Consider the following 57356-nt stretch of genomic DNA (forward strand, 5'->3'; position numbering starts at 1 on the left):
ATCACCGTGGTTGCCGTCTACGGGATGGGATGCGCCGCGGTCGAGCGGTCGGGGACGGGCAGTCGCCACAATGGCGCCGGGTGGTCCGTGATTGGGTTCGGGTTTGGCAACGCACAAAGGCGCGGGTTTCCCCGCGCCTGTCTTGTCCCGTGTTGTTTTGGCGTATGTGGCGCCCCGTGGCGCTTGGTTCCGGTCTTGATCAGGCGCGCCCGTGCGCAGCCGGCGTTTTGGTCTGCGGTGTCATCTGGGAGGTCGGACGGTCTGCGGTTGCACGCCGCTGAAATGGCAGCGGTGTCTGCAGGGGGATTGCGGCGGTTGCAATGGCGGTGCGCAGAAAACGGGGTGTGCGGGTCATGGTTTTTCCTGTCCTTGGGCGGGCAAGCCGCGTGGTTCGGCGCGCGGCATTCCGGCGCGCGGCGCGTCCTTGACGGTCAGGATCGACAGGAAATGGGGCGGGCGCAGGGCGCAGATACGGAGAAGTCTGGATTTGAAATACATTGACTCGAACTTGCCCCGCCTCTCGCGGACGCGGGGCTGCGCGGCGACAAGGATCAGAGCCGGATTGCAGAGATCAACCGCCCGTAATCCGCTTCCATGGCATGAGTGGCCCGCCGGTAGGAATAGAAGCGGTCCGGGTCCGAATAGGTGCAATGCCGGGTCCATTCCGCCGTCACGCCGGCCTCGCGCAACCGGTGCAACCCGTATCCGGGCAGATCGAACATCATCCTGTCGTCCACGCCACCGGCAAAAAATCGTGCGTTGCGGGAATCGTCTGCCATGAAGTCTTCGAAGAATTCTGGGCCGACCTCGTAGGCGCGCTGACTGATCGAAGGCCCGATGATGGCGACGATATCCTCCCGTTTCGCTCCGAGCCGAATCATCGCGTCCACCGTCGCCTCAAGCACTCCGTCCCGCGCTCCGCGCCACCCGGCATGGGCAGCGCCAACCACCCCCGCGGCTTCATCGGCAAAAAGCACGGGCTGACAATCGGCGGTCAGCACGCCGAGCACCATGCCGGGCGTTTGGGTCACCATCGCGTCGGCGCGGGGGCGCTGATCGGGAACGGTCTCCGTGATCTCGACGACATCTGCCGAGTGCACCTGATGCACGCCAACGAGCGCATCGGGAGGCGCTTCCATCGCTTCGGCGACGCGGGCGCGGTTGATGGCCACGATTTCCGATTGATCGGACGAGCCTACACCGCAGTTCAAACCGGCGAAAACTCCGGATGATGCGCCGCCCCGGCGGGTGAAGAACCCGTGGCGCACGGGAGCGAGGCTGTCGGCGGTGATGATCTCAAGTGTCATGGTGGTCTTCCTGCGCCAAGATGCGGCCAGCGGAAACGATACCGGGTCCCTTGTGGGGGGCATTTTGGCGTGGTGCAACGAGCGAAGGCATCATGCGGAGAGTCCCGGCGGTGGCGATTGGTTCGGGCCATACAGCCCCAGTACCTTGAACAGCGAACCCATTTCATCGGGATGCGTCAACCGGCGATGTGCCGAAATATGGGTCTCAAGCGCATCGCCGCGCAACGCCTTGGCCAGCGCGCGCGCGCGATCCGTGATGCCGAGCCTTTCAAGAAAGACCCCCTGCGACGTCAGCCGGGTATGCTGTGCGGGCGATGCGGCACGCGCAAGGGCTTCGAAATCGACATGGGCTGTGAGGTCCGCCGTGCCGGGGGCTGCAAACGGATCCGTGGGCGCGTGATCTGCCATCGCCTGAAAGGTATCGCCAAGGCTGCGCCAGTCCCCATAATCGATCAGAAGTGCTGTCCCGCCATGCTGCGCAATGCGCGCGCCAAGCATGGCAGCAATGGCGGTGGCGGGCGCGCAGGTTTCTACAAGATCCCCGGGGTCCGTGTCTTCGAGCCGGTGATCCAGCGCGGCCAGCGGCGCGGCATCGGCAAGACCCAGCGCAAGGGCGCCGTCCTGGATGCCGACCAGCCGCTCGCGCCAGCCCCCGGGATCGCGCTCGAACTGGCGGATCGGCAGCGCATCGAAAAACTCGTTGGCGACAACGAGGAGCGGCATTGCGGGAAGGCTGTCCACGGTGTCGTGCCAGACCGGATCATGCCCGGCAAGCGTCTGTGCCTGAACGGCGCGCAGGGTCGGAGAGGTTTCCACGAGGTGAACGCGAGCGGCGGCGTGAAAACCCGCAACACCCCTTGTGGCGCGCAGGATGTCCGCCATCAACGTGCCGCGTCCCGGGCCAAGCTCAATGAGCGCGACGGGGTCGGGCGCGCCTTGATCGAGCCAACACTGTGCGAGGCACAGGCCGATGAGTTCCCCGAACATCTGCGAAATTTCCGGCGCGGTGATGAAATCCCCCGCGCGGCCCAGCGGGTCCCGCGTGCTGTAGTACCCATGCTCCGGGTGACCGAGGCATGTGGCCATATACTCGGCCAGCGTGATCGGTCCGGAGGCTGCGATCTGGCGCAGGAATCGTGTCGTCAGCGGTGTTGTCATGGGGTCGGCCCATGCCGGGTCCTGCGGGCGCTGCGTTGTGCAAGCGCGATGGCCGTCACCCCTGCAAGGATCATCGGCACCGTGAGGATCTGGCCCATGGTCAGACCGACCTCGCCGACCTGCCACGCGAGGCCCAGCGGGTTGCCCGGTGTCACGAACTGCGCGTCGGGCTGACGGACAAACTCCACCGCAAACCGCGAAAGCCCATAGCCGGCAAAGAAGGTGCCCGCGATCACGCCCGGCGTCTTCAGCGCGCCACGCGCCGCTAGCACGAACAGGATTGTCGCCAAGAGAGCCCCTTCCAGAAGCGCCTCGTAAAGCTGGCTCGGGTGGCGGGCACAGAGCGTGCCGATGGCCTGACCGCAATCCTGCGCCGCGACACCGGGGAAGATCACGCCCCATGGCAGGTCAGTCGGACGCCCCCACAGCTCGGCATTGATGAAGTTGGCGAGCCGGCCGAACAGAATGCCGATGGGCGTGCTGATCGCCAGAAGGTCAGCGGTGGAGGCCAGAGGACTCGAAGTCTTTCGGGAAAACCAGAGCACCGCCACCATGACCCCGAGCAGCCCGCCATGGAACGACATGCCGCCGGTCCAGATCATGGGAATCTCGATCGGATTGGCGAGGTAATACGCGGGCTGGTAAAACAGCACATACCCCAGCCGCCCGCCGAGAATGATGCCGAGGATCACGGCGGTCAGCAGGTCTTCGACCTGATCGGCGCGCATGGGCGGTTTTTCGGCGGCCCAGAACCGCGGTCGGCGCAGCAGGAACAGCGCAATGCGCCACCCGATGAGGATCCCCCCGATATAGGCCAGCGCATACCATCGCAGCGCAAAGGTCATGCCAAAGAGCTCGATCGAAAAGAGCTCCGGTGAGATGGTCGGGAAGGGTATGGCGGCGATCATGCGTCTTGTTGAAGCGGGGCACAGGGGGAAGTCAAGCTTGAGACGTGGCAGCAACGCCCCCATATAGTCCCTTGAACAAGGATGAGGACGAATCCCATGCAGACTCGCAACAAGGTGTTTGACGACATCTCGCAATTGATGACCAACGCCATGGGTGTTGCGCAGGGCGCTCGTGAAGAGGCCGAGACAGCGATGAAATCGCTGGTGGACCGCTGGCTGGCCGACCGCGACTTCGTGACCCGTGAGGAATTCGACGCCGTGCGCATGATGGCGCAGAAGGCCCGTGAAGAAAACGCGGTCCTTGCGGCGCGGCTCGATGCCCTCGAAGCCAAGAAGGACTGAGGCCCTCAGGCCCGTCCCTCTTCGGTCAATCTCTCATCAGGTCATCACAAACCCGCCCGGTTGATCGGCGCCGGGCGCCGGACTGATACGAGGGCTGTGCGTTCCGGCAAGGGGCGTCAGATGGGCAGAGTGCCGCGCTGAAGCCCGGACCTGTCTCATACCGAGATCGGACTTGCCCCACGCTCAGGCCGGAAGCCGCTTCACGCCGAAGTCTGGGGGCAATCTCGGGCTGAAGCTTCTGAGCTGTATTGCCCCTGAAGCTGCAGAGCGGTCTACGCGGAAGCCTCGACCCTGCCGGCTCTTCTTAATGCTGACCCACGCGCGTGGCGCGGCGCGGGTGCGCCGCACGTCATGGCCGGGTCACTTGGACGTCGCGCGTTCCGGGATCAACTGCTGCACGATGCCCACAAGCGTCAGATAGACAGATGTCGCCATCAGACCCCAGTGGGCCCAGCTTCCCGGATAGAAGTCGACCCAAGCCGCCCAACCGGCGAAGAACGTCCAGGCCAAAGCAACCGGAAGCGACACCCGCCGCCAGCGCTTGGTGCGGACAGGATGGATGAACTTCAACGGCAGGAACATCGCCCAGGCCAACGCCGCGACCAGCGCGAGGCTGACCCAGAAATTGGGCTCGATGGCAAACAGCACCAGAACCAGCATGTTCCAACAGCCCGGGAAGCCGTGGAAACTCTTGTCGGCCGTTTTCATCCGGGTGTCGGCGAAATACATCGCGGAGGCGAAGGTGATCACGATAATCGCGAACCACCCGGTCCAACCGGGAAGCAGCCCCGATTGAAACAGGGCAAAGGCCGGGATGAACACATAGGTCAGGTAATCGATAATCAGATCGAGCAAAACCCCGTCAAATCGTGGGGCATTGGTGCTGACGTCGTATTTTCGCGCAAGCGGGCCGTCGATCCCGTCGACGGCAAAGGCGACCACGAGCCAAAGAAACATCACGGACCATTGCTCCTGAGCCGCCGCAAGCAGGGCCAACATGGCAAATACGGCACCCGTGGCCGTGAGCAGATGAACAGAAAGCGCTTTGGTCGTCAGAGTCATTATTCCGTCATGGACCAAACGGGCCCGTTTTTCAAACGCCTTGGTGGCGGGGTCTGCAATTGCCCGTCCGGCTTTGTCTCCGCGGTCTTGTTCGAGGGACTTTGAGACATGTGGCCTGCCGTGCGAGGCATATGATATGTCTCAAGAAAGGCTGCCTCAGACCCGGAGGCGCCATTGGCAAGCATTGACCCTTTTGCGCCGGCTGATGGATCGGCCGAACGCTCTGTAACCAGCTGACCTCAGGATTTCTGCGGGGGGCGCGTCATCAAGTCCGCCAAGGCGTCAAGCTCCGATCCCAGCCCGTGGCGGACCTGCGCGGCCGCCGAAAGGCGTGCCGCATCGGGTTTGTTCTGGTTGAGCTTCCATGTCGATTGCAGATCCTTGATGCGCAGCCGAAACGGCAGGATCTGTCGCAGCAGCGATGCATGTGTGCGCTCTGTCAGTTTGTCCGTGGTCCACGGTCGCTTGGACAGGCGCGCCTCATAGGCCGCCGACTGGCGCGCGAGCATGTCGTCCATGGTTGCCGGGGGCAGCGCTTCGAGATCCCCCGTGAGATGCACCGCAACGTAGTTCCAAGTCGGCACCTGATCGTCCGTCTCGTACCAATCTGGCGAAACATATCCATCGGGCCCGATCACCGCGAGCGTGGCAGGGCGGGCGCCGTCGCGCAGCGCACGTGCGATCGGGTTGGAGCGGACAAGGTGCAGATCCGCCCAAGCACCGTCCTCTGCCAGCAGGAAGGGCACATGAGACAGCAGGGGCGCCGTGTCCGTCGAAAGGGCCAGCGTGCCAAACCCACGCTCCGCCGCGAAGGCCAATGACCGTGCGGCGTCTGTTCCGCGGAAGATCGGGTTGGGATGCATCCGGGATCAGCCCATCAACCGTGTGCCGTCATGGCCTGTCACGGTGGCGGTGACGATCTGGCCGGTGGGCTGTGGTGCGGAAAGACGGATCTCCGTGAATTGCTCCGTCCGCCCGAGATCCGGGGCTTCCATGAGAACGCGATGAACGCGGCCCTGCTGATGCTCGAGATGCGCGCGCACACGCGCCGCGCCGGCCGTGCGCAACCGTGCCGCCCGGGACTTGATCGTGCGGCCATCCACCTTGTTGGGGATCTTGGCGGCGGGCGTGCCGGGACGGGCAGAGTAGGGAAACACATGCAGCCACGTCAGATCGCATTCCTCGACCATCCGCAGCGAGTTTTCAAAATGCGCCTCGGTTTCGGTCGGAAAGCCCGCGATGATGTCGGCGCCGAAGGTCATCTCGGGGCGCAAGCGGCGGGCCTCCTCGCAGAAGGCGATGGCATCGTCGCGCAGATGGCGACGCTTCATGCGCTTGAGGATCAGGTCATCGCCATGCTGGAGCGACAGGTGCAGATGCGGCATCAGCCGGCGCTCCGTCGCGATGGCCAGCATGAGGTTCTCATCGGCTTCGATGCTGTCGATCGACGAAATCCGCAAACGCGGAAGATCCGGGATCAGCCGCAGGATCCGCATCACCAAATCGCCAAGCCGCGGTGTGCCGGGCAGGTCCGCGCCCCATGAGGTGAGGTCCACGCCCGTCAGAACGATCTCGTTGTAGCCTTCCTGCACGAGGCGCTTGATCTGGTCGACCACAACGCCAGCGGGAACGGAGCGCGAATTGCCCCGACCATACGGGATGATGCAGAACGTGCAGCGATGGTCGCAGCCATTCTGAACCTGCACATAGGCGCGGGACCGCGTGCCGAACCCATCGATCAGGTGCCCGGCTGTTTCGCTCACGGACATGATGTCGTTGACTTGAATGCGCTCTGTCTGGCCGATCAGATCAGGCGCCATGGCGGCCCATGTCTCGGGGGCCATCTTTTCGGTATTGCCGATCACGTGGTCAACTTCGTCCATCGCGGCAAAACTGTCGGGGTCGATCTGGGCCGCACAGCCGGTGACAATAACACGGGCGCCGGGATTGTCTCGGCGCAAGCGGCGGATTTCCTTGCGCGCCTTGGCAACTGCCTCGTTGGTCACCGCACAGGTATTGACGATCACGGCATCGGATACGCCCGCGTCCTCTGCAAGGCGTTTCATGGCCTCGGTTTCATAGGCGTTGAGACGACAGCCCAGCGTGGTGAACCTGGGCGGGTTGTTCGGGCTGCTCATGGGTGCGCCTCCAGCCATGCGGGGGAAAGCGTCGCGTCGAACACATGCGCCGTGGCGCCCGTCATCCACACGCCATCCTCACGCCAGTCGATTTCGATCTCCCCGCCATCCAGCGTGATGCGGACCGATCGCCCGACAAGACCACGACGGGCTGCGGCCACGGCAGTGGCGCAGCTGGACGACCCCGATGCGAGGGTCGGACCGACACCTCTTTCCCAGACGCGCATCCTCAGGTGGTCGGGGCCAATCACCGAGGCCCATTGCACGTTGGTGCGCTCGGGATAGAGGGGGTGATGTTCGAACACGGGGCCGAGCGCGGCCATATCAACGGCCTCGGCATCGTCGACAAAGAAGGTGCAGTGCGGATTGCCCATGCCCGTCGCGGTCGGTGCGCCCTCGATCGGCAATGCCAGCGTGTCCACCGGTTGTGACAGCGGAATGTCCTGCCAGTCGAGCTGTGGCGCGCCCATGTTGACCGAACAAAGCCCGTCTGACCGGCGTTGCGCCAGCAATGTGCCACGATCCGTGGTAAGCGTCAGGGCGTGGCGGCCTGTTTCATCCATCAGGAAATCCGCAATACAACGGGTGGCATTGCCACAGGCTGCGGACGTGGACCCGTCGGCGTTGAGAAAGACAAGATGCGCATCGGCAATGTCAGATGATTCGATGAGCGCAAGCTGGTCGAACCCTACACCACGATGCCTGTCGGCAAGCGCCATCGCCCGTCCGGGCGAAACCCGGACCTTGCGCGAGCGCGCGTCAATCACGACAAAATCGTTGCCGAGCCCATGCATTTTCATGAAAGGCAGGCCGTGGAGGGCGGATTCTTGAACCATGACCGCGCATATACGCCGCGCCAGCCACGCTTTCCAGAGGGCAGGCAGGGCCGTGATGCCGCCTGCGATGAAATTGTGGGATTTTTGGCTTGACCCTCTGCGATGCTCTTTCTAGATAGCGCCCCTAGTGGGCCGTTAGCTCAGTTGGTAGAGCAACTGACTTTTAATCAGTGGGTCGCAGGTTCGAACCCTGCACGGCTCACCACTGACACCAATACAGATCAGATGCGTATGTGGGCGCGGGTCGTATTCAACCCGGCTCCTCGACGGTCGTGGGACCTTTCGATCCGCAACCTGATCCCAAACCGTTGACTCCGTCCATCTTGGTGGTCCGTCACGGCATCTGGCGGATCAGACCGGCGGGCCACCAAAGCCGCTCGGGGCTTTGGATGGTGACCGCTTTGCTGAAGAGCGCGGGCTGGCACATGCGCCACAATCGCGTCTTTCGGCGGATTTGCGTAACAAATCGCCTGACGGTCAGAGTGTGCCCCCTGCATCAATTGCAAGCCCACCGCACCGGATGGATGCGCTGTCCGACCCGTTCATGCTGCGTGAGCCGCCCTAAGTGGTCCGACCCTGCCACGGCCTTGCGGTCTTTGCCCAGAAGCTGCGGGATGGGATCACGGCCGTCTATGCCGAGCCAGTGTCGCAAAGGCCGAAAGCTTGTTGCGACCGCATCAACACCCGGTTCCGGGATGACGTGTTGCACGGCGAGCGCCATCGGACCCGCATGAGCCACGCTCTTCAGCGCGGCGCGGGGGAGCAGAGTGCCTGTCGCGCCGCGAGCAGGGTGCAGCTCGAACAGGCAGAGTCGGGGTCGCATAACCGCATGACCACGCCGGGGCTGAATTCCGGCCGCCGACCCGGGCTTGTGGCGTCAGACGAAACTCACATCGTCGAGTATCGCGCCGGTGTTGGTGATGCCGCGCAGACTCAGCGTGTTGCCATCGCCAAAATCAAGCAAGAGGAACCCGTCCGCATCAAGGCTTGCATAGCCACGCAGATCATCCGGCAGCGGGGTGTCTTCGCTCAGAAGGCTCGCGGCGATCTGGAGTTGATCGACCGGCTGAAAGTCGAGGATCCGATCCGCGCCCGCGGTGTAAATGAACGTATCCGCCCCGAGCCCACCGCGCAGCGTGTCATTGCCCGCGCCGCCATCCATCGTATCGTTGCCGGAATTGCCTTCGAGCAGGTCGTCGCCTGCGTCGCCGTTGAGCACATCAAAGCCGTTGGACCCACGCAGCGTATCGGCGCCGCCACCGCCGTTGATCGTGTCGGTGCCAAAGCCGCCTTCGAGCAGGTCATTGCCAAGGCCGCCGCCCAGCATGTCGTTGCCGTTGTTGCCCTCAAGGCTGTCATTGCCGTCGCCACCCGAAAGCGTGTCGAACCCGTCGCGCGCGCGCAGGAAGTCGTTGCCGGCATCACCGTTGAGCACATCGAAGCCCAGACCGCCTTCGAGCGTGTCATCATCGAGACCGCCATTCAGCAGGTCGTTGCCGAAATTGCCCAGCAGCGTGTCGTTGCCCGCGCCTCCGTTCAACGTATCGAACCCGTTGCCCCCTTCGAGCAGGTCATCGCCGCCGCCGCCCGTCAGGATGTCGAAGCCGATACCGCCATTGGCGCTGTCGTCGCCGGTGCCGGTATCGAGCGCATCGTTCCCGGCACCGCCGCGCAGCGTATCGTTACCATCGCCGCCCGAAAGCGTGTCGGCGCCGCCCTGGCCCACGCCGCTGTCATCGCCGGTGCCGCCGGTGATGGCGTCATTGCCTGTGCCTCCGGTGAGCGTGTCCGCCCCGGTGTCGCCGTTTATCGTGTCGTCCCCGTCGCCGCCGGTCAGGCTGTCATCGCCATCGCCGCCATTCATTTCGAGCGCGATCAGCGCCGCGAGATCGTCTGAGGCCGTGACGGTATCATTGCCGCCGCCGGTGTTTAGTTCGAGCGTCTCGACTTCGGTCACCGAAAGCTCTGACGGGCTGTCGCCCGCGCGGCTGACGCGCACGGTGCCGTCATCGGCCCCCACCGTCAGCGCCTCGCCCTCCGCATCCGCGCTGCCATTAACCTCAAGCCGGTCATTTCCGGTGCCGCCATTGATGGCGTCATTGCCGTCGCCGGGGTTCCAGATCGCCAGATCGTCGCCCGCACCGCCGAACACCGTGTCGTCGCCGGCATTGCCTGTCAGGCTGTCATCGCCGTCGCCACCGTCGATCGTCTCGCTGTTGTCATTGCCGACCACGTCGTCCGGGCCTTGGGACGCGGCGCGCAAGGCAAACGCGCCGGTGGCCTCGCCAAAGCCTGCGTTAAAGCCGCGAATGGCCTCTTCGAAGATGTCGATAGACAGGATGTCGCCGCCGGCGGAGGCCCGGAACAACGGCCCGAGTTTTAGCTCTTCATCCAGCACGGTGATGTCTGCGGTGGAGCCAAGGCCGGGGATCTGCGACAGGGGCAGCACCGCCCCCAGTTCGAGATCGAGCTTGAGCAGGTCAAGCTCAAGCATCATGTTCAGCGCCAGTTCTGTGTCGTTGAAAAGCTCGGCCACGGGCGTGAGCCGCATCGTGTAGTCGATCTGGCCGTTGCCATCAGTGTCGACAAGGGTGCTGGCGTTTTCGATGACGATCTGGTCGGCGGTGCTGGCGTTAAAGCTCTGTGTTGTGCCGTCCTCGAAAGTGACCCGAAACTCCATGTCATCGACCCGCAGCGCGAAGTCCTGGTCGAAGCGCCAAGCGGAGGTCAGATCGAGATCGGCAATGGTCAGGGTGATGCCCGCCTGAAGCGAGGATTTCAGAAGATCGCGCACCGCGGCATCGTCGATCTCGTCAAAGGCCTGTTCGAGGCTGCGTTCCTGGTTGAAGAAGTTCAGATCAATCGAGCCTTCGGGGGGAACGCCCGCAATCTGGCCGATGATCACGGCAATCAGGTTGTCCACATCGACGCGAACGCGGGCAAAATCGTTGCCGGTGCCTTGCGAGACAAAGAAGCCGAATTCCGCAACGTCACCGAGATCGAGCCCGTCGAGCGCATCATTGGCCTGGTCGATATGGATCAGAGCGGTGTCGTTGCCCTTGGGGCGCAGCTCGAAGATCGGGACATATTCACCGCCTTCAACCTCTGCGATGGCATCGCCGATGGCGGTCAGCACAGCGGTCCAGTCGGCTTCACCAACCGCAGTGGGGGACGGGGGATCCTGGGATTCAAGCTGCGCTTCAATCGCCTCGCCGAAGCGGAATTCGGAGGGCAGAAGGTTGATGAGCGCATCCTTGAGGTCGCTCAGATCGCCGATATCGCTGTCGGTGTAAGGGTCCGCCGAAAAGGCGGCCGCGCGGCCTTCGGTTTCGATGCTGGGCACGCCGATGACAAGCTCTTCGATCACGTCGCCGACCCAGCCCTGAAGCGGCACCTCGAACTGGTTGTCCTCGTTGAACTCGATCACATCCGTGAGGTTCGGCACGCCGATGATCTTGGGCAGCAGCACGAGGTCTTGGAGATTGGCTGTGTCGATGCTGATCAGCGGCAGCACCCCGGTTTCGCGGAACCCGGTGGTGTATTCCTGCGGCCCTCCGGAATCGAAGATTTCGACGTTGAACGCCTTGGCGTAGAAATCCAGCGTTGCGGTCAGCTCGGCACCGAAATCATAGAGCAGGCCGACGTAGAAGCTCGCATTGGGGCTGATGGTGGTGAAGGCCACGCTGTCGCCGGTCGTGGCCGTTGTCGCGGTCGGGATGAGCGTGAGGGTGTCGGTTGTCGGATCGAAGGCGGCGGTTGAGGTGAGCGTATAGTCGAGATTGGTATCGATGGAGCCGCCATCGAGTTGAAATTCGACCTCGAGCCCGACCTGCACATCGGCGCTGGCATCGACCGTGACCTGTGCCGTGAGCTGGTTGCCGTTGGCAATGAACACCGCTCCGTCGAGAAGCGCCTGCTTCGCCGCACGTTCGGACACGGAAAGCAACACTGCTCCGCTGGCGCCAACAACGGCGGCGCTGTCCGACACCAGATCTCCGAAGGCTTCTGCCGTGCCGAAGAAATCCGTGCGGGTGTCAAAGCCCTGGGCGCGCAGCGCGCCGTTGTTTTCCTCGATCCGCTGGTCGGTGCCAGCTTCTGCCTGACGTGCTTCGGCGGCCAACCCCGCAAAGCCCTGCGCAGACGTGGCAAGCACCGTGCTGATCACGTCATTCAGAGGCCCCAGAAGGCCGGTCGGATCGCGATAGGCTGCAATCAGGCCGGAGACGGTGCTCTCGAGCGCGTTGATCTGTCCTTCGGTGAACTCCACGCGGTTGTTGAGCACGTTGAGCTGACCGTCGAGCGTCCCTTCGCCCGCAAAACTGTTCAGCTCTTGATAGGTCAGCCCGTCTGCTGTCAGACGATCCAGGGCTTCATCAAGCGGGCTTTCCTGGATGAAACTCAACTCACCGGCGATCCGCAGCAATTCGGCGACGACCCCGTCGGGCACGATCCCGTCCAGCTCATCATTGTTGTCGGCAATCCGCACGATTTCAAAGATGGCATTGCGGAAGGAAAGCACGGCATTCAGCTCGTTGATCTGGTTGATGCGAACTTCCTTGAAGACTTCGCGTGTGGTCAGGGCCGGCAAGAACCGCGAGTCGAGCACAACTGCGGGGCTGCCTGCAAATTCCGCGGCGAGGTCGAGCGACGCGCTTGCGAATTCGGCGGCGTCGGCGGCCGCGGAATAGATCTGCTTTTCGGTGTTGAGCAGGAAGCCCTGTGCCTTGAGGCCAAATTCCGTGGCGGAGTCTTCGGCCTGGTCGATGGCGTCCTGAAGTTCTTCGCTGCGCGCAGCAATTTCGGTATCGATCTCAGCGATATCGTCGCGCAGCGCCTGGATCTCCCCGGCCAGATCCTCTGACGGGTCGAGATCTATGCCGAAGTCCAAGACCTGCTCTTCCAGCGTATCGGGGCTGTCGAGCCGCAATTCGGTGGGCACGGCGTCGAAGGTGAAGGCGCCTTCGGAAAAGTCGCCATCGGCGGTCTCTCCCACTTCCGGCCCATCCTCGCCCTGACGCACATAGACCTGCTGGAGCACGCCGGGCCGCGTCTCTCCGGTCAGGCTGTCCGGGTCGCCGATATCCGCGATTTCGGCAAGGTCCACGGTGATCGAAACCGGAAGGACAGTGCCAACCGGAAGGCGCGGGAAGGAATCGCCCGCCTCATAGGTGACGGTGTCGCCCTCAAACGTGACGCGCCCCAGCGTGGTGCTGGCATCGGTGACGATGAAATGACGGGCCTCGCCGCCGAGGATCGGAATATAGGTGCCCCAATTGACCTGTGCTGCGTCGCCAGCATTCCAGATGCTCTGATCATTGGATGTGACACGAATATTCTGTGTTGAAATCGTCATTCTAAATCGTCCCGTAAAATCGTCTGCGGTTCGACGTTATCTCGGGGGGGCCGACCTGCCTAGCGCTGATTGTCGGGCCTCTCTGGACAGGAAACCCGGCACAGCAATGCCCTTGGCGTCGCGTCGCGGCGGGGATGAACCGCTCGACCGGAGCACCGACGCCGGACCAAGATGGGGTGTCATGCATCAGTGCCCGCGACCCGACAAACCGGCAGGCGCCGTGCCGGTCACTCGCGCAAGGCAGATTTGAGCGCACGCGCCGCCGTTTCAAAATTGTCAGACAGCGCCGGGAGGAAATGGCTGTGCACCGCGTTGTTGAGCGTGATATCGGCCCGGGCCTCGCCGCGGCTTGATTGACCGGCGGCGGCCTTTTCAAGTTCGAGGGCATCGAGCAGGGTCGCGGGCGTTCCGGCGACGGCCTGAAGCAGCGTGCTGATGGTCAGATGCTCGATCTGGTTGTTGTTTTCGGGCGGCCCGACAAACCGTGGTTTGAACCCGCTGACCCCCCAGACCTCGCCAATCGACATCGGTTTGCCCAACTCATATTGATAGATCGTCTTGACGCTGAACCGCCCGACAAACCCATGATCGAAGGCCGGTTGAGCCAGACCGGGGATGCGGCGTGTGGTGCCCGCCACGAGGGTTTGCCATGCCATCAATGTCGCCGCCTCGACGGAGCGCAGCTTGGGGCCATGTTGCAGTCGCCGCGCTTCCGGCAGGGACAGGATATAGCTGTGCGATTGATCCAGAATGTCGAAAGCCGCATCGAGGGCTGTGTCGTCCGGATTGCCCCCGGCGCGGTAGTCGTAAAACCGTGCATAGGCCTGCGAGAGCAGGTCGAGATAGGGCTTGCCGCGGTCATCTGCGAGATGCGCAACGATCGCGTAGGGGGTCCAGCCATCTCGGGTCAAGGCAGGTGTTTCCACGTCCCAGAACGCACCGGGAATGGCCTTGCCTTGTGCGGCGGACAGGCGTGACAGGGTAGCGAGGTCCTCGGCATAGTCCAGGAGCGCTTCCGCGCTGATCTGCCCTTGATCCAGACGTGCCATATGCGCGGTCACGCCGGTATCGCCCAACACCGGTGTTTCGTTCAAACCGGCTGCGCGCAAGGCGCGGCGGATCTCGTCGGGCGTTGCGGTTTCCGCCGCTTGCCGCAAGCGCGGCTCAAGGGCGCGGGGCGGGTCGCGCACCACGTCGATTATCGCGCTTTTCACAAAGACGAAGGCGATTGCGGCGCCGATCCCGGCACAGAGCACGCCCGCCACGATCCGTTTCATGGCGCAAAACCCCGCAGACCAGCGTTTGATGGCGTGTTACCACCGGCTCCGGGTAGCCCGATACCGGCGGTGATCCGGGGGAGGAGGCCAATTCGCAAGGCGTTTGGGGCCAGGTTGAACAGATAGATGGCCGCGACCGGAGCCCGCGCGATCCACTCCTCGGGACGGTCGTAGCGATCAGAACCGTTCATACCCGATGACTTCATCGCCGGCATATTCGCACTGACCGGCGGCGCGCAATTCCGGGTCGGTCCAATCCACCACCCAGTAAACCTTTGTCACCCCGTTATCGGAGGACGCGGGCCAGACCGACAGCGCCGCGTTTGGCAGTTCGGCGAATTCCGGTACCTCCCAAAGGTAGTCATGGCACGCTTTCAGAGCCTCGGTTGTTTCACGATCAAACGCCAGAACAGGATGTGCTGTCGCCAGAACGGCGATGCCGCCGATGCAAAGGGTGTTGAGGAAAGGGTTCATTGCTGTCTCCTATTGACCAAGTGTTTCCAGACCCGACGTGTCGATCCCGGACAGGATTTTGCGCGCATCGACACCATCGGCGCCATGGTCGCGGCCGATGCCAGAGGCGATTGCGGCGCCAACCGCCCCGGCAATGGCCTCGTTCTGGGCCTCGGCGTCGCGGCAGTGAATGAAGCCGTATTTCCAGCCCGTCGCATAATCGCCACCGGCGGCATAGGCCGAGGCGTCTTGCGTGCGCTGCGCGAAGCTGTCTCCGCCCGCCCGTTTTCCGCTTGGGCATCCGTCGTGGTATCCGGCGACATAGGCGGCCGAATACCCATGCTTTCGCAACGTGTCCTCGCTCGATTGTGGCGTGCTGCACGCGGCGAGCAGAAGACCTGCGGTCATGACAAGGGTTGGTTTCAACGGTCTGCGTCTCCGGGCTGCGGGTCTGTGTTGGCGTCGTCGGCGTCGGGATCCATCCCGAGCAGGCGTTCGACATCCTTGAAGAGCCGGGTGGCGAACCCGTCTTCCTCCGGGGCCAGCGCCTCTACAAGGCGCTCAAGCTCCGTCGCGGCGGCGGCGTCAAGGCCGGTGTCGGTCAGGCCCGCGGCGCCCAGATCGACAACCCCTTGCGGGAACCCGAGCAGGCCAAGCATCGCGGCGGATGGATCGCCTTCGTAGAGCGGCAGCGTTGTCAGCAGGCCGACATATTCGCTCAATGCGGCGCGTTTTGGGGACGCCATGTCCTCGATCGTCGTGGCATCGCGCAGGAACGCGTCGGTAATCGTGGCGAGCATCTCGGCCACACCGAAATCCCGCTCCGGCTGAAGCATGTTCTGAGTATAGACGAGCCGGATCCGGGCCGGGTCCAGCACGTCCGACACCAGCCTGCGCGCCATGAGATCGGCCCCTTCGAGACCGCCGACCGGCCTGAATTCCGCCAGCAGGACCGGATCGGCAAACATGTCCAGCCCGGAGACCCCCTCGGACATGAGGTATGTCAGGGCGGCTTTCTGATCCGCGACGCTGACATAGGATGTCGGGATGCCGTCCGAGGCAGTCGATTCCAACCCGCCGATCATCTGGGCCACGCTGTCGGCAAATCCGAGATACCGTTCCTTGGCCTGGTCAAAGACACGCCCCATGGTTTCGCCCCTCTCAGGCGATGGCGCGACGGCGTCCGGCAAGCGCGATAACGCGCTTTGCAGGGCAGCCATGCCGGCGCGGGTGGCTTCGATCCGATCCGCGCCGATATTCTCCGACAGGATCGCCGGGTCGAAATGTCCAAGCGCTTCGGAGGGCATCTCCCCGGCCCCCCAGACAAGCTCTGGCTGCTCGGTGGCTTGCGCGGCCAGCGCTTCCAGCGCATCCTCGTCGAGACCGGGCGTGTAGCCCCAGGCAATCGCGTGGCTGTCATAGGCGCTGATCAGCGGAAAGAACTGGTCGATCCCGTCTTCGGGCCGCGCAACATAGTTGTAGCGCCCGTAAGCCATGATAGAGGATGTCGAGCCATGCTCGGCCACAAAGGCAGCGTCGCGCAGTTGATCGGTGCTCCACGCGGTCGATGCGTGATGGTTGTGGCGCAACCCGAGCGTATGGCCGACCTCGTGGCTGACCGCGTAGCGCAGGATGCGGCCCTGCAGCGCTTCCGGCAGCGGCAGCGATTGTGCCCGGGAATCGAGATCCGACATCAGCAGGTAGTAGTAATCCGAAAAAACGTTCAACACGTCCGGCCAGACAAGGATATGCGCCGAAATGATCTCGCCCGTGCGGGGATCGTGGACATTTGGCCCGAGCGCATTGGCAATCGGCTGCGTGATCCAGCGGATGACATTGTTGCCCGCGTCGTTGACCGACCAGTCCGGATCCTCATCCGGCGTCGGCGCGTCACGCGCCACGATGGCATTGGAAAACCCGGCGGCCTCGAAGGCCGGTTGCCAGTCCTCGATGGCCGCACGCACGTAAGGGCGCCATCGTTCCGGAATTTCAGGCGACAGGTAATAGACCAGCGGCGCCACCGGGTCGGATGGGCGCGGGGCTTCGGGATCGGCATGGGTAAGACGGTGCCGCAAAGCCAGTTGGCGCACCCCGGCGGCGGAGCCGTCCGCACCCTCGAATTCGAGCACTTCGGTCGCGAAATACCCCACGCGCGGGTCAAACAGCCTGCGCTCCATCGGCTCTTCCGGCAGGAGCGTGATCGTATGGGCGACCTCGACCGATAGCGCACGATCCTGCCCCGCCAGATCCTGGGCCATGAATGTCAGATGCGAGACGAGGAAGATATTCGTCGGATGGGCAGAGGCGCGGGCGATGTAGGACCGCGTGGGATCAACCGCGATCGGGGTCATCCCGGTGGTGGCCAGCTGTGCCTTGACCGAATAGTCGGCAATGTCTGACGTGAAAGGCCCCGTCGCATCCAGCAGGATCCGCCCGTCTGCGCTTTCTGCCAGAATATCGAACGCGAGAAGGATGGGGCCAATCTGCGCGTTGGCAAACGCGATGTCGATCGGGGTCATTTTCAGGTCAGCGGTCGGGAAATCCGCCGTGCCGCTTGTGCGGATCGACCCGGAAGACAGGGACCGCACAAAGACGCGCTGTCCCTGCCGTTCCAACGTGATCGCGCGGGTCGCAATCTCTGTTCCGAACAAGGAAATCGCGTCGGCAGGATAGCGCGCCACCTCCGCGGACCACACAAGCGTCCGGTCAAAGACGTCCGGAGGGAGCGACAGGTAATGCTGCGCGTCCTTGGTCAAGATCTGAACCGGTCCGTCACTGATCTGCGCACCGGCTACGAGCTGGTCATAATCCTCGGCGTCCTGAGCCAGGGCGGAGAGCGGAAGAAGGTGGCAGAGGAAGACTGCTAGAGCGATTGCACGGCGCATGACAATCCTTAACGGGGAACCATTTTGCCCAGCGAGCCGACCACATTTGGAAAATCACCACAAGAAGATAATAACCAGAATATACCTTTCGACATTTGGATTTCCGGACGGTCATGTCCACGGTTTCACCGAGGCTGCGCGGCCGGTGCCGCATGCTGCGCTTTGGGCAGATGCCGGTGCGGTGCACGCGGAACCGCGCCGCGCTATCCGATCCACTCAATGTCCGGGATCTATGGTGGGGGCCATGCGATCAGCGCCATCGACAGCCCGGTTCCGCACATATGCGTGGCCTTAATATGATCGGAGCAGACCTTTGTCGGCAGGAGTCAGGTTTGTAGAGGTCCTGAGAACGAGCTGGACCTGTATTGAGGCTGGGAATCGTGGCATTTCGGGTCGTGATTGACCCGTCTGACGGAGATTTTCGAGGTCATATGACTGCGTCCCGATACTTTGCAGCGGGCGCCGACGGTGTTTGTGCAATCCAGACGGAGATGGGTTTGACGGCAAATCCCATGATGTCGTGCGGAATTGACGAGGCCATGACAACGGGCCGGTTCCCGCGTCAGGGCCAGTCGGTAAAATTGGCGGTCTGTTCGATCACGGGTTCCGCTTGCCGGACGGCGTCGTCAAGTCGAAACTGACCCGGTGGCACACCTTCCAGCTTGCGGAAAAAAGCACTGAACTGGGCCGATGCCTTGAAACCAAGGTAGGCGGCGATCTGATCGAGCGTCATGTTCGATCGCGTGAGGAGCGCTTTGGCTTCACGATGTGTGCGCTCGTGAATCAACTGGAGCGGTGTGCGCTTCAACTGCTGCGTGGTCATGTTGTGCAGACGGTCAGTCGTGGTGCCAAGCGCGTTCGCGTAATCCGTCACGCGCCATCTGCTGCGGAAGTTGATCTCGACCAATTGCCGGAAGCGCCAAAGAACATTGTTGCGCGGGCCACTTTCGACCGGCACGGCATCGGCATCGTAGCTGTGCCGCCACAGGTGGATCAGAAGACAGCGCAGCTGCGCCTCGATGATGACGAGGCGTCCCGGTGCGCGCCGTTGCGCTTCGAGGCCGATGGTATGCACCGCTTGGGTGATCTGTAGGTCCTGCTCCGGAAACTCCCCAAGCGGCAGCGCAATCGGTTCGCGCAGCATCACGCGCAGTTCGACCGCCTCTGGACGGTTTCCCAGAACGTTGGCCATCGCGAGCCCATCGATTGCCAGGTGGGCGCCTGAAGACCCCGCAAGGAGTTTGATCCGCTGTCGCGCATCGTCCGGCAGACACACCAGAGCGGGTGCTTCCAAAACATTGGCGCTTGTCGGGTCTTCCATGTCCGAGCGTAGGATCCTTGCGGCGCCGGATCGGACATAGACGATTTGCCACCACCGATGTGTTGGAGCCCGCGGGGCCACCACAATGCGGTCCTGCAAGCCACTTTCCAACCTGTCGAAAAAGAAATGACTGTCGATCTGAGTCACGGCAAAAGCCTCATGGTTGCGCCATTCTACCAGTTTTTGAAATGATATGACCAGTTTTTCGCATTTTTTTGCCCCTGCAACGCTTCATTATAGCCTGCCAGGGGGGAAAGACGGTCGACGGCGTCTTGTCCCGGGGGGAACGGCGCATTGCTTCAACAACGCTCTGCCAGAGATATGCATGAGGCCATAGGGGGCCAGTCATCGGCATGCCGCGCGGCGGACGAAGCCGCAAATTCAGCGGCCCGGGCGTTCTGGTCCTGGTCCAAAACAACGCGGGCAGAGCGCGTCGACTTGCTGCGGTCCATGGCAGACATTCTGGAGCAGGAGCGCCCGACACTTGTTGAAATCGCCGCGCTGGAGGTTGGCGCGGCACCGCAGTGGACGGATTTCAATATCGCGGTCGCCAAGAAAATCCTGCTTCAAGCCTGTGATCTCGTGCCGCTCCTCGATGACCAGACGGTGGACCATCCCGACGGGCGTCGCTCGATCGTGAGACGTCAGGCCGTTGGAGTCGTTCTCGGGTTCGTGCCTTGGAACGCGCCCGTCGCACTTGCCGCGCGCGCGATGGCGGCGCCCGTCGCTTGTGGCAATTCGGTCGTTCTGAAAGCCTCCGAGCATTGCCCGAGAACCCATCAATTGATTGTCGACCTCTTCACCCGGGCCGGGCTCCCGAAGGATGTCGTCACCGTGGTGACCAATGGCCCTGACGAGAGTTTCGACGTGGCGCGTGCGCTCATCCGCCATCCAACCATCCGCAGGATCAACTTTACCGGCTCGACACGGGTTGGGCAGATGGTTGCGATCGAGGCGGCGCAGGTTCTGAAGCGCTGTCTGCTTGAACTCAGTGGCAAGGCGCCGCTCATCGTGCTCGACGATGCCGATCTCGATCTTGCCGCCGCGGCGGCCATGACGGGCGCGTTTTTCAACCAGGGCCAGGTTTGCATGTCGACAGAGCGGATCATCGTGCTCGACGCCGTGGCCGATGCCTTTGTGGACAAGCTGGTTTCCAAGACCCGCGCGTTGCATGCCGCCGATCCCCGCGACGAAACCGCCCCGCTCGGCCGGCTCGTCAACGAAGAAGCGGCCCGCCGCGTCTCCGGCCTGATCGACGACGCCGTCGCGCTCGGGGCAACCCTGCGGATGGGCGGGGAAGTCTCCGGGGCTGTGATGCAACCTGCCGTGCTTGATCACATCACGCCCAACATGCGCATCTATCTCGAGGAAAGCTTCGGGCCCGTTGCATCGGTCATTCGGGTTCGGGATGTCGAGGAGGCGATCTCGGTTGCCAACGATACAGAATTCGGTCTGGCCTCTGCTGTGTTCAGCCGGGATCCCGACCGATGCGCAGCAGTCGCGGACCGGCTTGAAACCGGTATCTGCCAGATCAACGGGCCGACCGTCTTCGATGATCCTACGATGCCGTTCGGTGGCATGAAATCCAGCGGATATGGCCGGTTCGGAGGGACGGCCGCGCTGGATGAATTCACCGAAATCCGCTGGCTTTCGCAGCACAACGATCTTCAGGCCAATGACGTCGAAGAATTGCTCAACCTTGGGAGGAAAGAAGCATGATGATGAAACGTAGAACCGCGTTGACGCTTGGGGCAGCCGCCGCCGCGAGCCTTGCCGCGCCGCGCCTTGCGCTCGCGCAATCCGATGTGGTCAAGATCGGGGCAGTCGCACCGAAAACCGGCCCCCTCGCGGGTGGTGCAACCGTGACGCAATGGCCGAACGTGGCGCTTTGGGCCAATCAGGTGAATGCCAAAGGCGGCCTGATGGTTGATGGCGGTCAGAAGATGGTCGAGGTCATCGAATATGACGATCAGACCAATCCCGGCGAAACGATCAAGGCGGTTCAGCGTCTGGCAACGCAGGACAACGCCGATTTCATCATTGCCCCCTACGGTACCGGCTTCAACATCGCGGCTGCGCCGCTGTTCGATCGCTACAAATATCCGCAGCTTGCCGTCTCCGCGATCACGGATCAAATCGAAGACCTGTCCAGCAAGTTCAACGGCATGTTCTTTTTGCTTGGCTCCACGACGGCCTTTGTGAGCGGCGTTGTCGACGTGCTGAAGGGGATGCAAAATGCCGGCACGCTGACCGGCAACAAGATCGCCATGGTCAATGTGGCCGACGCCTTCGGCATCGAATTGGCCGCCGCCGCCAGACCGTTGTTTGAGGCCGCTGGCTTCGACATTGTCTACGACACCTCGTATCCGCTGGGCACGCAGGATCTGTCGCCCGTCATGAAAGCGGCGAAAGCCGCGCAGCCAAACGCGTTTGTGGCATGGTCCTATCCGCCGGACACGTTCGGGCTGACCGAACAGGCGATCATCGAAGACCTTCAGGTGGAGGCCTATTACACCGCCGTTGCAACCTGTTTCCCGGCCTTCGGCAACCGCTTCGGGGCGGCCGCAAACGGCATTCTTGGTGCCGGCGGTTCGAACCCGGACGACGAAAAGTTCAAGGCCTATGCCGCCGCGCATATGGATGTGACCGGCAGCGCCCCGGATGGCTGGGCCTCTGCCACGACCTATGCATCGCTGCAGATCCTGGAGCAGTCCATTGCCGCTGTCGGCCTCGACCGCGAAGGCGTGACCGAACACGTCAAAGCCACGACATTTGACACTGTGCTCGGTGACATGAGCTTCAACGCCAACAATTTCAACGAGCGGTTCTGGACCGTCGGTCAGTGGCAAGACGGCGTCTATCAGGGCGTCGGCGAGACCGGACGCGAGGGCGCGAAAGCCGTGCAACTGAAGCAAGGCTGGGCGTAAAACCTTGGAACATGGCCCCGGCCTTCGGGCTGGGGCCAGATGAAGGGCAGAATTTCAATGGACATCGTCATTATCGGGCTCCTCCTCGGCGGCACCTACGCGCTGATCGCCATGGGGCTGAACCTGCAATACGGCGTGGCGCGGATCATGAATCTTGCCAATGGCGAAATGCTGGTGGCCGGTGGCTTCACCGCGTTCTGGTTCTATACCGCCGGAAACATCAGCCCGCTTCTGACGATCTTTATCGTTGCGCCGGTGGCCTTTGCTGCGAATTGGCTGATCTACAGGATCATGCTGGAACCGCTGGTGCGCCGTGCCAAAAGCCGGGGCCAGCTTGAAGTCGACAGCATTCTGGCCACGTTCGGGATGTCCTTTATCGCCGTGGGACTCATGCTGGCCTTTTTCGGCGGCGATTACTTCAACTATTCCTTCCTTGCCGTGCCGGTGACGATCATGGGCGATACCTATGCCCAGAACCGGGTTGTGGCGTTTCTTGCGGCTGTTGTCATCTGCGCCATTCTTTATGCCTGGATCACCTATTCGCGGACCGGTCTGTCACTTCGTGCAATCGCCGTGTCGCCGGAAAGCGCGCGCTTGGCGGGCATCAACGTGCGCCAGCGCGCGGCGATCGCCTTTGCTTTGGGCGGTGCCATCACTGCGGTGGGTGGCGCGCTCATTTCGTCATTCTTGACCCTGGATGCGTCCGCGGGCGTCGCCTTCACGCTGAAAGCGCTGATCATCGTCATCATGGGCGGGGTCGGCGATGTGCGTGGCACGATCATTGCAGCGCTGCTCCTGGGCGTGGTGGAAACGCTTGTCGCCTCGTTGATCGATCCGGGGCTGACGCTGGCCGCGGCCTATACGTTGTTCATCCTCGTCCTGTTGTTCAGACCGCAGGGCCTGTTCGGAAGAAAACCGACATGATTGCCGGCAAGGAACTTCAAGGCGTCATCGTTGCAACGATCCTGCTGCTGATTGCCGGGGCGTTGCCGTATTACGGATCCGACTATCTTCTGTCGCTCGGCATCACGATCGCGATGTTCACGGTGCTGGCCACATCATGGGCGCTGTTTTCCGGGCCCACACATTACATCTCGCTCGCCACGGCAGCATTCTTCGGTCTGGGAACCTATACGGCCGGATTGGGTATCGAAACGCTGCCATTCTGGGTGCTGATTGGGCTGGCAGGCGTTCTGGGCGCGGGTCTGGCCGCGCTTGTGGGTCTGGCAACCCTGCGCTTGTCAGGGGTCTATTTCGTGATTTTCACCCTTGGACTGGCTGAACTCGTCCGGCAGGTCATCACCTGGGGGCAGAACATGACCGGCCAGAAAGGCCTGTATGTCCTGACGGATTTTACCGAAGCCAACCTCTATCAGATGCTTGTCGCGCTGGGCGCGGCGGTCTTTCTTGTCGGTTGGCTGATCAATCGCTCGCGACTGGGCTTTGCGCTGCGCATCATCGGGGATGATGAGACCGTTGCGGCCCATTCCGGCATCAATACGGCGCTGGCCAAGGTGCTGCTCTTTATGGTCTCCGGCGCTGTCGCCGCCATGACCGGGGCGATCCTCGCACCGCGGTATGTCTATATCGAACCCGCGCTGGCCTTTACCCCCCTGCTGTCATTCCAGGTGGTGATCATGGCGCTTCTGGGCGGGGTGCACCGCCTTTGGGGGCCGATTGTGGGTGTCATCCCGTTTACGATCATCCTTGAGACGATATCGGCCAATTTCCCGAACCAGGTGACGCTGTTCATCGGGATCGTCTTCCTTGTCATCGTCTATTTCATTCCGCGCGGGTTTGCGGGGCTGATAGAACAGATGCGCGATTGGTCCCGAAGCCGGGAGGGGCTGACATGAGCGAAGCTGTCCTGTCCCTGCGCGGGGTCACCAAACGTTTTGGCGGTCTGATCGCGGTCAACACCATCGATTTCCAGGTGCGCCCGGGCCAGGTGGTCGGGCTGATCGGACCGAACGGCTCTGGCAAGTCGACGACCCTCAACTTGATCTCCGGAGCCCTGCCCCTGACCGAAGGCGAAATCCATCTGCGGGGCAGCACCATCAGCGGGCTGCGCGCCGACAAGATTGCCAGGCGCGGTATATCCCGCACGTTTCAGCTTGTGCGGCTTCTGCCGTCGATGACGGTGGAGCAGAATATCATTGCCGGTGCCGTGTTCGGCCATCGCCGTCGCTGGGGCGCCGAGGCCAGGCAGGAAGCGGCCCGGCTGGTGGAACGGGTGGGCCTTGTTGGCAAAGGCAATATGGCCGTCGGACAGCTGACATATATCGATACCAAGCGGGTCGAGCTGGCGCGGGCGCTGGCCTCCGACCCGACGGTGTTGCTCCTTGACGAGTGGCTTGCCGGGCTGAACCCCACGGAATTGCAGGTCGGGATCGATCTGATCCACTCGCTGCGCGACGAAGGCCGCACCATTGTACTTGTGGAACATGTGATGGACGCCATCCGGTCGCTCTGCGACTACTGTGTGGTCATGTCTTCGGGCGCAAAAATCGCGGAAGGCACGCCGTCACAGGTGCTTTCAGATCCGGAAGTGATCCGGGCCTATCTGGGGGATGACGATGCTTGAAATCCGTGATCTGAGCGTGGCCTACGGCAAACACCAGGCGTTGGAGGGCGCAACGCTGCGCGTCAACCCCGGCGAGATCGTCGTGATCCTCGGCGCAAACGGCGCAGGCAAATCGACGCTTCTCAAGGCGGTCTCGGGGATCTGCGAAGGCAAGGTGCGCGGCTCTGTCACTCTGGACGGGCACCAACTGGACAGTCTTCCCGCAGATCGCATTGTCGAGGAAGGCATCGCTCTTGTTCCAGAAGGTCGCGGCATCTTTGGGGATCTGACCGTCGAGGAAAACCTGAAACTGGGTGCCTATCCCGAACGGGCCAAGGGGGACGAACAGGCCAACCTCGATCGTGTTTTTGCGCTGTTTCCCAAGTTGATCGAACGCCGAAGACAGGTCGCGCGCACCATGTCCGGGGGGGAGCAGCAGATGGTCGCCATTGGTCGCGCCATGATGTCCTCACCGCAAATCCTGACTCTGGACGAACCGTCGCTGGGTCTCTCGCCGCTGCTTTGCAAGGAATTGTTCCAGAATTTGAAGCAGGTTCGCGCGCTTGGGATTGGCATTCTGATGGTCGAGCAGAATGCCAAGCAAAGCCTTGCCATTGCCGATCGGGGGTACTTGCTGGAAAACACTCGGATCGTTCATGAAGGTGAGGCGAAAGCGCTGATGACGGATCCCGCGGTGCAGGCCGCCTATCTCGGTGGCGGCGGCGCAGCAGCGCCTGCGACGCATAGCCCGCCGCCGTCATCGGAAAAGGAGACGCTCACCAAGGTGACTGTGCGCCCGCCGTCGCGCAGGCGGCAATCGGCGGATGTGCTTGTCGGGATGGATCTGAGCGATCTTGTTGCGAAGGCCGGCGAGACGGCGAAATCGGCGCCCAAGGTCAAGGCCGCTCCGATGGCCGCGGCGGAGGCGCGACAAGACGATATCAAGGCGATGCTCAAGGAGTTTGAAATCGCCGCTGCGCGGGCCGGTCAGTCCAGACCGCTGCCCGACTACACCCCGGTCGCGCGCTCCGCATCACCCGCCGCACCCGCTGCCTCTGCCTCGACCGGGTCGAGCGACGACGCGCCAGTCACCATCGAAGTCTACCGCGCCCCTCGCGTTGAAGTGTACCGCCGCCGCACCAACGGCGATTTTGAAAGGGATTGAGCCAATGCTAGATCACTCTGGCCCGCATACCCTCAAGGGCATGTATATCAACGGTCAGTGGGTTACGCCCGCAGGCACTTTCGACGACCAGAACCCGTCAGACGGATCTGTCTGGGCCAAGGCGCCCGATGGGGGTGCCGCCGAGGCGCGGACGGCGATTGAAGCGGCCCAGAACGCCTTTCCAGCGTGGTCCGGTCTGATGTTTCAGGACCGCGCGCAATACATGCTGAAGATCGCCGACATCATCGCGCGGCGACAGGTCGATTACGCAACCGCCAATCAAGGCGAGGCAGGCGGCTGGTTCGGGAAGGGCATGTTCGAGGCGGGCTACGCCGTCGAGGTGTTCCGGGCGGCGGCGGCCATGTGCTACCAGAGCATCGGTGAAATCCTGCCGTCCGAACATGGCAAGCTCTCGACGGCGCAGCGTGTGCCAATGGGCGTCGTGTCTGTGATCTCGCCATGGAACATGCCCTGTATCCTGACCGCACGCGGCTTTGCCTTTCCAATGGCCGCCGGCAACACCATCGTTTTGAAACCGTCAGAGGATACGCCTTATTGCGGGGGCCTGTTCTTTGCGGAAGTGCTCGAAGAGGCCGGTGTCCCGGCCGGTGTGTTCAACGTCGTGACGTCGAGCCGCAACCGGGTTGCCGAAATGGGCGACGAATTGGTCGAGAACCCCCTTGTGAAAGGCATCTCGTTCACCGGATCCACGCCGGTTGGGCGTTCCATCGCGGCCAAGGCCGGGGCGCATCTGAAGAAGTGCTGCGTCGAGCTTGGCGGCAAGGACAGCCTGATTGTCCTTGAGGATGCGGATATGGATCGTGCAACGGCGTCCGCCAATTTCGGCGCCTTCATGCATCAGGGCCAAATATGCATGAGCGTGGAAAAGGTCCTGGTGCATGAAAGCATCTATCATGACTTCCTCGCAGGTCTGAAAGCGCGGACCTCCAGGCTGAAGATGGGCGACACGGGCGACAAGTCGAACGTCATCGGACCGCTCATCAACGACCGCCAGGTGGCGCGCGTTGCAAGCCAGATCGAGGATGCGGTCAGCAAGGGCGCAACGGTCGAGATTGGTGGCGGCGTGCATGGACGTTTCGTGGAGCCGACGATTCTGACCAATGTCAATTCCGGCATGCAGGTCTGGCAGGAAGAGACCTTTGGGCCAGTGGTGGTGGTCGTGCCGTTCAGCACCGATGACGAGGCCATCGCGCTGAACAATGACACCGAATACGGGCTGTCGTCGGGGATCATCACGCGCAACGAGGCCAGAGCGTTGGAGATGTCCAAGCGGCTGGAAACCGGCATGTGCCACGTGAATTGCTCATCAGTAAACGACGAGCCGCATGTGCCTTTCGGGGGGTCCAAAGCCTCTGGTGTCGGACGTCATGGCGGGCGCTGGTCGATGGAGACCTTCACCGAAACCCGCTGGATCACGCTGGATCGTGGTCATCGGCCCTATCCACCCGTGTTTTGAGGAGCAGTCATGCAAGACCTGCTGAAGGGCAAACGGATCGTTGTGACCGGATCGGCATCCGGTATCGGATGGGAGACGGCAAAAATCCTGACCGATCAGGGCGCGGAAGTCTTGGGGATCGACGTCAACAAGAACTTTGACCATGTCGAAGAGTTCTACCGCGCGGATCTATCCGACCCGCGCGCAATCGATGCGTTGATCGACGTGCTGCCGGACGGGATCGACGGTCTGGTGAACAATGCAGGCTTGCCGCCGACGCGTCCGGCCGAGCAGCTTATCGCGATAAATCTGCTGGCTGTGAAACGGCTGACCTTGGGCCTCGTCCCGAAGCTGCGCGACAATGCCAGTATCGTCAACGTCGCTTCCCTTGCCGGGTTCGGTTGGCCACAGGCCGTAGAGGCCATCAGGGCGAGCGAAACGCTTGATTTCGGGGGCATCAAGGACTTCATGCTCACCCACAACATCACCAACGAAGGCGGACGAAGCTACTTCTTTACCAAGGAAGCCCTGATCGTCTGGACCATGCAGAACCGATGGACATGGCGCAATCGCGGCATCCGCATCAACAGCGTCAGCCCGGGCCCGGTCAACACCCCGATCATTGGCGATTTCCTGGAGACCCTGGGTGCCCGGGCCGAGGAAGACGCCCGGGTGATGGATCGCCCCGGTGAAGCCGCCGACATCGCCCCGGTCATTGCCTTCATGCTCAGCGACCTGAGCCAATGGATACGCGGCACCAACATTCCCACGGACGGCGGCATGTCGTCCAACATCCTGTGCGAAATGCACGGGCTCTAGGAAAGGAACACCCATGTCTGCTCTTGCCTGGATTATCCTGCTCGTCATTGTCCTCGCCGTTCTCGTGGTGCTGGCAGCCGCATTCTACCAGAGGGCCTCCAATGAGGTCGCATTGGTCAAGACCGGGATCGGCGGGCGCAAGGTCGTGATCGACGGTGGCACGCTGGCCATCCCCTATTTCCACGAAGTTGCACGGGTCAACATGCAGACGATCCGCATGAGCGTGGCCTGCGACGGCGAGCGCTCCCTGATCACTCAGGACCGATTGCGCGTCAATGTCGAGGCAGAGGTTTACGTAAGCGTAAAGCCCGATGAGGATTCGGTGTCCCGCGCGACGCAGACCCTCGGCAAACGGCTGTTTCAGGCGGATCAGCTGCGCGGCCTTCTGGACGGCATGGTCATTGATGCGTTGCGGGCGGAAGCGGCCAAGGCGACGATGGATGAGCTGCACGAGAACCGAGGCGCCTTCGTGGCCAATGTTCAGAAGGCCCTGACGGACCCTTTGGCGAAGTTTGGTCTTGAAATGGACAGCGTTTCGCTGATTGGCCTCGATCAGACACCCTTCGCCGCGCTTGATGAAAACAACGCTTTCAACGCAGTGGGCATGCGCAAACTCGCACAGGTGATCGCCACTTCGCGCAAGGAGCGCGCCGAGATCGAGCGGAACTCGGAGGTCTCCGTCACTCAGACAGCCATGGAAGCGGCGAAGCGCAAGCTTGAAATCGAGCTTGAGCAACGTCGGGCCGAAATCGCGCAAGCGCAAGAAATCGAAACGCTTCTGGCCACGCAAATGGCTGAGATCGCCAATCGCAAGGCGGAGGCCGAACGGTCCAAGGCGCGCGCGCGCATCCAGATGGAGCAGGACATTCAAGCGGATGAAATCGCCAGTGCCAAGGCGCTCCGCCAGGCCGAAATTGCCCGCCAGCAGGATCTCGAACTGGCGGAGCAGGATCGGCTGATCCAGATCGCGGCCAAGAGCCAGGAGGAAAGCCGGGCACAGGCCAGCGCAGATGTGGCGCGCACCGAAGCGGTCAAGGCAGCGGAAGCCCTGCGCACGGCCGAAGCCATGGCTCAGGCGGAACGCAAGAAGGCGCTGGCACTGCTCAGCGCGGAACAGGAGGCCGAAAGCGCGGCGGCGCGGGCCCGCATCGCGTCTGAAAGCGACAAGGCGACAGCCAAGGACAAGCGCGCCGCCAAAGAGGAAGAAGCGCTTGCCATGAAAGCCTTTGAGCTGGCGCAAGCCGAAGCAACGCTGGCGCGGATCAATGCCGAAAACGCCCGATCCGACGCGATCGTCGCAATGGAACTGGAAAAGGCCCGCCTGGAAAGCATGCCGAAGATCATTGCCGAAATGGTGCGCCCGGCGGAAAAGATCAAAGGGATCAGCATCAATCATATCAACGGCATGGGCAGCAACGGTGCGGAGGCCGGGTCCACTGCGCCGGTCAGTCAGGCCATCAACAGCATCATGGACATGGCGGTGCAAATGCCCGCACTCAAGAAGATCGGCGATGCCGTCGGCGTCAATCTTGAAGATTCGATCGAGACCGTCTCAGGCAGGAAGGCAGACAAATCGTAACGCCATCTTTTGATGGGCGCCTCATGCTCACCGCCTCGCATCGTCACCCCGGCCCCGCGGCGCAGCTTGGTCGGTTTGAAGGGCCATACCCGTCGAGCCGGTCATAACCCGCGGCGTGGTCCGGTCTTCAAGCGGCTTGCAGAGCGCGCGACCGCCGCGCCGCGCATCCTGCGGGGGCAGACCACTGTGCCGGAAGCGGAAGGATCCGCATCACGCAAGCGTCCCACGCCATCGCAACGACGCGTGCGAGGAGAGCCATCGACAGCGGGGCTGCTTGAGGCCATGCGCAATTCAGGGCAACTGAGAGGCTCTGATCGCTGGCGAGGGCAGCGGGAGGAAGGCGCCGCCCGGTCATTTGGCGCCGTCGAGGCTATGGGCTGACGGTGCTGAATGGTCATGCACCGTCAGCGATTGCTGGGCAGAAGTCTTGGGGCGCTTGGCCGCAGAGTGCCGCTTCGGCGACGCACCGCATCGGTGGCGGACGGTTTCACAAGCCTGTTTTACGCAGCGATTGCTGCCAGAATGACGCCCGTCATGTCCGAAACAGTCAAGAATGCCCGCAAGCCCAAGCCCACCATCGCGGAAGACCGCCGTGAGAGCGCATGTTTGCTTGCCTCTCTTGGCGTAGGAGTTCGGGAGCCGTCGAACCCCAATGCCGGGCGCCGGGCGCAAGACAAGACATCGCACAGCGCTGCCATGCGCCCGGGCAGCGATCCATGCGCCGGACGGCCGATTTTTGCAAGCAAGCTGCGATGCTTTGCAGGTCTCAGCGGGCGGACAGCCCCGCGTTGGCGTTGAGCAGAAACTGTGAGAATATCGGACTGCTTGCCGCCCCGATTTCACGGGCCTTGCCACCCACGCTCCCGGCTTCAATCTGGGGGGCAATTAGGCCTCTGGTATCCTGGTTGGCAATATAGCGCCGGACGCGTTCAACAAGCTCGTCCCGGATCTTGGCGGGGAACGCGCCATCGATCAGGATTGCTTCGAAATCCACCACGGAGCAGACGGAGAGCGACGCCTTGGCCAGCTCCTGTGCCGTCTGACCCAGCCACGGGTCCACATATCGTGTCAGGTTGCTCCAGTCTTGCGGCTCCTGCCAAAGCAATTGCGGGTCCAGCCCGACTTCCACCAGCCGCGCCTCAAGCAGATGAATGGAGGCCACATCGATTAATTGGCGGCTCTCCCCAAGCGGTCCGGTCGCCCGCATGGATCCCAATGCGCCCGCATTGCCCTGATTGCCTTCGAACACCGTATCATTCAGCACGATACCGCCGCCGACGAAGGATCCGATGAAGAAATATGCATAATCCCGGTACTCCATGCCGCGCCCATACAAGTGCTCGGCACGGCAGGCTGCGGTTGCGTCGTTGATCATGAAGACTGGCAAATCGCTGAACTTGGCAACCTCTTTAGAAAAGACCACATTCTTCCACTGGGCAAACTGTTCAGCGGGCGCGCCAAGCAGGTCACTCCACTTCCATAGCTCGAATGGGGCGGCAATACCGATGCCGCAGAGGCGTGGCCGGGCCACCGGATCGAGGCCAGCCAGGAAATCGTGGAGCCCTGTCTTCAGGAAGTGGAACAGCTCTTCCGGAAGGGGATAGTCGTAGCGCAGGTGACGCTCTGCGCGAACCGTGCCGAGGAAATCGAGAAGCAGCAGGTCGGCACTCCGCCTGCCAACCTTGAGGCCGACCGACAAGACGCCATCCGGGTTGAGTTCCATCGGAATCGACGGTTTGCCGACCTTTCCCCTGACCGGCTCGCCACGGCGCAGAACGCCTTCCTGCTCAAGCTTTCGCAAGATGGAGGAGATCGCAGGTGGGGACAGCCCCATGCGCCGCGCAAGATCGCTTCCCGGAAGTCTGCCCTGACGTTGCAAGATGGAAAGCAACAGCCGTTCGTTATGGTTGCGGATACCGCTCTGGTTCACGCCGCCACTCAAACTTCTGATTTTTGTTCGTTCCATAGCAGACACCGTATACGGCCCCTCCGATGGGAAGGACAGTAGCCCGGATCTTTTAATTAAGAAAGTTAATTTATTTATTGACAGACTCAACCATGTCTGGCTTTTTCAGTCTCACCTGCAGCAATGCTTGTGGGCAGGGAGGATGGGCTGATGCAGCCCATGAATTGAGAATGAACACTTCTGGGAGGTAACCATGAAGACACTTCTGACCGTTTCCGCGATCGCTCTGGCATCCATGTCCGGCGCCGCTTTTGCCGGCAGCCACAGCGTCAGCGCATGCTTGATCACCAAAACCGATACCAACCCGTTCTTTGTGAAGATGCGCGAAGGCGCGACCGCCAAAGCAGAAGAGCTGGGCATCACCTTGAACAGCTATGCCGGCAAGATCGACGGCGACCATGAAACACAGGTGGCAGCCATCGAAACCTGCATTGCCAATGGTGCAAAGGGAATCCTGCTGACGGCGTCGGACACATCCTCCATCGTCCCGGCGGTTCAGCAGGCGCGCGATGCCGGCATTCTTGTCATTGCGCTGGATACGCCGCTCGATCCCATCGACGCCGCGGACATGACCTTTGCGACGGACAATTTCCTGGCCGGTGAATTGATCGGCAAGTGGGCGGCTGCCTCGCTGGGCGATGACGCTGCAAATGCCAAGATCGCCTTGCTGGATCTTGCGGTGAGCCAGCCTACGGTGGGCGTGCTGCGCGATCAGGGCTTCCTTCAGGGCTTCGGCATTGATCTGGCCGATCCGAACGTGAATGGCGACGAAGACGACCCGCGCATCGTCGGAAACGATGTGACCGCGGGTAACGAAGAAGGGGGCCGCCGTGCAATGGAAAACCTTCTCGTGAAAGATCCGGAAATCAACGTAGTCTACACGATCAACGAGCCCGCGGCGGCCGGGGCCTATGAGGCGCTGAAGTCCATCGGGCGCGAAAACGATGTGCTCATCGTGTCTGTGGATGGCGGGTGCCCCGGTGTGCAAAACATCAAGGATGGCGTGATCGGCGCGACATCGCAGCAATATCCGCTCCTGATGGCGTCCAAGGGGATCGAGGCGATTGCGGCATGGGCTGCGGATGGCACCAAGCCGGAAGCGACCGATGGCAAGGATTTCTTCGATACGGGTGTGGCGCTTGTCACGGATCGTCCCGTGGACGGTGTCGATTCGATCGATACCGATGAAGGCATGGACCTCTGCTGGGGTTGATCCTCTCGAATCCTGTTCGAAATTTCTGAGCGCGGGCAGGTTTTGACCTGCCCGCTGCACATATGGCGCCGGTCATCCCGGCGAGGAGGAGTCCCATGTCACAAGAAGACAATTACGAGACGGTTGTCGGCCGCGCGACATCCGACATCGCATCCTTCGATTCCGGCGAGAAGGGATTTGTCGGCAAGTTTCACCACGCTTTGCACACGACGCCGGCCTTGGTTCCGCTCATCGTTCTGGTTGCTGCCATCGCTATATTCGGCGCGGCTCTTGGCTCCCGCTTTTTCTCACCATTCGCGCTGACCCTGATCCTCCAGCAGGTGCAGATCGTCGGGATTGTCGCGGCAGCCCAATCGCTGGTGATCCTGACCGCGGGCATCGATTTGAGCGTCGGGGCCATTGCTGTGATCTCCTCGGTTGTGATGGGTCAGTTCAGCTTTCGCTACGGCATTCCTCCAAGCGTTGCCATCGTCTGCGGGCTGGCATTCGGGACGGCCATCGGAGCCCTCAACGGCTGGTTGGTCGCGCGCATGAAACTGCCGCCATTCATCGTGACCCTCGGCATGTGGCAAATCGTGCTGGCCGCGAACTTTCTGTATTCCGCAAATGAAACGATCCGCTCTCAGGACATCGCGGAACAAGCCCCCTTGCTTCAGTTGATGGGCGCCAAATTCAACATTGGCGGTGCCGTCTTCACCTTTGGCGTGGTCTTCATGGTGCTTCTGGTGCTCGTTCTGGCCTATGTGCTCAAGCATACGGCCTGGGGCCGTCATGTGTATGCGGTGGGTGACGATGCCGAAGCGGCGGAACTCTCCGGCGTCAATGTCACGCGCACGCTCATCTCTGTCTATGCGTTGGCTGGCCTGATCTGCGCCTTTGCGGGCTGGGCTTTGATCGGGCGGATCGGCTCGGTTTCGCCGACTTCCGGCCAATTGCTCAACATCGAAAGCATCACGGCCGTGGTGATTGGCGGCATCTCGCTCTTCGGCGGGCGTGGCTCGATCCTCGGCACGTTCTTCGGAGCGCTGATCGTGGGCGTTTTCACGCTGGGCCTGCGCCTTGCGGGCGCGGATGCCCAATGGACCTTCCTTCTCATCGGCGTGCTGATCATCGCAGCGGTTGCCGTGGACCAGTGGATCAGAAAGGTAGCAGCGTAATGGAACCGATTTTGAAAGGCCGCGGTCTGGTCAAGCGTTATGGCAAGGTGACCGCACTGGACCATTGTGACTTTGACCTGATGCCCGGTGAAATCCTGGCGGTGATTGGCGATAACGGTGCTGGCAAGAGCTCCTTGATCAAGGCGGTGTCCGGCGCGGTCGTGCCGGACGAGGGCACCGTGACGCTGGAAGGCAAGGAAGTGCGGTTCTCCAATCCCATTGAAGCGCGCGAGGCCGGCATCGAAACCGTTTACCAGACGCTTGCCATGTCGCCAGCGCTGTCGATTGCCGACAATATGTTCATGGGTCGTGAACTGCGAAAACCCGGCTTTCGGGGCAAATGGCTTCGCCAGCTTGACCGCTCAGCAATGGAGAAATTCGCCCGCGACAAGCTGAGCGAGCTGGGGCTCATGACCATTCAGAACATCAATCAGGCAGTCGAGACCCTCTCCGGTGGCCAGCGTCAAGGTGTGGCTGTGGCCCGTGCGGCGGCTTTCGGCTCCAAGGTCATCATTCTCGATGAGCCCACAGCCGCTCTCGGCGTCAAGGAAAGCCGCAAGGTGTTGGAGCTGATTCAGGATGTGCGGTCGCGTGGAATTCCCATCGTCCTGATCAGTCACAACATGCCGCATGTGTTCGAACTCGCAGACCGCATCCATGTCCATCGACTGGGCAAGCGACTCTGCGTGATCGACCCGAAGGACTACACCATGTCCGACGCGGTGGCCTTCATGACCGGTGCAAAAGAGGCGCCACAAGACGCAGCCTAGCCTTGGCCACGAGCGCTGCGAGGGTGCGCGTGATCCGGTATGCGTTACCGTCAAAGAGCATGTGCCATGGTTCCGTTGTAGCACGCTCTGGGCGCAACATGGCGCGACGGATCCTGAGCGTAGCTGTGCAAGGAGCGATCCGGGGCTTGGTCCGGCCGTCAGGGGGATCAGGCCACACGGCGTGGTCGGTTGCGGTCATGCAAGCGGCACGAGGGGCATCTCTGCCGGTGGGCCACGACGGGTCGGGCCGGATCGCACCTAGCTGACTTGTTTGCCTTGGCTCCAGACCCCGCGCAATATCGGGGTCTGGCCTGCTTCTTGGACCCGGATGACGTCACCGCGCGCCCCGATCATCAAGGCCCCGCGATCATCCAGCCGCGCCGCGCGCGCCGGATTGCGAGACACGGTTGCGACGGCGCGGGGCAAGTCGCCCCAAAGCGTGGCCAGCCGAAACGCGGACAAGAGCAACGCCGAAGGCACATAGTCGGAGGAGACGATGTCAAGCAGGTCGGCTTTTGCGAGATCCTCTGCTGCGACATTGCCGGAATGTGATCCTCCCCGGATCAGGTTCGGCGCCCCCATCATGATTGCAATACCAAGAGAGCGGCACGCTTCGGCGGCTTCGACGGTGGTCGGGAATTCGGCAAAGCCCACCCCGTTTTGCGCCGACACGGTCACTTGTTCGGCTGTTGTGTCGTCATGGCTGGCCAGCACCGCGCCGAGACGCTGGGCTTCGACAACGGCGCCTGTTTGGTGTTTCGCGCCAAAGCGCTGCTGAAGAGCCAAGAGGGTATCCACATGCGCGGCAAACTCCCCGTCATCCATTCCGCGCTTCTTGGCGACATACTGTTTCAGAACGGACAGATCCCGAAACTGGCGTTGTCCGGGGGTGTGGTCCATGAGACTGACGATCCCGACCCGATCATCGGTGCCGAAGGTGGCGAGCTCATCAAGCAGGGTCTCGGAACAGATTTCGGCCCGCAGATGCAGGAAATGGCTGATCTTGAACAAGCCACCGGCACGCGCGGCCAGAAGTTCATCGGCCAGCTGGCGCGCATAGTCGATGTAGCGCCCCTTGCCACCATGGATGGAGCCAACGCGCATCGCGTCGAAGACGGTTGTGATGCCGGTCGAAGCAAGTTCGGCGTCATGGGCGATCAAGGCCGGGAGATGTGGCCAGTCCACATTGGGGCGCGGTTCGATATGTCGCTCCACATTGTCGGTGTGCAACTCCACCAAACCGGGAAGAACGAGATCCCCGTCGCAATCCCGCGCACCTGCGGGGACGCGATCCCCCTCCGTGATATCGCAGATGACGCCGCCCTCGATGGTCACGGATCCGTGCAGAACCCGGTCTTCCAACACCAGTCGTGCATTGGCGAGGCAAAGATCACCTGACATATGGATGTCGCGGGCATTCGCGATCCGTGGCGCAGGGAAGGGAGAATTCATGGCTTACTCTCGGTTCGCAGTGTATTATGTGCCGCCTGACGGTCCTCTTGCCAGCTTTGGCGCTGCGTGGCTGGGTTGGGATCTTGGGCGCGGATGCAGGGTTTCGCAATACGATGTGCCCGGTCTGGAGAGCATCACGGAAGCCCCCCGGAAATATGGCTTGCATGGCACGTTGAAAGCACCGTTTCGCATCGCGGAAGGGCGCAGCGTTCTGGAACTGGAAAAGGCAACTGCGCAGCTTGCCGCTGCGCTGGCGCCCGCACGCTGCGGCGGTCTCGAGGTGGCAACGCTGGGCCGGTTCCTTGCGTTGCTCCCGCAAGGAGACCTGTCCGGATTGCAGCGGGTGGCGGGAGCCTGTGTCCGCCTGCTTGACGACTTCCGCGCGCCCGCTTCCGAGGCCGAGTTGTTGCGCCGCCGCAAGGCGCGGTTGAATGCGCGACAGGAAGCCTTTCTGGCAGAGTGGGGCTATCCCTATGTGATGGAGGAATTCCGGTTTCACCTCACGCTCACGGGCCGGATAGACAAGTCCGCTTTGCCCGCCTGGTCCAAGACCCTGATGCGGCATGTGCCAACCTTGCCAAGCCCCTTCGTGATGGACCAGATCGCCCTGTGCGGCGAGCGTCCCGATGGGCAGTTTGAACTGTTGCACCGCTACCCTCTCACCGGCTGATCCGGCGCGATCGCCCGTGTGACGGAGGCCGGTTGCGGGCCTTCCATCCGACGAACGCCCAACGCGCCTTTCGGGCCTCCTTGTAAGCAGGCGCGTCCCGGGCGTGCGCGATCTCTGGTGGTCCAGCGCCGTTTTCATCTCGACAAATCGATCCGATACTATACAACTATACATATCTTACGCTATCTGCCGCCCAAAGATACAGAAGATTCATTCCCCTTGCGTGCCGTTGCTGCCAAAACCCCGATCTGGAAGGCGATTGCCGACAGCCTGCGCTCCGATCTGGCCGAAGGGCGATATGCGAGCGGTGACAAACTGCCGACCGAGGCCGTTTTGGCGGAGCGTTTCGGCGTCAATCGCCATACGGTCCGGCACGCGCTGGCGGCCTTGGTCGAAGAGGGGTTGGTGCGGACAAGACGCGGTGCCGGGAGCTTCGTGGCCGCCACGCCCACGGATTACCCGATTGGGCGGCGCGTGCGGTTTCATGAAAACCTGATCGCTGCCGGCCGCCGGCCTGAAAAGAAAATACTGGCACTGGAGGAACGCGGTGCCACGCAAGGCGAGGCAAAGGCGTTATCTCTCGCGCCCGGCGATCCTGTTTGTGCCTATCACGGGTTGTCCCGCGCGGATGGGCACCCGATCGCGATATTTGAAAGCGTGTTCCCCTCTGTGCGGCTCAAGGGTATCGCGACAGCCCTGCAATGCAGCGAGAGCGTGACCCAAGCCCTGACGGCTGTCGGAGTTTCGGATTATACCCGTGCATCGACCCGTCTCACGGCTGTCCGGGCGACGATCACGCAGGCACTTCATCTTCAGGTCACCGAAGGTGATCCGTTGCTCAAATCCTCTGGACTCAATGTCGATGTGGCTGGCGCGCCCGTGGAATATGGGCGCACATGGTTTGCAGGAGACCGTATCACGCTGACCTTGGAGGGCGGGCAGGGTTGATCGAGCCGCATGTTGTTCTGCAAGACGCTCAAGAACACGTCCCGGTGGTCAGATCGGGCTCACGTGATCCCGGCCAGGTTAACGGGAATGCAAGGCGGGCGATCTGTTGTGTGGCGCGTCAAGCGGTCTCAACGCTTGTGCGAGGGCAAGCGATGGAGATCTGATGCTGCTCGACGACCCTGCGCATGCGCCCGTGCATGGCCGTCCATCAAGCCTCCGGAGGCTGGCAATCCACAAGCGTGGAACGGCACCGGTTGCGATGACCGTCATGCTTCGGCTGTGCGGATGTCGGAAGAGACGCGCCCGCCTTCGGGTGCAATCCGCAAGGCCCGCAATGCATTGAGGATCACGGCGACGTCGATCACCTCCTGCAACAGGGCGCCCTGCACCGGAGTCAGGTAGCCAAAGGCCGCGGCAATCATGCCGAGCACCGACAGCCCGATCCCTGCAATGACGCTTTCCAATGCGATCCGTCGCGCTTTGCCGGCGATCTCGATCCCGATGCCGAGACGGTCGATGTGATCGACAAGCAAAACCACATCGGCGGCCTCGGCAGAAGCGGCTGCTCCGCGCGCTCCCATGGCGACGCCCACATCTGCGGCCGCCAGAGCCGGTGCGTCATTCATCCCGTCGCCAACCATCATGACCGGCCCACGCTTGCGCTCGGTCAGCACCAGAAGCACCTTTTGGTCCGGCGACAGGTCGCTGCGCAGACCGTCAAGGTTCAAACCGTCGGTCACACGCTCCGCGACGCGCGCCCTGTCGCCGGTTGCCACGAGGATCCGCGTAAGTCCCAGTGCGCGCAACCTGTGCAACATCGCGCCTGCGTCCTCCCGCAGCGGGTCCGACATGACGAGATGTCCGGCCATCCGGCCGTCAACTGCCACGGCGACCAGAACGGCGCCGTCATCGAGGGCGGGATCCTCGCGGATCTGCTGGCCGACGCGCTCAGCCACAAAGCGGCTGCCGCCAACAATCACGTACTGCCCTTCCAAGGTGCCCGCGACACCCTCGCCGGGAAATTCGGCAACATCGGTCGGCACAGGCAGGGTGAGGCCGCGTTCCTGTGCGGCGGACACGACGGCCTGGGCCACCGGGTGCTTGGATGCTTGGTCAAGCGCGGCTGCGAGACGCAACAGCTGGTCGGGATCGTTGTCATCGCGCCCGACAATCGACACGATCCGGGGACGTCCATCGGTGAGTGTCCCGGTCTTGTCGAGGATCAGTGTCCGAATGCGCGCCATCGTCTCAAGGGGGCCGGCCCCTTTGATCAGCACGCCAAAGTGGGCGGCGCGCGACAGGCCTGCCACCAGTGCAACGGGCACGGCGAGGATCAAGGGGCAGGGTGTGGCAACCACGAGGACGGCAACCGCCCGGATCGGGTCTCCCGTGATCCACCACGCGGAGCACGCAATCACAAGCGTGACGGCCAGAAAGCCAAGCGACCAGCGATCCGCCAGCCGCGACATCGGCGCCTTGGAGGCTTGGGCTTCTTCGACAAGCCGGACAATCCCGGCATAGGTGCTGTCGCGCGCCTCGCGTGTCGCGGTCAGGTCAAAGGCTTCCCCAGCATTGGTAGTTCCGCTCATCGCTTCATCGTCCCGGCCCAACCGCACGGGGAGCGACTCGCCGGTCAGGGCAGAACTGTCGAGGAAAGCGGTGTCCGACGCCACCAGCCCGTCCACGGGTATCATATCGCCCTGACGGATCAGCAGCCGGTCACCGGGCGCAATTTCGTCGAGCGGGATGTCCTCCAGCCGCCCGTTGCGGTGTCTGGTTGCACTGCGCGGCACACGCGACAAAAGCGCATGCATCTCGCGTCTTGCGCGTCCCTCGGCAAAGCTTTCGAGAAAGCTCCCTCCGGCATACATCACGGCAACCACCGCCGCCGCGAGCGTCTCTCCAAAAACAAGAGCCGCCGTCATGGAGAGCGCCGCCACGATATCGAGCCCGACCTCTCCGCGCCCCAGGCTGCGGAGGATCTCTATCACCAGGGTTGCCAGCGCCGGCAGAACACCCGCGGTCCAGAGAATGCCGGCCGCGATGGGTTGGTTAGTGAAATACAGCGCAAGTCCGGCGATCAGGCCGGCAGCGGCAAGCAGCAATACGGCTGTCTTGACGCGGTCGCTGCGGGACGTTTCCATGGTGTGCTCCCTCTGCGGTGGCCGGCCCGTCGATCATGGCGGGTCTGATCGATTATGCCAACATGGATCCACCCTCATGCCAGTGCGTCCTTGTGGCAGTGTCTTGGTGGTCCGGGCGCGAGACAGGAAACGGTGCGTCCATGGCGGCCCTGCGAGACGCGAAACTGCCTCGTGCTTTGCCGTTCTTGGCGATGATGTTCCGGCGACGTGTGAGGCGCGCATGCCCGTCTGGTCGGAGACAGGTCCCGCTCCTTCATGGGCATTGGGGGTGGCAACAGACGGGGCAGCGTCGAAAACGGCTCTTTGGGCCTAGCGCTGGCAGTTCTCAATCGGGCCATTCACGGATGCGGACTTGCCCGTCCTTGCGGTGAGGTCGACGATGGACGACCCGAGTGCGGCAGGGGGGGCTGAAGCAAAGTCTCTTGCGGGAACTGTGCCGTTCCGGCTCCGTGTCGGGAGGCCCTGTTCCGAGCGCTGTCGGTCCCGGCGGGCTGTCGATTGCTTCGGTCTCTCAGACATGGCTACCCGGTCGGCGCGGCGCCCTTGGCGGCCGGGCGCCCAAGGCGGCTTCGGGATGGCCTTTGGCAGTCTGCTGGCGCAGCCCGAGGTTGCCCCTTGGCGCGGGGACGGTGCCGCACGCCAGCACTCTTATTCCGGCCGTCCCTCAAAGCGCAGCAACGGACGACCCGCGGCATCGGTCAGGAACAATTCGGAGCCGTAACGCATGTAGTCCGTGGCCTCGGCGAGGCTGGTCAAAACCTCCCGCTCCAGAGCGTCTACCGCGTCGGGGCAGGCCATCATCGTGCCCGCCATCGCTGAGGGGAAGGCGATCCCGGATACGGATGGCAAAAGCCGCCCGGTGAACCGGTTGCACCCGCCATAGAGCGAAAAGGTGCCGTCGTCATTGATGGCAAGCGTTGCAGGGTCGTCGGTGTTCCACGGCGTCTCGCCGATTGCGACCACGGTCCACGCGATCCCAGAAAGCCTTTGACCGAACGCAGCATCGGTCGCGTCTTGGGCTACGGTCTCGACGGTTATCCGGATCTCGTCCGCGTCAAACGGGTCATGCCAGCCTGTGCTGCGATAGATCATTCGATCTTCCGACCAGATGGCGGCAACCACTGCATAATCCGCGTCCTGGGTGAGGATGGCAGGATCGTAGGGTAACGTCACACTCATCGGGACCGAGATCATGGCAAAGCGTTGCGCAGAGATTTGGCGCGCGGCGGCTCCAGCCTTTGACATATCAAGCAACGCCACATGAAGCTGAGCGTCGGGCGGCAGCGCGATCCGCTCTCTGTAGCTGACACTGATGTCCAGCGATGCGTTTTCCGCGTGAGCGATGTCAGGCGCGCCGAGACTGGCGAGAGACAGGGCAAGCATTCCGAAAATTCTTCGCATGAAGGCTCCTCCGGTTGCGTTCTTTCGACGATTTTGGCGCCCTGCCACAGGCGATCTGGATGGTCCGGTGCGTTGTGAAAGCGCTTTCGTGGCGCGCAACCGGACTGCGGTGCATCGCTCTCGCAGCAGCTCGACCATCCTCTGTCCCGAACTCATCAGCGCCCGAAAAACCGGTTGATGTCATTCATGAGGCTCAAGACGGTGGTCACGGACGTCCGGGCGTTTCCTGCAGTGGGCGTGTTTTCAACTACCATTTCATAGCTGCAATAGGGCGACGTTACAGTATAGCGATGTGTGTTGCCTCGTGCTTCCGGGTCGGCAATCAGAGCGACGGTCATCGCGTCAAATCCACCTCCGGCCAACGCAAGCGCGGCGACCACATTGGCATTTTTTGGGAAAGCCAAGGCTGCATCGCGGGCGCTGCCTTCGAAAAACGGCGTTGCTTCGTTTATGGAGTCCAGATCGACACGCGCTTCGGCTGGCGAGCCTTTCCACGCCGCCGGTGGTTTGATCCCTTGGTAGGAAACAGAGCACGCGCCGTCGCCGCTCACGGCGCACAAAAGGTCCAGCCCTCCAATCGCACCCGAGGGCAGTAGGATCTGTCCGCCGGAGTGCTTCATCGCGTTTTGCAACCGTGCGTAGAGGTCGGAATCGGCCAGCGCGCCGACAGAGGCCAGCATCAGTGCCCGCCCCGACTTCAAAATTGCCTCGGCATGGTCGTGCACTGCCGCATGTCCGGCGCATTCGACGCATAGGTCAGGCGCGCGCGCCAGGAATTCGGGAACAGATCTGACAGTGACGAGATCCTCCGGCATGGGCGACGGTTCGGACCGGACAAGTGCGGTGAAGCGCGCCTGTGGATCTTGTCTCAGCCGTTCGTGGAGCGCGCGGCCGATACTGCCGTAACCAATCAAGCCAATGTGCATCATGTGACCCTTCCCGACAAAGCGTGCCCGGACCGATTATTGCTCCCGGGCTGCGCGCACCCATGCAATGATGGTATCGCGCGCGCTGTTGTCCATCTGTATTGCATTTGGCGGAGGCATGGCATGGCTGATGCCGGCCTGAAGGTAGATCGCGTCGGCATGGCGCGCCACGTCGCCGGGTGTCTCGAGATGGACGTGTTTCGGAGCCCAATGCATGTTGCCCCATACCGGTTCGCGGGCGTGGCACATCGAACAATTGCCCAACACCACGTCATACGCTGCGTCAAACCCTTCGGCGCTGGCAAACCGTTCTTCATAGGGTGTCAACGGTCGGGTCTCGGCCTCTTCCCAGGTCTCCCCGGGACGCGCCGTGGAAAGCCACGCGATCACGATCATGAGCAGGACGGTGACCGCCCAAGTCCAGTGCGGCCCGCGGCCAGTCTTGTGCATCGTATTGAAATAATGCCGGATTGTGACGCCGGTCAGGAAGATCAGGCTCGCGATGATCCAGGCATGGTCCGTGGCGAATGCGAGCGGATAGTGGTTGCTCAACATCAAGAAGACCACCGGCAACGTCAGGTAGTTGTTATGTGTCGAACGAACCTTTGCAATCTTGCCGTATTTCGCATCGGGAGTGCGGCCTGCCTTGAGGTCAGCCACGACGATCCTCTGGTTCGGCATGATCTGAAAGAACACATTTGCTGTCATGATCGTTGCGGTGAACGCCCCCAGATGCAGCAATGCAGCGCGACCCGTGAAGACCTGGTTGTAGCCCCATGACATGATCACGAGAACGAGAAAGAGCAGCACCATCAAGGCGGTCGGGTTTTCGGACAGCTTGGACTTGCACATGGCATCGTAGAGCAGCCAGCCCAGTGTGAGCGATCCGCCAGAGATCAGGATGCCTTGCCACAGGGCGAGATCGGCTTTTGTCGGGTCGAGCAGATAGAGTTCGCCGCCGACCCAGTAGATGATCATCAGCAATGCGGCCCCGGACAACCATGTCGAATAGCTCTGCCATTTGTGCCACGTGAGATGTTCCGGCATGCGGGCAGGGGCAACGAGATACTTGACCGTATGGTAAAATCCGCCGCCGTGGACTTCCCATTCCTCGCCATATGCGCCTTCCGGAAGAGCATCATTTGGCTTGAGCATCAGATCGAGCGCAATGAAGTAGAACGATGCGCCAATCCAGGCCATCGCGGTGATCACGTGAAGCCAGCGCACGGAGAACGCGATCCAGTCCCAAAGAATTGCAATATCGTACATGGCGACGCCTCCGTATGATGCCTCGGTCACTGTAACCGTGGTTGATTTGCGCCGCTATTGTCGGGAAAGACGAGGCAGCATCAAAATATCCGGAACAATCGTCACTGATCAATTTCGGCTCGTTTGGCCTTCAAAGAGACGCGATGTGCAAGAAGTGATCGTATTCTTGCCCGCTTGACTGGTGGCAGACGGACGGAGACCTCACGGTTTTGACTGCAGCGTGCTCGACGCCTTTGCAGCACGCACATGTGAAAGCGCAGGCAGTTTCCGGTTTTCCGGGAAGCGCGATTGCTCTGCGGCATTCCCAGACCACGATGGGACAGGGCCTCTCACGTCAGCTCAAACCCGAACCGGGAAACATGCGTATCAGGAAATCGGAGTGTGTCAACGTGCGGATTGCCAGACCGCGTGTCACGATCTGGCCCACCCTCATATGGGACTGACGCTAAGGCTGATTCCTCTTCTTGGCCAACCTTCCGCGTTGCAGGCGCAACCGGACTGCGCCATGTCGAAAAGTCGCGAAGCGCAATTAAAGAACGGTGACCTTGGTCCCCACGGGTACACGTTCATAGAGGTCTTCCACATGTTCGTTGAGCATGCGAATGCACCCGTTCGATACTGATTGTCCGATTGAGCGCGGGGCGGTGGTTCCGTGGATCCGGAAATAGGTATCGCGGCCATTCTGGAAAAGGTAAAGTGCGCGCGACCCCAAGGGATTACCGGGACCACCGGGCTGCACGTAATCATTGTCGACAAACTTTGAGTAGGCTTGTGGATCCCGCTCGATCATTTCGTTGGTGGGACGCCATGTCGGCCACTTCTTCTTCACGTCGATAGACGCCGTCCCTGTGAATTCGAGCCCGGCTTTACCGACGCCCACTCCGTAGCGGCGTGCTTGTCCCTCAGCCGAAACGAAATAGAGGAAGTGCGCGCGCGGAAGCACCAGTATCTGACCCGGCGCCAGATCTTTCTTGATCGATACGGTTTGTGGCCGGAACACGGGATCTATCGTGAAGGCAAAGGCCGGCGCAGCCAGACAGGAAACGGCCGCAGCGGAAGACGCGACAAAAGCTCTACGGGAAATCATGGCAGCTCTCTTCAGTAGCAAAAGTCGGGGGGCTTCGTCCGGCGAACCGTACCGATTCGAACGCGCCCCATGGCCAACAACGTTCGGGCGTTCGTAGACGGAAATCAACACGCCAAGCATGTGGCAATTCGCGAGACTTGCCTCAATGCAACAGCGAGAAGATGCACGAGTTATCCGGAACAAGCCGAAGTCTTTGGTTTTTCAGCTCGTATTTTTCGAAATCCCAAGCAATCACAAGGTATTATCAAAATTGCCGATTGAGCGCCTCGAAAAGTCTGCCTTGAGACCAGTCTGCGAATGCGTACCATCACGAAGTGTTGAGCGACGACCGAACTGTTGAACGACCGCTCTACAACATGGTCGATCACTTGGGAACATCGGCGTGTCGGCCGGCAAGCAACACACTGAACGAATAAGCGGTTCGAGGATCAAGGCCTGCCATGATCGCCGCGGCGGCCTCAGGGCGCATCCTGCCGAGGAACCCGGCCGCAAATTCCGGTTCCATTTCTGCGAAAAGCGCAGCCGCCTGCTTCGGTTTCATGTTTGCATATACATTCGTGAGTTGCTCGATATCGCGGTCAGAAGCCCCGCGCGCAAAGGACAGTGTCTCACGCAGCCGATTTTCCGCTTCGGTAAGCTGCACCAACTTTTCATCAATTTCGCGTTCCGCGAGTCGTAGTGCCTGCATCCGCATCTTGATGTCCATCTCCAGCTTGTTCACGCGGGCTTCTCGTGTTTGCAAAGCCTCCAGTAACGCGCGAAGCTCGGGGCGGGTAACTCTTTGTACCTCTACGACCGTTTGGGTTTGCTCTTCGGTCTGCACGACCTCCTGGACAACGCTGTCTTCTTCTGTCCCTTCGCGCGCAAAGGCTTCGCTGGCACCGGTTGTCAGTCGGAGCACGCCCGATGCAATCAACAGAATGCCAACGGTGGCAAGTGTTCCTTTGGCTCTTGCCCGAATGGTTTTTTTGCGGCGCGGCTTGGGGGTGCTGCGCGGGGCGGATTTCGGTTTTTTCGCAGGGACCATCAGAAGCCTCCGCTTCTCGGATGGCGGACAAACACGGTATCCTTAGGCTGTCTGGGAGATTGCTCCGAAGCGCCATGGGCGGGCAAGTCATGCATGGAAGCCATCATGAGTTCCAGCCTTCGCGCGACTTCTTCAGCGCGCTCGGTGAGTTCATTGAGCGACTCACTCGACTGTCCGGCTTGGGTTTGCGCCTTGGTCAGAGCCTTGGAAAGGTCATCCACCTGGGCTGACAAGACGGCGACCGCCCCGCCCACACCGTTTTCCAGATCTGTAAAGCGGGTAAGGCGCCGCGAGAGAATAAAGCAGTAGAAACCCGCACCCAGCGCTCCCGCGACCAATAATATATCTGCTATCAGGTCCATGGTGATCCCTTCACGTCAAAACAAATTCAAGAACGAGAAGATCCCGAACGCGACCGGGGCCAGCGATATACCGCATCCTGCTCAGAAGTTGCGCGCGGACACGTATGAGAGCCGCGGTATCTTCAAAATCCTTTCCCTCCAGCGCGCGCAAATAGCCGTTCATGACATTCTGAATCCGCGGCATGATCTTGGTAACTTCAGATTCAAATTGTGCCGGAACTTCGAGGCTCGCACGGAACCGAAGATGAGTCATTGAGACAGGCTTGGTCAAAGTGACGGTTAACGGAGGTATCTCCACGAAGGCGAAATCATCCAAATCCGAAGCAGCGCCTGGTTCGGCTGGTTTTTCTGCAGCATCGGCGACCGGCTGTCCGATCAATGTATCGAGGGCGCCCATCTGAACGGCCATGAATCCTCCAGCCCCGCCCGCAATCGCAAGAACCAGCCCGATTATCAGCGGCAGCTTCGATTTTTTTGGTGGCTCTGTTTCTGCCACGTCGGCGTCGTTTGACATTGCTAACCTCTTTCTGGGTCGACGCGGCCATATAAGCGCAAATCAGCTAACCGATTATTAAGCCGCGTCGGTCAGGGTGGTCTTTGCCAAGCAGAATGTTTGTGGCGGAGGACGATCTTGCAGAATTTGATTTCAGTATGGAACGCTTTGGCGATTCAACAGCGTGTGGTGGTGGTCGCAGCCAGCATCGGTGTCATGTTCGCGGTGTGGGGACTCACACGCATGGCCACTGCGCCGAATCTCGCTTTGCTGTATGCGGGGCTTGAAAACGGTGCAGCCGGTGATGTGGTGCAGGCGTTGGAAAGCCGTGGTGTTGAATATGCGATTCGAGGCGGGGCGATTTTCGTACCCGAAACCGAGCGCGATGAATTGAGACTCACTCTCGCCAGCGAGGGTTTGCCCGCGAACAGTGGTCACGGCTACGAATTGCTGGACGATCTGTCGGGTTTTGGCACCACATCGCAGATGTTCGACGCCGCCTATTGGCGTGCCAAAGAGGGTGAGCTCGCGCGCACCATAGTCGCCAACCCTTCCGTGCTTGCGGCACGGGTCCATATCGCGAATACGTCGTCCAATCCGTTTCAGCGCGATGTCACGCCGACTGCGTCTATTTCTGTCACGCCGGTTTCCGGGGTCGTGCAACCTCAGCAAGCCCGCGCTCTCAAGTTTCTTGTCGCCTCCGCCGTGCCCGGACTGGTTCCGGAAAACGTGGCTGTGATCGACGGGAAAGGTGGCCTTGTCGCAAGCGATGAGGATGGGATCGGCGCCGCATCGGCGGAGAACAAGGCCCTCGAGTTGCGGGATCGGGTTCAACGGTTGGTGGAAGCGCGCGTGGGGGCCGGAAATGCCGTTGTCGAGGTCAGCGTAGACACTGTTACGGAGACGGAATCCATCCTCGAGCGGCGATTCGATCCTGAAAGTCGCGTGGCAATCTCCACCGATACGGAAGAGCGAACCGATAATTCACAAGATACCGCAGGGGGCGATGTGACGGTCGCGTCGAATCTTCCCGATGGCGAAGCCGGTGGGGGCGGTGAGGGCGGACGGTCCAATTCCACTGAAACACGGGAGCGTGTGAACTATGAAGTCTCTGAAACGACGCGAGAAATCACCCGTTCGCCCGGTGCAATACGCCGGCTGACCGTTGCCGTTCTCGTCAATGGAAGCTTTGCGCCCAATGAAGCCGGCGAGCCAACTTTCCAACCGGTGCCACAGGAAGAGCTGGATGCTTTGCAGGCGCTCGTGCAGTCAGCTGTCGGGTTCGATGAGGAGCGTGGGGACCAGATCACGATCCGATCCTTGGCGTTCGAACGGGCTGAAGGACTGGGCACAGGCCCCATTGAACCCGGGCTTTTCCAAGGTGCAATCGATACGATGAAGCTCATTCAGATGGGGGTATTGGGATTTGTAGCCCTCCTATTAGGGCTGTTTGTTCTCCGCCCGATTCTGGCAGGCAATGCCCGGAAGTCCGAAGAGGTGGTTGCAGGTGCGTTACCCGGACCGGCTGAAGCCGGACCGCAGAGTGCGCCGCTGGAAGGAGAGATCGAACCCGAAGACGGCTTTGGCGATCTGCCGATGCTTGTCGGAGACAATGACTTCGGCGGGATGGGGACAGTCGATTTTGACGCTCCCGCAGAAGAGGACCCCGTCGATCGTTTGCGCTCCCTGATCGAGGAACGAAAGACGGAAACCGTGGAGATTCTTCGCAGTTGGCTTGATGACAAGGAGGAGGCCCGATGAAGGGACTGGCCGCCGTTCTCGAAGACTTCAGCGCCCCGCAAACGGCGGTTTCAGACGGCATTGAAGCCGTCCCCGCGGCTGGTGAAGCCATGAGTGAGGTCGAACTTGAGGGGCATCGGCTCGAAGCCTTCGAAAAAGGATACAGGGCGGGTTGGGATGACGCCATTGCTGCGCAATCCGATGACCACACCCGGATTTCGAGTGCCTTCGGGCAGCATCTTCAGGATCTCTCCTTCACCTATCATGAAGCCTACAGCCGCGTGATGAATGCGATGACACCGTTGCTCGAGGAAATGGTGCGCGTGGTGCTGCCGCAAACGGCCCACGCGGTTCTTGGGCAGCATCTTGTCGAACAAGTGCAGACACTGGCACGAGAAATCGGCCAGCTTGAAGTCGAGATTGCGGTTGCCCCCGCCAATGTCGAGCCGGTGGCGCCGCTCCTTGAGGGGCAGTTCGGCTTTCCCGTTCGGCTGGTTGAAGACGAAACCCTGTCCGATGAACAGGCCGATATTCGCTTCGGAACGACCGAAAAGCAGATCGATCTCGGTGCCCTGCTGGAAACCGTAAAAGATGCGGTCGAAGGCTTCACACATGAAAACCAAAGGAGTGTGGTTAATGAATGAGACGCAGGAGCGCCCCGCACGCGACACAAGTGACGCCTTCAATGCGGTTCCGATCGAAATCACGGTTTCCGTTGGGAGGGCCCGCCCACTCGTGCGTGAATTGCTGCAGCTTGAAGAGGGCAGCGTGCTCACTCTGGACAAGCGTCTTGAGGATCCCGTGGAGCTGTTTGTCGGCGAAAAGCTGATTGGTGTCGGCGTTCTCGAAGTTGCCGAAGGCGACGGACAGAACCGTCTTGCGGTCCGGTTGACCGGGGTCTCAGACATCCAGAACCCATCCTGAAAACACCATGATGGGATCATGCATGGCACAACGGATCGAGCTTCGTCATTCCGCATTAAGGTTAATCGGAAATAAGGTTAGCGAAAATCGGCAAGCTGATGCGCGACATCAAACGGTCATCTTGCTTTGCTCTTGGTTGGGAGCGCGCTGGGTCAGTCAACCACATCGCACGAAGCTTCCGGCGAGGACGAGGTCACTCTCCGGCTGTGTTGGGCCACGTCATGATGGCTCACTTGCGGCTTTGCTGTTCAGGCAGAGCGCGCTTGTCTTGGCGGTCCTCCTCGGGGTGCTGTGTTTCGCAGAGCCCGCGCAAGCGCAATCCGTGTCGTTTGATCTCGGTGACGGAGGCTCGATAACCGCGACCTCGATACAGCTGATTGCGTTGATTACGGTGCTTAGCCTCGCGCCGGGGATCGCAATCATGATCACCTGTTTTCCGTTTATCGTAACGGTCTTTGCCATTCTGCGGCAGGCCGTTGGATTGCAGCAGTCGCCGCCCAACATGATGATCGTCAGTCTCGCGCTTTTCCTGACGTTTTTCGTCATGGAGCCGGTGTTCATAGAAGCGTGGACAAACGGTGTGCAACCGCTCCTCGACGAAGAGCTTGCCATCGAGGAAGCGGCGCTACGGGTCCTCGACCCGTTCCGCGTGTTCATGGCGGGCCGCACCGACCCGGACACGTTTCGCGCCATGGCCGATCTCCGGCCCGATGCAGCAACTCTCGAACTGGAACCCGAAACATCATTGGCTGTTCTCGTGCCAAGCTTCATGCTCTCGGAGATCGCCCGCGCTTTTCAAGTCGGCTTCCTGATCTTCTTGCCGTTTCTCGTGATTGATCTGGTTGTTGCCGCGGTGCTGATGTCCATGGGCATGATGATGGTGCCGCCTGCGATCGTGTCTTTGCCTTTCAAACTCGCCTTCTTTGTGCTCGCCGATGGTTGGGCCCTGTTGGCGGGCAGTCTTGTACGGGGGTATTTCTGATCTTGCAGACGGAGCCATGACGGTATGCAAAGGCTTGCTCAGGGAGTGACCCGTGGAGCAATCTCAATCGTGGTGCGCTGCCGATAGGGATGATCGGGTGTATAGAGGACAGACCCGAAATCGGGTCGGTTGGGCGCATTGGGAAAATCCTGCGCCTCAAGGCAGATGCCGCTGTAGGGCTGGTGTGACTGGCCGGGCAATGGCTGGTGCGTCTGCTCAAGCCCATTGGCCGTGTAGATCTGGAGGCCCGGTCGATCAGTCCATAATCGCAAGTCTAGATCGTTATGAGTGAGCACCGCGGCAGGACCGGAGCCACGATTAAGGGCATAATTCAGATCGTATCCGACGGCATCGGGATCCTGCGTGCAGAGCGGGGTCGGTTCGCGAAAATCGAAGCGTGACCCGTCCACCGCCATCCGTTCGCCGGTTGGAAGGCCCAAATCGTCTGTCGGGGTGCAGTCATCCGCGTCAACCAGAAGCGTGTGGCTGCGCACCGGTCCCGCGCCAGAAAGGTTGAAATAGAGGTGCTGGCCGTAGTTGAGGATCGTTTTGCGATCCACCTGTGCCGCGATGTCATAGGTAAGTCGATAACCATCAAGCCTAAGCGTGACCGAAGTGTCGACATCCCCGGGATAACCCTGATCGAGATGGGGAGAATGCAAGCTGAGCACGGCTTGCGTGGCATCGTGGCTGACAACCGTCCAGTTCCTCCAGGCGGCACCGCGCGGTCCACCATGGAGATGATGCGGGGGCAGGTTCGCAGGCAATCGCCAGGTCTGACCGTCGAGGTCAAACCGCGCGCCGCCGATCCGGTTGATGACCCGCCCGCAAATCGCCCCCATGCAGGCAGGGTTTTCGCGGTAAGCCTCCGGATTGGCATAACCCAAAACAACGGAACGTCCGTGAACGCGCCACTCCTGCACGGAACAGCCCATGGACAGTAGCGTGATTTCAACGCTCTCGTTTCTGAGGCGGATAGTCTTGATGGGATCGGTCACAGGGACTCCGGAACAGCGAGATTGGAACAGTTTGGCACTATCGGCGGTCGGCGACGCGCTCTAGTCTGCTCATATGGTACAGGATAGCTCCATTCTTGACAGCCGATACAGTTGGGGGCGGTTGCTTTTGACGCTTGGCATCGCGGTGCTGGGCAATATCGGGATGTGGGTCATCACCGTGACACTGCCGGAGGTGCAGGCGGAGTTCGGCGCGACCCGCGCCGAGGCGGCGCTGGCTTACTCGACAACCATGATCGGATTTGCTCTCGGGAACCTGTTTTTGGGGCGCGCAGTCGACCGTTTCGGCATCACGGCAACGCTGACGGGGGCGGCCCTTCTGATCGCCGCGGGATACGGGGCGGCAGCGCTCGCGCCGTCGATCCTCGTGCTGAGCCTCGTTCAGCTTGCCATCGGGTTTGGCACCGCCTCCTGTTTCGGACCGCTGATCGCGGATATCTCGCAATGGTTCTTGCGCAAACGGGGAATTGCGGTGGCGATTGCAGCCTCGGGGAATTACCTGTCCGGAGCGATTTGGCCCCCGATCCTGGCGGCCTATGCCGGCGATGATGGCTGGCGAAGCATGTATATCCTTCTGGCTTTGTTGACTATTTTCGGCCTGCTTCCGCTTTCGCAGCTTCTGCGTCGGCGGGTGCCGGAAGATGCGATGATGCGCTCGGACGCGGCGCAGCAAGCGCGGTCCGCGCAAAGCGGGTTCACGCCGCGGCAACTGCAATGGCTGTTGGGGTTGGCCGGGATCGGCTGCTGCGTGGCGATGTCCATGCCGCAGGTTCATATCGTGGCGCTCTGCGTCGATCTCGGATTTGGCGCTGCGGTCGGGGCAGAGATGCTGTCGTTGATGTTGCTCGGTGGGGTTGCGTCCCGACTGGTCTCGGGATGGTTGGCGGATCGGCTCGGTGGCGTGGCAACCCTGCTGATCGGATCGACCCTTCAAGCGCTTGCACTGTTTCTCTACCTTCCGGCGGGAGGGCTGGTAAGCCTTTACGTTGTAAGCCTTATTTTTGGCCTCAGCCAAGGTGGAATCGTGCCGTCCTATGCGGTGATCGTGCGGGAATACATGCCCGCACGGGAGGCGGGACAGCGCGTGGGGTTCGTGATGATGATGACCATCCTCGGGATGGCGCTGGGCGGCTGGCTCAGCGGCGCGATCTTTGACTGGACCGGCAGTTATGAATGGGCCTTCATCAACGGCATTGTCTGGAACGGGCTCAACATCGCGATCATGGTGATGCTTCTGACCCGTGGGCGGCGCGGCAGTGCGCCCACGTTGCGCCCTGCCTGACGGCGCATTCGCAGGAGCGTTTCGGGCATGCACAACCTATGCACAAACCATGCACATTCCATGCGCATGCGCTGTGTGCATCAAGCAAGGCACACTCCCGTCCGGCAAGGCAAAAAAGACGTGGTTGAACCGATACCAACCCTGCGGCGCGCAGTGCGTGACCGGGTGGTGCAGAGTGGATGCGCGTGCCTTTCGGGAAGGACGGAGGACGCGCAGGGCGGGAATCGAGAGGCGGCCGGCGTCGAGAATTGGGAGCCGGGGTAGTCAGCGAGAGGTTGTGGAGGCTCCGCTGCGCGGGCGTCGAGAGGTGGCCGGTGTCGAGACGTGGGAGCCGGGGCAGCCAGTAAGAGGTTGCCGAGGCTCCGCTGCGCGGGCGTCGAGAGGCAGCCAGTGGCGAGACGTGGGAGCCGAGGCAGACAGCGAGAGGTTGCCGAGGCTCCACTGGGCGGGCGGTGAGGGCTAGCCGGTGACGAGGGTTTGTCGAGGTGTGCAGGACGGGTGGCGAGAGGCAACCGGCGGCGACAGGTGGCGGAGGATGCGCAGGGCTGGTGGCATCAGGTGGCTGGCGGCGAGAAGTACCCGAGGGTGTGCGACGCTGGCGGCGAAAGGTGTCGGGCGGTGAGAAGTGACACAAGGGGGCCGATGGCGGGCGCCCGGCCAAGGGTTCCGCAGATTTTAGCCGGGCCGGACCTCCGTGACGCCCGACGGTGCCGATTGGCCTCGGGGTCGGGATGACCACGAGGCGGAGCATCGCGTGCGGCGTTATTCGGTGTCGGTGACGTCGGCATGCAGGTGCCGTTCGCCACGCGCGCGGGCCAGCGCGATCTGACGGGCGCGTTCGCGAAAGCGCTCCTTGTCGTCCTCGGTGGTTTCGTCGGCGCAAAGGTGACAGGCGACGCCATCCTCGAATTCCGGGCGGCTGCGGTCTTGCGGCAGGATCGGGCGGCGGCACGCGTGGCACAGCTCGTGTGGCCCTTCGCGCAGGCCATGGCCCACCGACACGCGCCCGTCAAACACGAAGCAGTCGCCTTGCCACGTGCTGTCCTGTTCCGGCACCTCTTCGAGATATTTCAAAATCCCGCCTTCGAGATGGTATACCTCTTCGACGCCTTGGCTCAGCAGGTAGTTGGTGGATTTCTCGCAGCGGATGCCGCCGGTGCAAAACATCGCGACGCGCTGGTTGGCAAAGCGGTGCTTGTTGGCGTCCCACCATGCCGGGAAATCCCGGAAGCTTTCCGTGCCGGGATCAATCGCGCCTTCAAACGTGCCGATGGCGGTCTCGTAGCTGTTGCGGGTGTCGATCACCGCCACGTCCGGCGCGGTGATCAGCGCGTTCCAGTCAGCGGGTTTGACGTAATGGCCGGTGCGCGCCCGCGGGTCGACATCCGGGACACCCATGGTGACGATTTCACGCTTGAGCCGCACTTTCATCCGGGCAAAGGGGCGCTGCTCGGCAGTGGACAGCTTCCACGTGATGTCGGCGCATCCCGGAAGCCCCCGGATATGGGCCAGCACCGCGTCGATCCCAGCGCGCGGCCCGGCGATGGTGCCGTTGATGCCTTCGCGGGCCAGCAGCAGCGTGCCGGTCACGGCCTCGGCGCGGCACAGCTCCAGAAGCGGCGCGCGCAGCGCTGCCGGATCCTCGAAGCGGGTGAAGTGATACAGGGCACAAACGGTCAGCATGGTCGCGGACATAATGCGACGATCGGGCACCGCGCAAGGGGCGCGGGTGTCGCGGCCTTGTCTTGCGGACGCTTGACCCCGCCGGGCAAGGCGGGAAAGAGTGCAGGAACCGTACCGCCTCCACGAAGGAAACACCGCCGATGCATGCCCTGATCGTGATCGATATCCAGAACGATTTCTGCCCCGGTGGCGCGCTGGCCGTCGCGGAGGGTGACGCCATTGTGCCGGGTGTGAATGCGCTCATGCGTGAGGCCGACGCGGTGGTGCTGACGCAGGATTGGCATCCGGCTGGCCATTCCTCCTTTGCTTCGGCCCATGCCGGGCACGCGCCGATGGCGTTGATCGAGATGCCTTATGGCCCGCAGGTGCTTTGGCCCGATCATTGCGTGCAGGGCAGCCGGGGCGCGGCGTTTCACCCCGATCTTGACGCGGACCGGGCGGAGATGATTGTCCGGAAGGGGTTTCGGCCGGCGATTGACAGCTACTCGGCGTTTTTCGAGAACGATCACACGACCCCGACCGGGCTTGACGGCTATCTGCGCACGCGGGGGATCGACCGGCTGACCATGGTCGGTCTCGCGACGGATTTCTGTGTGCATTACTCCGCCGTGGACGCGGCGCGGCTTGGCTTTGCGGTGACGGTGCGTGAGGATCTGTGCCGCGCGATCGACCTTGACGGATCGCTTGACGCGGCGCGCGCCGCCATGCGCGCGGCCGGTGTCACGCTTGCATAACGGCGGCACGCACTGTTTAACACAGTCCACCGCCCGCGTGTGATCAGGGCCTTATCGACACCGGAGGCCGCAGATGGTCGATATCGCAACCCGCGTCTGGAACCACAAATGGAAGATCGACCCCATCGTGCGGTCGCTCATCGACACGGATTTCTACAAGCTCTTGATGTGCCAGTCGGTGTTTCGCAACAAGCGGGACACGCAGGTGACGTTCTCGCTCATCAACCGGTCCAAGGACGTGCCGCTGGCGCGGCTGATCGACGAGGGAGAGCTGCGCGAACAACTCGACCACATCCGCAGCCTGAGCCTGAAGCGCAACGAAAGCACCTGGCTGCGCGGAAACACGTTTTATGGCAAGCGACAGATGTTCCGCCCGGATTTCATGGAGTGGTTCGAGGGGTTGCGGCTGCCGCCCTACCATCTGGAGCGGGTGGGGGATCAATACGAGCTGACCTTCGAGGGCGCGTGGCCGGAAGTGATGCTTTGGGAGATCCCGGCTCTTGCGGTGCTGATGGAACTGCGCGGGCGCGCGGTTCTGGGCGATATGGGGCGTTTCGAGCTGCAGGTGCTCTATGCGCGGGCGATGACCAAGCTGTGGGAAAAGATCGAGCGGCTGCGCGAGGTGCCGGCGCTCAGGATCGCGGATTTCGGCACGCGTCGGCGGCATTCCTTCCTGTGGCAGGATTGGTGCGTGCAGGCGATGCTGGAAGGGCTGGGTGACAGTTTTGTCGGCACATCCAATTGCCTGATCGCGAAGAACCGCGACCTCGAGGCGATCGGCACCAATGCGCATGAATTGCCGATGGTCTATGCCGCGCTGGCCGAGGACGACACCGCCTTGGCTCAGGCGCCCTATGACGTGCTGGCCGATTGGCAAGAAGAGCACGAGGGCAATCTGCGGATCATCCTGCCGGATACCTACGGGACGGACGGGTTCTTGCGCAAAGCGCCGGACTGGCTCGCGGGTTGGACGGGGGTTCGCATCGACAGCGGCGATCCGGCGGAAGGTGCGGAGCGTGCGATTGCGTGGTGGAAGGCGCGCGGGGAGGATCCGCGCGACAAGCTGGTGATCTTTTCCGACGGGCTCAGCGAGGAGAAGATCCTGACCCTGCAACACCAGTTTGCCGGGCGGGTGCGGGTCAGCTTTGGCTGGGGCACGCTGTTGACCAATGATTTCCGTGGGCTGACGGCGGATGACCGGCTGGCGCCGTTCAGCCTTGTGTGCAAGGCGGTTGCGGCCAATGGGCGGCCGACGGTGAAGCTGTCGGACAACCCGGCCAAGGCCATGGGTCCGGAGGACCAGATCGCCCGGTACAAGCGCGTCTTTGGCGTTGGCGAGCAGACGCATATGGACGTGGTGGTCTGATCCGGGCGGCTCAGACCCGGGCCGGGGCCGGTTTGTCGCGGGGCACCGGCGCGCGTCGTCCGAGCCGTGCGCGCAGAGCCTTGCGCAGCGCGGGCAAGGGCCGCTCGAACAGCGCGGCGAAGGCGTAGCAGACCAGGAGCGTGCAGGCCAGCAGCAGCGCATCGCCGAGGAGCCCGTCGGTATTTGAGGCGAGGACCGGGCGCAGGATCTGCAGCACGGGATAATGCACGAGGTAGAGCGAGAAGCTGCCCCCGGCGAGCCAGCGGATCGCGTCGCTGCGCATGCGGGCGTGATGTGCCATCAGGCCGGCCATGCCCCAGATCTGTCCCGTGACCATCGCGCCGAGCAGCGCGTTCCAGACGAATTCGTCAGAAAAGCCGAACCCATAGGTATGCGGCAGGCCGAGCAGCCCGGCGCTGAGATCGGTGAGCCCCTGTGGCAGGCCATTGGCCAGAGCCAGCGCGTAGAACACCGGCATACCGAGCGCGAGGGCAGCGGCATTGGTCGGGTTGGGCAGGCGGCCCGCCTCGATCCGGTGCCAGAGCCAGACGCCCATCAGCCATGCGGGCATGAGCAGGAGAACCTTCGGGCCGATGGCGAGCACGGCCAGTGCCATGAGACCGAGGCGGCGCGGGCCGGACGTCCAGAGCCAGAGCGCGAAGAGCAGGTAGAACGCGGCTTCGTAGCTCAGCGACCACCACGGGCCGTTGGTGCCGAGACGCACCATGTCCGTGCCCCATTGGGAGGTGAAGCTGAGCCCGTACCAGAAGGTTTCTGCCAGACCGAGCGGATGATACCACCAGCCGTCGTAATAGGCCGGATAGGCCGCTGCGCCGTAGCGGTCGAGGATCAGGGTGAGCACCAGCGCGGGGATCGCAACCGACCACAGCCGTGTCAGGCGCTGAAAGGCAAACCGCGATGCGGTTTTGTCCTTGGTCTGGGCCGCGAAGGCCACCACAAGGCCAGAAAGGACGAAGAAGATCACCACCGCGTCCGATCCGAGATTGAGTTCGCGGATCCAGATCCAGCGGCCTTCGGTGAAGCGCGGATAGGCCCAGTGCGACAGCAGCACCACCAGCGCCGCGCCGAAGCGCAGCGCGTCGAGGTAGAGGGAAAATCCGCGGTTCATGGGTTTTTTACTCCGCCGGGTGGATCGTGGTTGCGCCCCCAGGCACGGCGTCTGCGCGCCGCGCGG

The 57356-nt window shown here is 61.9% G+C and carries 50 protein-coding genes and 1 tRNA gene (1 of these 51 cut by a window edge); 24 read left to right on the forward strand and 27 right to left on the reverse strand.

Translation table 11 applies throughout. From position 1 onward, the window contains the following. Positions 1 to 551: 551 nt before the first annotated feature. The 3 genes from pgeF to lgt all read right to left on the reverse strand — a co-directional run bounded on the left by pgeF (position 552) and on the right by lgt (position 3373). Entirely contained in the window at positions 552 to 1307 is a 756-nt protein-coding gene (gene pgeF, locus J1C49_RS01710; protein ID WP_227444064.1) for a peptidoglycan editing factor PgeF, read from the reverse strand. A 90-nt stretch (positions 1308 to 1397) separates the two neighbouring features. Further along, positions 1398 to 2465 carry a class I SAM-dependent methyltransferase gene (locus tag J1C49_RS01715; RefSeq protein WP_227444065.1) on the reverse strand — a complete coding sequence of 356 codons (1068 nt, stop codon included), beginning with the start codon at positions 2463 to 2465 and terminating at the stop codon, positions 1398 to 1400. Next, on the reverse strand, positions 2462 to 3373 hold the full coding sequence (gene lgt / locus J1C49_RS01720; RefSeq protein ID WP_227444066.1) for a prolipoprotein diacylglyceryl transferase: 912 nt from the start codon (positions 3371 to 3373) through the stop codon (positions 2462 to 2464). Before lgt ends, J1C49_RS01715 begins: the two co-directional genes overlap by 4 nt. Before the next feature lie 96 nt (positions 3374 to 3469). On the opposite strand from lgt, the gene J1C49_RS01725 reads away from it, so the two are divergent. Further along, on the forward strand, positions 3470 to 3715 hold the full coding sequence (locus J1C49_RS01725; protein WP_227444067.1) for an accessory factor UbiK family protein: 246 nt from the start codon (positions 3470 to 3472) through the stop codon (positions 3713 to 3715). Between the two features lie 360 nt (positions 3716 to 4075). Here the strand turns inward: J1C49_RS01725 and J1C49_RS01730 are convergent, their stop codons facing one another. The 4 genes from J1C49_RS01730 to dapF all read right to left on the reverse strand — a co-directional run bounded on the left by J1C49_RS01730 (position 4076) and on the right by dapF (position 7715). Then, on the reverse strand, positions 4076 to 4777 hold the full coding sequence (locus tag J1C49_RS01730) for a phosphatidylcholine/phosphatidylserine synthase (RefSeq protein WP_227444068.1): 702 nt from the start codon (positions 4775 to 4777) through the stop codon (positions 4076 to 4078). Between the two features lie 239 nt (positions 4778 to 5016). Further along, positions 5017 to 5640: an FMN-binding negative transcriptional regulator gene (locus J1C49_RS01735; RefSeq protein WP_227444069.1), complete on the reverse strand. Its 624-nt coding sequence runs from the start codon at positions 5638 to 5640 to the stop codon at positions 5017 to 5019. 6 nt (positions 5641 to 5646) lie between these two features. Further along, positions 5647 to 6915 (reverse strand): tRNA (N(6)-L-threonylcarbamoyladenosine(37)-C(2))-methylthiotransferase MtaB, encoded by a 1269-nt coding sequence (mtaB, locus tag J1C49_RS01740; RefSeq protein WP_227444070.1) that lies wholly within the window; start codon positions 6913 to 6915, stop codon positions 5647 to 5649. Next, on the reverse strand, positions 6912 to 7715 hold the full coding sequence (gene dapF, locus J1C49_RS01745; RefSeq protein WP_370639358.1) for a diaminopimelate epimerase: 804 nt from the start codon (positions 7713 to 7715) through the stop codon (positions 6912 to 6914). The genes mtaB and dapF overlap by 4 nt, the downstream gene beginning before the upstream one ends. A gap of 165 nt (positions 7716 to 7880) precedes the next feature. On the opposite strand from dapF, the gene J1C49_RS01750 reads away from it, so the two are divergent. Further along, positions 7881 to 7956 (forward strand) — tRNA-Lys (locus J1C49_RS01750). A 672-nt stretch (positions 7957 to 8628) separates the two neighbouring features. On the opposite strand, the gene J1C49_RS01755 is transcribed toward J1C49_RS01750, so the two are convergent. From J1C49_RS01755 to J1C49_RS01780, 6 genes are all read right to left on the reverse strand, one after another. After that, complete coding sequence (locus tag J1C49_RS01755) at positions 8629 to 13104, reverse strand: calcium-binding protein (protein ID WP_227444072.1); 4476 nt, start codon at positions 13102 to 13104, stop codon at positions 8629 to 8631. A 227-nt stretch (positions 13105 to 13331) separates the two neighbouring features. Then, on the reverse strand, positions 13332 to 14381 hold the full coding sequence (locus J1C49_RS01760) for a hypothetical protein (RefSeq protein ID WP_227444073.1): 1050 nt from the start codon (positions 14379 to 14381) through the stop codon (positions 13332 to 13334). Positions 14382 to 14558: 177 nt separating this feature from the next. Beyond that, positions 14559 to 14855, reverse strand: a complete 297-nt coding sequence (locus J1C49_RS01765; RefSeq protein WP_227444074.1) for a hypothetical protein — start codon at positions 14853 to 14855, stop codon at positions 14559 to 14561. A gap of 9 nt (positions 14856 to 14864) precedes the next feature. Further along, positions 14865 to 15242: a hypothetical protein gene (locus J1C49_RS01770; RefSeq protein WP_227444075.1), complete on the reverse strand. Its 378-nt coding sequence runs from the start codon at positions 15240 to 15242 to the stop codon at positions 14865 to 14867. A 14-nt stretch (positions 15243 to 15256) separates the two neighbouring features. Further along, positions 15257 to 17719: a zinc-dependent metalloprotease gene (locus J1C49_RS01775; RefSeq protein ID WP_227444076.1), complete on the reverse strand. Its 2463-nt coding sequence runs from the start codon at positions 17717 to 17719 to the stop codon at positions 15257 to 15259. 562 nt (positions 17720 to 18281) lie between these two features. Further along, positions 18282 to 19040 (reverse strand): AraC family transcriptional regulator, encoded by a 759-nt coding sequence (locus J1C49_RS01780; RefSeq protein ID WP_227444077.1) that lies wholly within the window; start codon positions 19038 to 19040, stop codon positions 18282 to 18284. A gap of 321 nt (positions 19041 to 19361) precedes the next feature. Between J1C49_RS01780 and J1C49_RS01785 the strand changes: the two genes are divergently transcribed. From J1C49_RS01785 to J1C49_RS01825, 9 genes are read left to right on the forward strand one after another with little or no spacing between them, the layout of a single operon-like run. Then, entirely contained in the window at positions 19362 to 20759 is a 1398-nt protein-coding gene (locus J1C49_RS01785; protein ID WP_227444078.1) for an aldehyde dehydrogenase family protein, read from the forward strand. Positions 20760 to 20761: 2 nt separating this feature from the next. Next, positions 20762 to 21967, forward strand: coding sequence for an amino acid ABC transporter substrate-binding protein (locus J1C49_RS01790; protein ID WP_227444079.1), 1206 nt, complete (start codon positions 20762 to 20764; stop codon positions 21965 to 21967). A 57-nt stretch (positions 21968 to 22024) separates the two neighbouring features. Continuing rightward, complete coding sequence (locus J1C49_RS01795) at positions 22025 to 22891, forward strand: branched-chain amino acid ABC transporter permease (protein WP_227444080.1); 867 nt, start codon at positions 22025 to 22027, stop codon at positions 22889 to 22891. Beyond that, positions 22888 to 23823 carry a branched-chain amino acid ABC transporter permease gene (locus J1C49_RS01800; protein WP_227444081.1) on the forward strand — a complete coding sequence of 312 codons (936 nt, stop codon included), beginning with the start codon at positions 22888 to 22890 and terminating at the stop codon, positions 23821 to 23823. Before J1C49_RS01795 ends, J1C49_RS01800 begins: the two co-directional genes overlap by 4 nt. Beyond that, complete coding sequence (locus tag J1C49_RS01805) at positions 23820 to 24551, forward strand: ABC transporter ATP-binding protein (protein ID WP_227444082.1); 732 nt, start codon at positions 23820 to 23822, stop codon at positions 24549 to 24551. The genes J1C49_RS01800 and J1C49_RS01805 overlap by 4 nt, the downstream gene beginning before the upstream one ends. Beyond that, a complete protein-coding gene (locus J1C49_RS01810) occupies positions 24544 to 25695 on the forward strand; it encodes an ABC transporter ATP-binding protein (protein ID WP_227444083.1) in 1152 nt (383 codons plus the stop codon). Before J1C49_RS01805 ends, J1C49_RS01810 begins: the two co-directional genes overlap by 8 nt. A 4-nt stretch (positions 25696 to 25699) precedes the next feature. Further along, positions 25700 to 27172, forward strand: a complete 1473-nt coding sequence (locus tag J1C49_RS01815) for an aldehyde dehydrogenase family protein (RefSeq protein ID WP_227444084.1) — start codon at positions 25700 to 25702, stop codon at positions 27170 to 27172. Positions 27173 to 27181: 9 nt separating this feature from the next. Further along, positions 27182 to 27970 (forward strand): coniferyl-alcohol dehydrogenase, encoded by a 789-nt coding sequence (locus J1C49_RS01820; protein ID WP_227444085.1) that lies wholly within the window; start codon positions 27182 to 27184, stop codon positions 27968 to 27970. A gap of 13 nt (positions 27971 to 27983) precedes the next feature. After that, entirely contained in the window at positions 27984 to 29549 is a 1566-nt protein-coding gene (locus J1C49_RS01825; RefSeq protein WP_227444086.1) for a flotillin family protein, read from the forward strand. A 766-nt stretch (positions 29550 to 30315) separates the two neighbouring features. On the opposite strand, the gene J1C49_RS01830 is transcribed toward J1C49_RS01825, so the two are convergent. Further along, positions 30316 to 31515 carry an ROK family transcriptional regulator gene (locus J1C49_RS01830; protein ID WP_227444087.1) on the reverse strand — a complete coding sequence of 400 codons (1200 nt, stop codon included), beginning with the start codon at positions 31513 to 31515 and terminating at the stop codon, positions 30316 to 30318. A 193-nt stretch (positions 31516 to 31708) separates the two neighbouring features. Between J1C49_RS01830 and J1C49_RS01835 the strand changes: the two genes are divergently transcribed. The 3 genes from J1C49_RS01835 (at position 31709) to J1C49_RS01845 (ending at position 34655) form a co-directional block, all read left to right on the forward strand. Continuing rightward, the gene (locus tag J1C49_RS01835; protein ID WP_227444088.1) at positions 31709 to 32728 is read left to right on the forward strand and encodes a sugar ABC transporter substrate-binding protein; all 1020 of its coding nucleotides are present in this window, start codon (positions 31709 to 31711) and stop codon (positions 32726 to 32728) included. A gap of 95 nt (positions 32729 to 32823) precedes the next feature. Beyond that, the gene (locus J1C49_RS01840; protein WP_227444089.1) at positions 32824 to 33885 is read left to right on the forward strand and encodes an ABC transporter permease; all 1062 of its coding nucleotides are present in this window, start codon (positions 32824 to 32826) and stop codon (positions 33883 to 33885) included. Next, entirely contained in the window at positions 33885 to 34655 is a 771-nt protein-coding gene (locus tag J1C49_RS01845) for an ATP-binding cassette domain-containing protein (protein ID WP_227444090.1), read from the forward strand. The genes J1C49_RS01840 and J1C49_RS01845 overlap by 1 nt, the downstream gene beginning before the upstream one ends. Positions 34656 to 34913: 258 nt before the next feature. On the opposite strand, the gene J1C49_RS01850 is transcribed toward J1C49_RS01845, so the two are convergent. Further along, positions 34914 to 36107: an alpha-D-ribose 1-methylphosphonate 5-triphosphate diphosphatase gene (locus J1C49_RS01850; protein WP_227444091.1), complete on the reverse strand. Its 1194-nt coding sequence runs from the start codon at positions 36105 to 36107 to the stop codon at positions 34914 to 34916. Between J1C49_RS01850 and J1C49_RS01855 the strand changes: the two genes are divergently transcribed. Beyond that, positions 36106 to 36777, forward strand: a complete 672-nt coding sequence (locus tag J1C49_RS01855) for a DUF1045 domain-containing protein (RefSeq protein ID WP_227444092.1) — start codon at positions 36106 to 36108, stop codon at positions 36775 to 36777. The genes J1C49_RS01850 and J1C49_RS01855 overlap by 2 nt on opposite strands. Positions 36778 to 36996: 219 nt before the next feature. After that, positions 36997 to 37725 carry a phosphonate metabolism transcriptional regulator PhnF gene (gene phnF / locus J1C49_RS01860; RefSeq protein WP_227444093.1) on the forward strand — a complete coding sequence of 243 codons (729 nt, stop codon included), beginning with the start codon at positions 36997 to 36999 and terminating at the stop codon, positions 37723 to 37725. 266 nt (positions 37726 to 37991) lie between these two features. Here the strand turns inward: phnF and J1C49_RS01865 are convergent, their stop codons facing one another. The 5 genes from J1C49_RS01865 to J1C49_RS01885 all read right to left on the reverse strand — a co-directional run bounded on the left by J1C49_RS01865 (position 37992) and on the right by J1C49_RS01885 (position 44552). Beyond that, complete coding sequence (locus J1C49_RS01865) at positions 37992 to 39869, reverse strand: heavy metal translocating P-type ATPase (RefSeq protein WP_227444094.1); 1878 nt, start codon at positions 39867 to 39869, stop codon at positions 37992 to 37994. Positions 39870 to 40517: 648 nt separating this feature from the next. Then, entirely contained in the window at positions 40518 to 41270 is a 753-nt protein-coding gene (locus J1C49_RS01870) for an META domain-containing protein (RefSeq protein WP_227444095.1), read from the reverse strand. Positions 41271 to 41425: 155 nt separating this feature from the next. Then, positions 41426 to 42199, reverse strand: a complete 774-nt coding sequence (locus tag J1C49_RS01875) for an aspartate dehydrogenase (RefSeq protein ID WP_227444096.1) — start codon at positions 42197 to 42199, stop codon at positions 41426 to 41428. 33 nt (positions 42200 to 42232) lie between these two features. Beyond that, complete coding sequence (locus J1C49_RS01880) at positions 42233 to 43465, reverse strand: urate hydroxylase PuuD (protein ID WP_227444097.1); 1233 nt, start codon at positions 43463 to 43465, stop codon at positions 42233 to 42235. A gap of 529 nt (positions 43466 to 43994) precedes the next feature. Further along, positions 43995 to 44552 (reverse strand): L,D-transpeptidase, encoded by a 558-nt coding sequence (locus J1C49_RS01885; protein WP_227444098.1) that lies wholly within the window; start codon positions 44550 to 44552, stop codon positions 43995 to 43997. A 69-nt stretch (positions 44553 to 44621) separates the two neighbouring features. Here J1C49_RS01885 and J1C49_RS01890 point away from each other — a divergent pair, with 69 nt between their 5' ends. Beyond that, positions 44622 to 44813, forward strand: a complete 192-nt coding sequence (locus J1C49_RS01890) for a hypothetical protein (RefSeq protein ID WP_227444099.1) — start codon at positions 44622 to 44624, stop codon at positions 44811 to 44813. 103 nt (positions 44814 to 44916) lie between these two features. Here J1C49_RS01890 and J1C49_RS01895 read toward each other — a convergent pair whose 3' ends face one another. The 3 genes from J1C49_RS01895 to fliL are packed head-to-tail and all read right to left on the reverse strand — an operon-like array spanning position 44917 to position 46455. Further along, positions 44917 to 45579 (reverse strand): MotE family protein, encoded by a 663-nt coding sequence (locus J1C49_RS01895; RefSeq protein WP_227444100.1) that lies wholly within the window; start codon positions 45577 to 45579, stop codon positions 44917 to 44919. After that, positions 45579 to 45941, reverse strand: a complete 363-nt coding sequence (locus tag J1C49_RS01900; RefSeq protein WP_227444101.1) for a hypothetical protein — start codon at positions 45939 to 45941, stop codon at positions 45579 to 45581. Before J1C49_RS01900 ends, J1C49_RS01895 begins: the two co-directional genes overlap by 1 nt. A 10-nt stretch (positions 45942 to 45951) precedes the next feature. Continuing rightward, a complete protein-coding gene (fliL, locus tag J1C49_RS01905; protein ID WP_227444102.1) occupies positions 45952 to 46455 on the reverse strand; it encodes a flagellar basal body-associated protein FliL in 504 nt (167 codons plus the stop codon). 117 nt (positions 46456 to 46572) lie between these two features. On the opposite strand from fliL, the gene fliF reads away from it, so the two are divergent. From fliF to fliP, 4 genes are all read left to right on the forward strand, one after another. Then, positions 46573 to 48195, forward strand: a complete 1623-nt coding sequence (gene fliF, locus J1C49_RS01910) for a flagellar basal-body MS-ring/collar protein FliF (RefSeq protein ID WP_227444103.1) — start codon at positions 46573 to 46575, stop codon at positions 48193 to 48195. Beyond that, a complete protein-coding gene (locus J1C49_RS01915) occupies positions 48192 to 48818 on the forward strand; it encodes an ABC transporter ATP-binding protein (RefSeq protein WP_227444104.1) in 627 nt (208 codons plus the stop codon). The genes fliF and J1C49_RS01915 overlap by 4 nt, the downstream gene beginning before the upstream one ends. After that, a complete protein-coding gene (locus J1C49_RS01920; protein WP_227444105.1) occupies positions 48811 to 49098 on the forward strand; it encodes a FliM/FliN family flagellar motor switch protein in 288 nt (95 codons plus the stop codon). Before J1C49_RS01915 ends, J1C49_RS01920 begins: the two co-directional genes overlap by 8 nt. A 244-nt stretch (positions 49099 to 49342) precedes the next feature. Beyond that, on the forward strand, positions 49343 to 50080 hold the full coding sequence (fliP, locus tag J1C49_RS01925) for a flagellar type III secretion system pore protein FliP (RefSeq protein WP_370639360.1): 738 nt from the start codon (positions 49343 to 49345) through the stop codon (positions 50078 to 50080). 38 nt (positions 50081 to 50118) lie between these two features. Here the strand turns inward: fliP and J1C49_RS01930 are convergent, their stop codons facing one another. Beyond that, complete coding sequence (locus tag J1C49_RS01930) at positions 50119 to 51078, reverse strand: aldose epimerase family protein (RefSeq protein WP_227444106.1); 960 nt, start codon at positions 51076 to 51078, stop codon at positions 50119 to 50121. Between the two features lie 73 nt (positions 51079 to 51151). Here J1C49_RS01930 and J1C49_RS01935 point away from each other — a divergent pair, with 73 nt between their 5' ends. Then, positions 51152 to 52378: an MFS transporter gene (locus J1C49_RS01935; protein WP_227444107.1), complete on the forward strand. Its 1227-nt coding sequence runs from the start codon at positions 51152 to 51154 to the stop codon at positions 52376 to 52378. A gap of 762 nt (positions 52379 to 53140) precedes the next feature. Here J1C49_RS01935 and J1C49_RS01940 read toward each other — a convergent pair. After that, on the reverse strand, positions 53141 to 54061 hold the full coding sequence (locus J1C49_RS01940) for a rhodanese-related sulfurtransferase (protein ID WP_227444192.1): 921 nt from the start codon (positions 54059 to 54061) through the stop codon (positions 53141 to 53143). 140 nt (positions 54062 to 54201) lie between these two features. Between J1C49_RS01940 and pncA the strand changes: the two genes are divergently transcribed. Together pncA and pncB are read left to right on the forward strand one after the other, a co-directional pair. Next, the gene (gene pncA / locus J1C49_RS01945; protein ID WP_227444108.1) at positions 54202 to 54795 is read left to right on the forward strand and encodes a bifunctional nicotinamidase/pyrazinamidase; all 594 of its coding nucleotides are present in this window, start codon (positions 54202 to 54204) and stop codon (positions 54793 to 54795) included. 73 nt (positions 54796 to 54868) lie between these two features. Further along, positions 54869 to 56161, forward strand: coding sequence for a nicotinate phosphoribosyltransferase (gene pncB / locus J1C49_RS01950; protein ID WP_227444109.1), 1293 nt, complete (start codon positions 54869 to 54871; stop codon positions 56159 to 56161). Between the two features lie 10 nt (positions 56162 to 56171). On the opposite strand, the gene J1C49_RS01955 is transcribed toward pncB, so the two are convergent. Together J1C49_RS01955 and J1C49_RS01960 are read right to left on the reverse strand one after the other, a co-directional pair. Continuing rightward, a complete protein-coding gene (locus J1C49_RS01955; protein ID WP_227444110.1) occupies positions 56172 to 57290 on the reverse strand; it encodes an acyltransferase in 1119 nt (372 codons plus the stop codon). A 7-nt stretch (positions 57291 to 57297) separates the two neighbouring features. Further along, positions 57298 to 57356, reverse strand: partial view of a sterol desaturase family protein gene (locus tag J1C49_RS01960; RefSeq protein ID WP_227444111.1) — the end only. It continues 997 nt past the right edge of the window; 59 of the gene's 1056 nt are visible here — the last part of the coding sequence; its start codon lies off the right edge, out of view; its stop codon occupies positions 57298 to 57300.

The organism is Cognatishimia sp. F0-27, assembly GCF_020667845.1.
GTDB lineage: Bacteria > Pseudomonadota > Alphaproteobacteria > Rhodobacterales > Rhodobacteraceae > JAFMPQ01.

Bases quoted from the DNA above. Each gene is read 5' to 3' on its own strand.
- J1C49_RS01790 (WP_227444079.1), top strand. From the start codon at position 20,762: ATGAAACGTAGAACCGCGTTGACGCTTGGGGCAGCCGCCGCCGCGAGC.
- J1C49_RS01935 (WP_227444107.1), top strand. From the start codon at position 51,152: ATGGTACAGGATAGCTCCATTCTTGACAGCCGATACAGTTGGGGGCGG.
- J1C49_RS01760 (WP_227444073.1), bottom strand. From the start codon at position 14,381: ATGAAACGGATCGTGGCGGGCGTGCTCTGTGCCGGGATCGGCGCCGCA.
- J1C49_RS01895 (WP_227444100.1), bottom strand. From the start codon at position 45,579: ATGGTCCCTGCGAAAAAACCGAAATCCGCCCCGCGCAGCACCCCCAAG.
- J1C49_RS01840 (WP_227444089.1), top strand. From the start codon at position 32,824: ATGTCACAAGAAGACAATTACGAGACGGTTGTCGGCCGCGCGACATCC.
- fliL (WP_227444102.1), bottom strand. From the start codon at position 46,455: ATGTCAAACGACGCCGACGTGGCAGAAACAGAGCCACCAAAAAAATCG.
- J1C49_RS01890 (WP_227444099.1), top strand. From the start codon at position 44,622: ATGGCCAACAACGTTCGGGCGTTCGTAGACGGAAATCAACACGCCAAG.
- J1C49_RS01715 (WP_227444065.1), bottom strand. From the start codon at position 2,465: ATGACAACACCGCTGACGACACGATTCCTGCGCCAGATCGCAGCCTCC.
- J1C49_RS01730 (WP_227444068.1), bottom strand. From the start codon at position 4,777: ATGACTCTGACGACCAAAGCGCTTTCTGTTCATCTGCTCACGGCCACG.
- J1C49_RS01920 (WP_227444105.1), top strand. From the start codon at position 48,811: ATGAATGAGACGCAGGAGCGCCCCGCACGCGACACAAGTGACGCCTTC.
- J1C49_RS01940 (WP_227444192.1), bottom strand. From the start codon at position 54,061: ATGCTGACCGTTTGTGCCCTGTATCACTTCACCCGCTTCGAGGATCCG.
- J1C49_RS01830 (WP_227444087.1), bottom strand. From the start codon at position 31,515: ATGGAACGAACAAAAATCAGAAGTTTGAGTGGCGGCGTGAACCAGAGC.
- J1C49_RS01865 (WP_227444094.1), bottom strand. From the start codon at position 39,869: ATGGAAACGTCCCGCAGCGACCGCGTCAAGACAGCCGTATTGCTGCTT.
- J1C49_RS01955 (WP_227444110.1), bottom strand. From the start codon at position 57,290: ATGAACCGCGGATTTTCCCTCTACCTCGACGCGCTGCGCTTCGGCGCG.
- J1C49_RS01845 (WP_227444090.1), top strand. From the start codon at position 33,885: ATGGAACCGATTTTGAAAGGCCGCGGTCTGGTCAAGCGTTATGGCAAG.
- J1C49_RS01850 (WP_227444091.1), bottom strand. From the start codon at position 36,107: ATGAATTCTCCCTTCCCTGCGCCACGGATCGCGAATGCCCGCGACATC.
- dapF (WP_370639358.1), bottom strand. From the start codon at position 7,715: ATGAAAATGCATGGGCTCGGCAACGATTTTGTCGTGATTGACGCGCGC.
- J1C49_RS01805 (WP_227444082.1), top strand. From the start codon at position 23,820: ATGAGCGAAGCTGTCCTGTCCCTGCGCGGGGTCACCAAACGTTTTGGC.
- J1C49_RS01820 (WP_227444085.1), top strand. From the start codon at position 27,182: ATGCAAGACCTGCTGAAGGGCAAACGGATCGTTGTGACCGGATCGGCA.
- J1C49_RS01725 (WP_227444067.1), top strand. From the start codon at position 3,470: ATGCAGACTCGCAACAAGGTGTTTGACGACATCTCGCAATTGATGACC.
- pncB (WP_227444109.1), top strand. From the start codon at position 54,869: ATGGTCGATATCGCAACCCGCGTCTGGAACCACAAATGGAAGATCGAC.
- J1C49_RS01835 (WP_227444088.1), top strand. From the start codon at position 31,709: ATGAAGACACTTCTGACCGTTTCCGCGATCGCTCTGGCATCCATGTCC.
- J1C49_RS01870 (WP_227444095.1), bottom strand. From the start codon at position 41,270: ATGCGAAGAATTTTCGGAATGCTTGCCCTGTCTCTCGCCAGTCTCGGC.
- J1C49_RS01880 (WP_227444097.1), bottom strand. From the start codon at position 43,465: ATGTACGATATTGCAATTCTTTGGGACTGGATCGCGTTCTCCGTGCGC.
- J1C49_RS01775 (WP_227444076.1), bottom strand. From the start codon at position 17,719: ATGCGCCGTGCAATCGCTCTAGCAGTCTTCCTCTGCCACCTTCTTCCG.
- J1C49_RS01785 (WP_227444078.1), top strand. From the start codon at position 19,362: ATGCATGAGGCCATAGGGGGCCAGTCATCGGCATGCCGCGCGGCGGAC.
- J1C49_RS01800 (WP_227444081.1), top strand. From the start codon at position 22,888: ATGATTGCCGGCAAGGAACTTCAAGGCGTCATCGTTGCAACGATCCTG.
- J1C49_RS01795 (WP_227444080.1), top strand. From the start codon at position 22,025: ATGGACATCGTCATTATCGGGCTCCTCCTCGGCGGCACCTACGCGCTG.
- pgeF (WP_227444064.1), bottom strand. From the start codon at position 1,307: ATGACACTTGAGATCATCACCGCCGACAGCCTCGCTCCCGTGCGCCAC.
- J1C49_RS01855 (WP_227444092.1), top strand. From the start codon at position 36,106: ATGGCTTACTCTCGGTTCGCAGTGTATTATGTGCCGCCTGACGGTCCT.
- J1C49_RS01885 (WP_227444098.1), bottom strand. From the start codon at position 44,552: ATGATTTCCCGTAGAGCTTTTGTCGCGTCTTCCGCTGCGGCCGTTTCC.
- mtaB (WP_227444070.1), bottom strand. From the start codon at position 6,915: ATGAGCAGCCCGAACAACCCGCCCAGGTTCACCACGCTGGGCTGTCGT.
- J1C49_RS01755 (WP_227444072.1), bottom strand. From the start codon at position 13,104: ATGACGATTTCAACACAGAATATTCGTGTCACATCCAATGATCAGAGC.
- J1C49_RS01875 (WP_227444096.1), bottom strand. From the start codon at position 42,199: ATGATGCACATTGGCTTGATTGGTTACGGCAGTATCGGCCGCGCGCTC.
- J1C49_RS01765 (WP_227444074.1), bottom strand. From the start codon at position 14,855: ATGAACCCTTTCCTCAACACCCTTTGCATCGGCGGCATCGCCGTTCTG.
- pncA (WP_227444108.1), top strand. From the start codon at position 54,202: ATGCATGCCCTGATCGTGATCGATATCCAGAACGATTTCTGCCCCGGT.
- J1C49_RS01825 (WP_227444086.1), top strand. From the start codon at position 27,984: ATGTCTGCTCTTGCCTGGATTATCCTGCTCGTCATTGTCCTCGCCGTT.
- J1C49_RS01815 (WP_227444084.1), top strand. From the start codon at position 25,700: ATGCTAGATCACTCTGGCCCGCATACCCTCAAGGGCATGTATATCAAC.
- J1C49_RS01735 (WP_227444069.1), bottom strand. From the start codon at position 5,640: ATGCATCCCAACCCGATCTTCCGCGGAACAGACGCCGCACGGTCATTG.
- J1C49_RS01810 (WP_227444083.1), top strand. From the start codon at position 24,544: ATGCTTGAAATCCGTGATCTGAGCGTGGCCTACGGCAAACACCAGGCG.
- J1C49_RS01770 (WP_227444075.1), bottom strand. From the start codon at position 15,242: ATGACCGCAGGTCTTCTGCTCGCCGCGTGCAGCACGCCACAATCGAGC.
- J1C49_RS01900 (WP_227444101.1), bottom strand. From the start codon at position 45,941: ATGGACCTGATAGCAGATATATTATTGGTCGCGGGAGCGCTGGGTGCG.
- J1C49_RS01780 (WP_227444077.1), bottom strand. From the start codon at position 19,040: ATGGAAGACCCGACAAGCGCCAATGTTTTGGAAGCACCCGCTCTGGTG.
- lgt (WP_227444066.1), bottom strand. From the start codon at position 3,373: ATGATCGCCGCCATACCCTTCCCGACCATCTCACCGGAGCTCTTTTCG.
- J1C49_RS01915 (WP_227444104.1), top strand. From the start codon at position 48,192: ATGAAGGGACTGGCCGCCGTTCTCGAAGACTTCAGCGCCCCGCAAACG.